We start from the raw sequence: 57,671 nt of genomic DNA, 5'->3' as shown, positions 1-57,671 counted from the left end.
ATACTACATTACCAAATAGTTAGTTATATACCATTGATTAATAGAAAAAGATAGAATTGTCTTAAAATTAGACAATTCTATCTTTTTTTATATCTAAAGTTCTAAAGGTCTTATGAATGAATAAATTAATAAAGATTAAATATGGCATGTGTTTGTGTAATTTTACAGCACAATATAATTTGATGATGTAATGGCATGGTAATTGCAATATCATATATTATAAAAAATCTATTATATAAAAATGTTATTAAGAAAACGTTTTTTTAAAATTAAATTTAGTTCTCGAATAATTACATGAGGAGGTATAAGATGGCAATATTTTTTCAGAATATAATGGCTGGACTAGAAACGGGAAGTTTGTATGCTTTAGCTGCATTAGGATTAGTATTAATATTTAGAACTTCAGATGTTATTAACTTTGCCCAAGGAGAAATGGCGATGTTCTCCACATTTGTTGCATTTACATTGTTTGATGGGTTGGGACTTTCCTATCCATTAGCGGTAATAGGAGCACTAATATTTGCATTATTATTTGGTTTTATAGTAGAAAGGATCTTTATAAGACCAGCATCAGATGCATCTTTAGTAAGTAAAATGATAATAACCCTAGGATTGATAATGATAATAGGAGGATTAGCATCAGCTATTTTTGGTATAGACTCTTATTACTTTAGACAAGCAATTTCAGCAGATAGTATAGATGCAGCAGGAGTCGTTGTTCAACCTAATGCTCTTTTTATTATTGCAATTACTTTAGTAATCATGGCAGGGTTATTTTATATGATTAATAAAACTAAGGTAGGGATTGCAATAAGAGCTACAGCTCAAAATGAAAAAACTGCTAGATTAATGGGGATACCAGTATTTAAGGTATATTCAATGTCTTGGATTATAGCTACAATATTGGGAGCAATAGCAGGAATTTTAATGGCTCCTACTACAAATGTATCTACTACAATGATGGCTGAAGTTCATCTTAAGTCATTCATTGCAGCAGTTTTAGGAGGATTTGGATCCTTTCATGGGCCTGTTATAGGAGGTTTAATAATTGGTATTCTAGATAATTTAGTAGGAATGTATATATCTCTAACTTGGAAAACGGTTATCGTATATGGACTTCTAATAGTTACACTTATAGTTAAACCTACAGGAATATTTGGTAAAACCCATAGAAAGAAGGTGTAAAAGTGAATCTATCGAAAAAACAAATTTTAATCTATAGTGGAATAATATTAATTTTAGCAATATTACCTTTCTTATTAGGGTTTGGCAGATCTACCATGACAATGATAAATACAGTGGTAATTTACTCTATTGCGGCCCTAGGATTTAATATACTTTTAGGATATGCAGGACAGATATCTTTGGGTCATGCAGCTTTTATGGGGTTAGGTGCTTACGTATCTGCATACATAACCAATACCTTGCCTGATATGGGAGGTTTAGAATATATTTTAGGTATACTATTAGCAGGAATAGTGCCGTTAGCCATAGGGTTAATTTTAGGCTTGATAGCTTTACGTTTAGAAGGACATTATTTAGCTATAGCAACATTAGGTTTTGGGGTAACCATACAGCAAGTATTTAAAGAATGGACAGGATTTACAAATGGTTTTTCAGGAATGAATGCTAAGGCTATAAATTTATTTGGTATAAGTTTAAGAAGTAGAGAGTCTTTTTATATTTTCTCACTAGTTATTTTAGTGTTATTATCTATATTCTCATATAACTTAATAAGGTCTAAAATAGGTAGAGGATTAATAGCAATGAGAGATAGTGAGCATGCAGCTCAAGCCATGGGAATTAGTCTTTTTAAGTATAAGTTAATAGCATTTTCTTTAAGTGCATTTTATGCTGGCATTGCGGGAGGACTTTATATACATTTAATAAGGTTTGTAGAACCAAACCAATGGGGTGTAGAGTTATCTCTTAATTTATTAGCTATGGTAGTAATAGGAGGTCTAGCAAGTATATTGGGTAGTGTGTTAGGTGCTGCTTTTATAACGGTGATTCCTGAAATATTAAAAGAGATACCTCTCATAGGGGAGATAAGAAATTTCTCAATGATATTAACAGGCGTAGCACTGATATTAGTAATTATGTTCATACCTCATGGCCTATCCAGGATCACATATAAAATTAAACCTTTAGTAAAGAAAACACGAAGAAATAAAAAGTTAGAAGACCAAGAAGTAGTATAGGAGGAATGACATGAATATATTAACCGTAAAAGATTTATCTATCAGTTTTGGGGGACTTAAGGCAGTAGATAGTCTGAGTTTTGAAGTGAAACAAAATAGTATTTATGGATTGATTGGTCCTAACGGTGCGGGGAAAACAACTGTATTTAATTGCATTAGTAGATTTTACACCCCAGATGAAGGAGAAATTATATTTAGAAATGATACTAAAGAGCATAATTTACTAGAGTATAAAACCTATCAAGTAATAGAAAAAGGTTTAGTTAGAACTTTTCAAAATGTTGAGTTAGTAAAAACGATGACTGTATTAGACAATATTTTGATTGGTCTTCATTCTAAGACCAAAGGGAATATATTTACAGAAGGTCTTAGACTTCCTGGAGTAAAAAAAGAAGAAGAGCGAGTAAAAGATAAAGTAATGAAAATTATCGAATTTCTAGGACTTACAGGATTAGAAAATCACCTGGCCGCATCTCAGCCCTATGGAATACAAAAACTTATAGAGCTAGGAAGAACATTGGTATCAGAGCCTAAGTTAATAATTCTAGATGAACCAGCTGCCGGTATGAATCATAGTGAAACTGAAGAATTAGCAAAATTAATAAAACGTATAAGGGATGAATTAAACATTACTATTTTATTAGTAGAGCATGATATGAGTCTAGTAATGGAAGTTTGTGAAAAAATATGTGTTATTAATTTTGGAAAAAAGATAGCAGAAGGATCCCCTTTAGAAATTCAAGAAAATATAGAAGTTCAAAAAGCATACTTAGGAGGTGAAGAAGCCTAATGCTTAAAATAGAAAATATAGATGCTTATTATGGATTCATACATGCACTTAAAGATTTTTCTATAAATATTGAAGAAGGGAAGATTGTAACATTATTAGGAGCAAATGGAGCTGGTAAAACTTCTACACTGAAAGTTATTTCAGGCCTACTAAATCCTGTAAAAGGATCAGTAACATTTAATGGAGAAAATTTATTAATTTATCCTCCTGAAAAGATAGTGTCAATGGGTATAATTCAATCTCCTGAAGGAAGACAAATATTTCCTCAGTTCACTGTTGAAGAAAATTTAAAGGCTGGAGCATACACTCGTAAAGATAAAGAGAATATAGCAAAAACATTAGATAAAGTTTACGATTATTTTCCTAGATTAAAAGAAAGGAAAAAGCAATATGCTGGGACTCTTTCCGGAGGAGAGCAACAAATGTTAGCTATAGGAAGAGCGTTAATGGCAAAGCCTAAGTTACTTCTTTTAGATGAACCATCTTTAGGGTTAGCTCCCCTTATAGTTAGAGATATTTTTAGGATTATTGAAGAGATAAATAAAGAAGGTACTACTATTCTTTTAGTAGAACAAAATGCTTATCAAGCTCTATCGATAGCAGATTATGGATATATATTAGAAACAGGAAAAGTTGTATCAGAGGGAAGTGCTAAAGAATTATTGGGAAATAGCGATATAAAGAAAGCTTATTTAGGTGGGAATTAAGGGGAAATCCCTTTAATAGATAAATAGAAAAGAGGAGGAATTATAATGTTTAAAAGGTTAATATCATTAATGTTAATTTTAGTTTTATCTATTTCTATGGTAGCCTGTGGAGATGGGGAATCAGAAGATACTTCATCAGAAGGTTCAACAGAAGTTGAATTAGCTCAAGGTATTACAGAAGATTCAATAAAAATAGGTACTGTAGCAGTACAATCAGGAGCATTATCATTTATAGGAGCTCCATATGTGGCTGGAATGGAATCTTACTTTAAGACCATTAATGAAGATGGTGGAGTTAATGGAAGAAAGATTGAATTAATTAAAAAAGATGATGAGTTCAAGCCAGATAAATCGGTTCAAGCTGTAGAGTCATTGATATTTGATGAAGAAGTATTTGCTATAGTGGGTCATTTAGGAACTCCTGGTGTGGTAGCATCACAAGAAATAGTTAAAGAAGAAGGTATACCTTCTGTATACTTTGGTTCAGGAGCGGTATCTTTAACTAAAGCTGGAGAGAATTTCTTCCCAGTTCAACCTAACTATTTGTATGAAGGTAAATTAATGTCTAAGTTTGCTGTTGAAGAATTTGATGCAAAAAATATAGTAATAATGTATCAAAATGATGATGTAGGTAATGATGGATTAGATGGATTTAAAGATGGATTAAAGGAACTTGGAGAAGATAGTAGATTAAAAGCAGAAGTAGCTTTTGGTGGAGCTGATACAGACTTTACTGTACCTATTCAGAAAGCTAAAGAGCAAGAACCTGATTTAATAATACTTTATGGGTTAAGTACAGGAACAGCAGGGATACTTAAAGGAATGGAAAACTTAGGTATGACTGATGTAGATACATTAACTACTTACTCTAACGCGGATGCATCATTCTTAGCAGTAGCTGCTCCAGGTGCACCTAATGCAATCAATAATCTTCATGTAATGGGATGGCTTGAAGTTACAGAAGAATCTCTGCAACCATTAAATGATGCAATGGCAAAACACTTCCCAGATACTCCTATTAATGCTTATACAATGGCTGGTTGGGTAGCAGGAGAGACATTTGTAGCAGGGCTTGAAAAAGCAGGAGATAAATTGAGTTGGGATGGATATATTGAAGCAATGAATGGACTTAATTATACTGATGGTTTAGCTGCTGAAATATCTTACTCTGAAGGAGTTAGAGAAGGTGTTACTCAAATGTCAGTAAGTAAAGTTTCAGAATCTGATGGTACATATATATTTGAGCAGATGACAGATTTTATGGAATTTAAATAAATTTAGTAGTACCCCTTTTTAAAAGAGCTTACCAAAGGTAAGCTCTTTTACTAATATATGTAAAAACAATGTCTTAATAACAAACATGTATGATTTAAGTACAATAACTATAATCTACCATTAGACACATTTTGTCTGAATATTGCACAAATTAAAAAAAGCTCTCTTACAAGGTCTAGGGTAATCTTCTATAAATGGCTAAATCACAGGAGTTGTAATTGGTATGTGTTGGCATAATTTATGCAATATATAACTAAAAGGTTAAGTATAAGGAGGATTCATATGAATAGACCTAATGTAGGAATAGTAGGAATGGGAATATATATACCTGAAACAAAAATGACAGCTAAAGATATAGCTGATGCTACCAATGGCAATTGGACAGAAGAAGCAGTAAAAGAAAAATTAGGTATAATAGAAAAACCAATACCTGGGCCAGAGGATGGAACCCAGGAGATGGGAGTAAAAGCAGGATTGGATGCAATTAAGAATACTGGAATAGATCCAGAAGAGATTGATCTTATTCTTTGTATGGGAGAAGAGTGGAAGGAGTATCCTTTAACTACTTCTGGAATATATATTCAAGAAAAGATTGGTGCTAAAAATGCATGGGCTATAGATATTCAACAAAGATGTTGCTCTACAGTTGCTGCACTTAAAATAGCTAAAGATATGATGATAGCAGATGAAGGTATTAAAACAGCTATGGTAGTAGGGGGATATAGAAATGGGGATTTTGTAGACTATACAGATCCTAATATGTCTATGATGTATAACTTATCAGCTGGAGGAGGCGCAATTATTCTAAAGAAAAATTATGACAAGAATCTTTTATTAGGAAGTCATATTAAATCAGATGGTTCTATGGCTAGAGATGCAGGGGTTGAAATTGGAGGTACAATTAATCCTATTAATTCAAATAATATCGATGAAGCATATAAATCTTTAAGACTTATGAATCCTCAGCATATGAAAGATAAATTAAATGAAGTTTCTATGAAGAATTGGTTTGAATGTATAGACAAAGCCTTTGAGAAGTCAAATGTTTCTAAAAGTGAACTTGGGTATCTGGCTGTATTACACTTTAAAAAGTCCATGCATAAATTCATGTTAGATAAGCTAGGGCTTAATGAAGAGCAAAGTGTATATTTAAGTGATTATGGCCATATGGGTCAAGTAGATCAAATCCTATCTTTATATCTTGCCCTTGAGAAAGGTAAAGTTAAAGATGGTACTATAATTTCTATGATATCCGCAGGAATAGGATATGCATGGGCGGCAAACGTTATCCGTTGGGGATAATTAAGCATAAAAGGAGGATTATAATATGAACATAAATGGAGTATATAGAAAAAAAGTTATTACTGTAGATGAAGCATTAGAAAAAGTTAAATCAAATCAAAATATAGTATCGGGACTCGCTGCAGCAGAACCTAAAAGAATTTTAGAGAAGCTACATACGATTAGGGACAGGGTAGAAGGGGTTAATGTGGCTACATGTTTACCTATGGGAGCCTATGATTACTTTGTAGATCCAACTAATAAAGGACATTTTCATATGGATGGATGGTTCTATAGTCCTCCCATAAGAAAAGCACATAAAAATGGTAATGTATCTTTTATTCCAAATCATCTACATTTATCTGCAGTTAAAAGACTTGATCATAGAAAGCCTGATATATATATGGGGACTTGTTCTTCAGTAGATAAACATGGATATATATCCTTATCTCTAAGCGCTACATATGAAAGAGAAATGATAGAAAATGCTAATATAGTAATATTAGAAATAAATCCAAATATGCCAAGAACTTTTGGTGATACAATTATACATATAGATGAAGTAGATTACTTTGTGGAAGTGGATTATGATGTGACAGAGCTTCCTATAGCATTATCTAGTGATAAAGATAGAAAGATAGGTAAATATATCGCTGATTTAGTAGAAGATGGCTCCACAATACAGTTAGGGATTGGAGGCATTCCAAATGCTGTTGCTGCTGAGTTGGTAGATAAACAGGATCTAGGTATTCATACTGAGATGTTTACTGATGGTATGGTTGACTTATATAATGCTGGAGTTATAACTGGAAGAAATAAGACATTAATGCCTGGCAAAATGGTAGCTACTTTTGCATTGGGAAGTAAAAAATTGTATGATTTTATTGATGATAATCCTGCTGTAATGATAATGAGAGGAAAATGGGTTAATGATCCCTACATAATTGGACAAAACTATAAAATGGTATCAATAAATACCACATTACAGATTGACTTGACTGGACAATGTGCATCGGAAGCAATAGGTCATAGGCAATTTAGTGGCACAGGAGGGCAAGCTGATACTGCTATTGGAGCTCAAAATTCTGATGAAGGGAAATCAATAATAGCTTTATATTCTACTGCCAATATAAGAGTCGGTAATGGAGATGAAAGAAAGAGAATATCTAAAATTGTACCACGATTAGATCAAGGTTCTATAGTATCCTTATCTAGAAATGATGTGGATTATGTAGTAACAGAGTATGGAGTAGCTAGCCTAAGAGGTACTAATGTTTTAGAAAGAGTAGAAAGGTTAATAAATATAGCTCACCCTGATTTTAGAGAAGAGCTTAAACAACAAGCAAAGGAACTTATGATCTGGTAAGGAGGTAGTACATTGGCTAAAATATTAATTAATGATAAAAATATATATTACGAAGTTCATGGAGAGGGAGAACCCTTAATTATTTTAAATGGAATAATGATGAGTACGACTAGTTGGCAAGGTTTTGTAGATGTATTAGCAGAAAACAACAAGTTAATATTATTAGATTTTATTGATCAAGGGCAGTCAGATAAATCACATATAGATTATAATCAAGATATTCATGTAGAAACATTAGTAGGATTATTAGATTATTTAGATATTAATAAGGTTCATATGGTTGGTATATCCTATGGTGGAGAAGTAGCTATGAAATTTTCATTAAAATATCAAGAACGATTAAATTCTTTGACATTAGCTAATACCACTAGCTATACAAATCACAACTTAAAAGATATTGGAAAGTCATGGATAAATGCTGCTAAAACTTGTAATGGATCAAACTTCTTTAAAACTACTATTCCTGTTATATATTCTACAGAATTTTATGAAGAAAATATAGAGTGGTTAAGAAAAAGAGAAGAGTTATTTAGACAAGCTTTCACGAAAGAATGGTATGAAGGATTTATACGACTTACATTAAGTGCAGAAGATTTAAACGTAACAGAAGAATTGGAAAATATAAAAGTTCCCACTTTAATAATTGGATCAGAAGAGGATATTATTACGCCAATTAAATATCAACAGAAAATTCATGATAAGATAAAAGATTCACGATTTGCAGTTATAAAAGAAGCAGGTCATGCTTCAATGTATGAAAAACCATATGAATTCCTAGCTCTAGTATTGGGATTTATTAAGGTATATAATAAAGAAATAAAAATAAGTTAGATGTCTTTAAAGACATCTAACTTATTTTTATTGTTTGATTGATTAAAATAAAAATGATATAATTTTATCTTGTAATAAAAAATGTATTTATATTTTAATATTATATTTTCATATATATGGTATAATTTAAATATATTTTATGATGACTAAATTGATATTGGAAGAAAACTGGTATATGGAAATTTTATTTTATATGTTTGATATTAAGGAGAAGATGATAAATATGAAATATTTTTTAAAAGTTTTTTCAATTGCTTTTCTATGTTTTTCATTGATGATAGGTGCAGGATTGTATACTTATTTTAAAGTATTTGATCCAACTGCAGAAGCTGATGATGGAAGAGATGAACATCCAATGAAAAATCTATCAGAAGAAGAAATAGAAAAATTACCACCCTTTGAAAAAGCGATAGCAAATAGTGATAGAGTAAATGTATTATTAATTGGAGTAGAGAAGGAAGGAAGAAGTGATACTCTGGTATTTGCAAGTTTTGATCCAAATACTAAAAGTGTAGATATGATATCTGTACCTAGGGATACATACTATCATGATGAAGGGTATAATTCGGCAGATCATAGGAAACTTAATGCAGTTTATATTAGGAGCTTAAAAGAGGGACATAATGTAGCTGCTGAGAAAACAATGGATGCTATTCAAGAAATATTAGGAGTTCCTATAGATCATTATGCTACCATATCATATGATGGAGTTGAAAATATAGTAGACTCTTTAGGTGGAGTGGAAATGGATGTACCTCAAAATATGAAATATGAGTATTTCCATTCAGATGGAAGAAAAGAAATGAGAGTTCTTAAAAAAGGAACCCAAGTATTAGATGGATCAGAATCTGTAGGTTTTTTAAGGTTTAGAAAAGGTTATTCTAATGGAGATATAGGAAGAGTTCAAGCTCAGCAGAAATTTATAAAAGCAGCCCTTAAAAAAGCTTTAGGATTTAATTTGCCAAAGGTGGCATTAACTGCTGCAAAAGAGGTAAAAACAGATATGAGTGTGTTCCAGATAACTTCTAATGCTACAAAGGCAATAGGGATGAATATGGAAGATGTAAATACCCATGTACTTCCAGGTGAAGCAGAATCAATGACATTTGATGGCTGGACCCTATCTTATTTTTCTCATGATTCAGAAAAGACTAGGGAACTTATGGAAGAAATATATGGAGTAAGTGAGTTGGAAGAAAATAAAAATGAATAATATAAATTAAAAAAAGGCTCCCAAATTGGAAGTCCTTTTTTATGGGGGAGTGGGGACTAAGGTATAGTATATTTATAACCAAATCAAAAATTTTTAAACCTATTTTTATAACTTTTTATAAAATAAATTTTTCTTTAAACATATCCCCAATTTTATACACATCACCAGCACCCATTGTGATAAGGATATCACCTTTATCCACATTTTTTTCTAGATAATCTATTACTTCTTCAAAAGTTTTAATATATTTGCTATTAATATTATTATTTGCAATCTCTGTAACTAAATCCTTTGAATGAACTAGACCTGTATCCTTTTCTCTAGCTGCATAAATGTCTGTAACTATTACCTCGTCAGCTCCGGTAAAGGACTGGCTAAATTCTTTTAGTAATGATTTTGTTCTAGTGTATGTATGGGGTTGAAAAATGCACCATACTTTATTATATTTTTTTCCTACTGACTCTAAAGTTGCTTTTATTTCAGTAGGATGATGGGCATAATCATCTACTACTTGTATCCCCTTAATTATACCTTTATCTTCAAATCTTCTATGAGTACCCTTATATATTTCTAAACCAGATTTTATACTTTCTATTTTTACTCCGGCGATATTTGAAGAAGCTATAGCTGATAGTGAATTATATATATTATGTTTTCCTACTACATTAAGGTTAATTCTGTCTATATAATCTTCATTGATATATAAGTCGTAAGAAGGATATCCTTTATCCGTATATTCAATATTATTAGCATAATAATTATTAGAGTTAGCAAGACCAAATGTTATGAAGTTCTTTTTATTTTTTTCTATTAGAGAGTTAATATTTTCGTCTTCTCCATTCACTATTACATAACCAGAATCAGGTATTATATCGATGAATTTCTTAAAAGTATCTTTTATATCATCGATTCCATTGAAAAAATCTAAATGGTCTTCATCAATATTTAGGATTATACCAATAGTAGGGTAGAATTTCAAAAAATTCCCTCTATATTCACAGGCTTCTGTTAATAATAGTTCAGTACCACCAATCTTCACATTACCCCCAATACTATCTAATTCTCCGCCTAAAAGTATAGTGGAATTTAACTCGGAATGATTTAGTATAGATGCTATCATTCCTGTAGTGGTTGTTTTTCCATGGGTTCCAGCTACAGCTATAGAGTCCTTATAAGCTTTCATTAACTCCCCTAGAAATGTAGCTCTATCCATTAATGGTACATTATTATCAATTGCATATTTATACTCGGGGTTATTTTCATTTATAGCTGAAGTATATACTACTAAGTCTGATCCTATAACATTTTGAGCCTCATGACCTATACGTATATTAGCTCCTTTTTTATTCAGTTTATGTATTAGTTTGGAGTCGTTCATATCAGAGCCTGTTACCTTATAGCCTTTATTCAGTAAAATTTCAGCTAATCCGCTCATACTAATTCCGCCTATTCCAATAAAGTGAACATTTTTATATTCTGATTTATCAATATTAAAATTTAACATGGTTGTTTCCTCCCTGACTTATATAATTCATATTATTTCCAAATTATTCATTAATTATTTTATTCATAAAAGATATTTAACATGACTATAAAGGTAATTATAATCTTTACTTATATATACACTTTAAATTAGTACTACTAACACAATGTTACTAAGATTAGTCACTGTGATGATTATACCATAATCTTAGGGGATATAAAATGAAAAATAGATTATTGTTGATAAATGATAAAAAAACGAATAAAATGGTATGTAATAAAGGTATCATTCGTATTAGGAGGGAAATTAGTGAAGAAATTTAATAGAAAAGAAAGAGTAGCGGCTATAATGAACATATTAACTGAAAAAACAAACCATGTATTTACTTATAATTATTTTACAGAGATGTTTGGTACTGCTAAATCTAGTATAAGTGAAGATATTATGATAGTTAAAGAATTAGTCCAAGATCTAAAATTAGGAAAGATAATAACAATTTCAGGAGCAAGTGGAGGAGTTAAATTTATTCCTACTATATCAAAAGAAGAAGCAGAAAAGTTTTTAAATGATATCAGCTTAAAGCTTCGTGATAACGATAGAATTATTACTGGAGGATTTATGTATATGACAGATTTACTCTATTCTCCAAATGTTTCCTATAGAATCGGAAGAATATTTGCTACTAAATATTGGGATGAAAATATTGATTATGTGGTTACAGTAGAGACTAAGGGTATACCATTAGCAATGATGACAGCGAAGGTATTAAATGTTCCATTAGTAATAATAAGAAGAAACTTAAAAGTTACAGAAGGTCCTACAGTAAGTATAAATTATGTTACAGGATCTACAAGGAAAATTCAAACCATGTCATTATCTAGAAAAGCTCTTAAAGAGAATTCAAAGGTTTTAATTATTGATGATTTTATGAAAGCTGGGGGAACAGCAAGAGGTATAAAAGATATGATGAATGAATTTAATGCAGAAGTTGTAGGTACTGGTGTTTTGATATCTACACCTGAGCCAAAAGAAAAATTAATAAAAGAATATACTGCCCTTCTTAACTTAGAAAGTATAAACGATTTAAATAATGAAATAAGACTTACCCCTAACAATGATATCTTTTAGGATTTTTAATAAGTGTTAAAAAAACTTAATAAAAGTTTATCAAAAAAGAAGGAATTCATAAATATATAGAGAATATTACCTATAGAATAGTTTTGAATATCATCGATTGTGTTGGGGGAAGGTGGTGAGAGCATGAATGTAACTGACGTAAGAGTTAGAAAGATTAATGAGGAAGGAAAGATGAAAGCTATAGTATCTGTTACTTTTGATAATGAGTTTGTAGTTCATGATATAAAAATAATAGAAGGATTAAATGGTCTTTTTATAGCTATGCCTAGCCGTAAAATGGCTGATGGTGAGTTTAGAGATATTGCTCATCCTATTAATTCAGATACTAGGTCTAAAATTCAAGATGCAGTTTTTGCGGAATATGAAAACCAATTGCAAATGGAAGCAGAGGAACTTGCATAGATTCTTTCTCTAGAATACCACCAAAATACCTTTGAGTTAAATCAGGGGTATTTTTTATTACATATTATTTTTATATAATTATCATTAAGGTTATAAATATATAAAAATAATATGTAATAATACTTATAACCCTATAAAATCATATATCTTTCTGTTATAATATAAAAGAAAAAATAAGTAGAAAATAGTAGACTCTAATTATAACGAAATGTTAACTAAATTAATAAAGGATTACAGATATTATATATGGAAATAATATCTGTAATATTGTATACATTCAAATTTAAATAATTTAAGTAGAGGTGTTTAAATGATACTTTCTGTTATATTAGCAGCTGGCGAAGGGTCCAGGATGAAATCCAACATACCAAAGGCAGCTCATGAAGTGTGTGGTAAATCTATGGTTAATCATGTTATAGATGCAGCGAGAACAGCTTCTTGTGAAAAGAATATTTTAATTGTAGGACATGGGAAAGAAAAGGTGATTGATTCAGTAAAGGCTGATGATGTGGAGTATGTATCTCAACCTATAGGAGATGATGTTCCCTATGGCACTGGATATGCAGTAATGCAGGCGAAGGACTATATATCTGATAAAGATCAAGTACTAATATTAACTGGGGACACTCCTTTAATAGAAGGAAATACTTTAAAAGAATTAGTAGAATATGGTACGAAGAATAATCTAGATGGAGTAGTTCTAACAGCAGAGTTTGAAGATTCTACTGGATATGGAAGAATAAAAAGAAATGAAGCAGGAGATATAATAGGTATAGTAGAACATAAAGATGCTTCGGAAGAGGAATTAAAAATTAAAGAGATTAATTCTGGAATGTTTCTGTTTAAAGGGAAAGCTTTAAAAGAAGCATTAGAAAATTTAACTAATGATAATTCTCAAAATGAGTATTATGTAACTGACGCAATAGAAATCTTAAGTAATAAAGGATATAAAGTAGGAGGCTACATCCTTAAAAATAATTTAGAAATATCTGGAGTCAATTCAAAGGTACAATTAGCTGAAGCTGAAAAAATAATGAGAAGTAGAATAAATAACTATCATATGCTTCAGGGAGTTACATTTATAAATCCAGATAATACTTATATTGAAAAGGGTGTTAAAATAGGAAGAGACACTATAATATACCCTGGAGCTATTATAAAAGGCAATACTGAAATTGGTAAAAATTGTATTATTGAAGGTGATAGCAATATTACAGATAGTACCATAGGAGATAGAGTTTCCATAAAATCTTCTACATTAACAGAAAGTAAAGTAGGGAAAGATACTAAAATAGGTCCCTATGCATATTTAAGACCTAAAAGTATTATTGGCAACTCTGTTAAAATAGGAGATTTTGTTGAGGTTAAAAATTCCACAGTAGGAGATAATTCAAAGGCTTCTCATTTAGCGTATATTGGTGATGCTGATATAGGAGAGAATGTTAATATAGGCTGTGGAGTAGTATTTGTTAACTATGATGGAGAGAAGAAGTATAGAACAACTGTAGGAAACAATGCTTTTATTGGAAGTAATTCTAACCTAGTAGCACCAGTAGAGGTTAGGGATAGTGGATATATAGCAGCTGGATCAACGATTACCCATGAAGTAAAAGAGGGAGATTTGTCAATAGCTAGAGCTAGACAAATAAATAAACAGGGTTGGGTTTTTAACAAGAAAAATAAATAGAAATCTAGGAGGATAAGGATATGTATATTATGGGAAGAGACATAAAGATTTTTTCAGGTAATTCTAATAAAGAATTAGCTCAAAAAATCTGTGATGAAGTTGGAGTACCTTTAGGAGATTCACATGTAGGTACATTTAGTGATGGAGAAATATCTGTAAATATTAATGAAACTGTGAGGGGTGCAGATGTATTTGTAATTCAACCTACATGTCCTCCAGTTAATGAGAATTTAATGGAGTTATTAATAATGATAGATGCATTAAAAAGAGCATCAGCAGGCAGAATCAATGCGGTGATTCCTTATTATGGATATGCTAGACAAGATAGAAAGGTAAAGGCAAGAGATCCAATCACTTCAAAACTTGTGGCGGATCTAGTATCTACAGCAGGGGCAGATAGAGTGGTTACTATGGATTTACATGCTACTCAAATTCAAGGATATTTTGATATACCAGTAGATCATTTATTAGGAGTGCCTATTTTAGCGAGACACTTTGAAGATAAAATAAGTAAAGAAACTGTTGTGGTATCTCCAGACATTGGTGGAGTAAGAAGGGCTAGAAATTTTGCCAGTATACTAGATTTACCTATAGCTATTATAGAAAAAAGAAGACCTAAAGCCAATGTATCTGAAGTAATGAATATTATAGGTGATGTAAAAGGCAAAGATGTAATAATAGTAGATGATATTATAGATACTGCTGGATCTATGACTAAAGCAGCTAAAGTGTTGAAAGATTTTGGAGCAAAAAATGTGTATGCAGCATGTACTCATGCAGTATTGTCTGGACCAGCAATAGAGAGAATAGAAGGTTCTGTTATAGAGAAACTAATAATAACAGATACATTACCTTTATCCCAAGAAAAACAGATTGATAAAATTGAAACAGTATCTGTAGCTCCATTATTTGGAGAAGCGATTAAGAGAATTTATGAGAATCAATCAGTGAGTAAGCTGTTTGATTAATATTTTGAGGAGTTGGATATTTTGTATGCTGTAATAGGATTGGGAAATCCAGGCAAAAAATATAATTATACAAAACATAATGTAGGGTTTGACGCTATTGATTGCTTAGCCCAAAGAAATAATGTTAAAGTAATTAAAATAAAACATCAAGCTATTTATGGAGAATTTAACCTAAGTGGAGAAAAAGTAATATTAGTAAAACCTCAAACATATATGAATAATAGTGGAGTTTCAGTTAAATCATTAGTAGAATATTATAAGATACCTATTAAAAATATTATAGTTTTATATGATGATATTGATATTGATATAGGATCTTTAAGAATTAGAAAAAAAGGTAGTGCAGGTAGTCATAATGGAATGAGATCCATAATATATCATTTAAAAGATGATAATTTTCCTAGAGTAAGAATAGGTATAGGAAAACCTCAAGAAAATAGAGATCTAGTAGATCATGTTTTAGGGGGCTTTAATAAAGAGGATAGGGAAAAAGTTGACGATATTATCCTTAAGGCTGCTAAATCGGTAGAAGAAATTATTAAAACAGATATAGATAAAGCCATGAATATGTATAATGGTTAATAAGAAATAAAGTAACTAATATGCCCAGGACTTCGGTCCTGGGCTATAGGTGTTTTTGCAAGGAGCTGATAGTGTGAATATATTTACAGATCAACTTAAAAATCTTCCTTCGTATAATCAGATAATTAAAGGATTAGAAGAAAAAATTTCTCCTATATCTCTTCATGGTCTTTCTAAAGAGAACATATCTCATATAGCCTATGCTATAAAAGAAGATACCAATAATCAAGTGCTGATTATAACCTATGATGAATTAAGAGCTAAATCAATTCTAGAAGATTTAACATTATTTGATCAAAAAAGTTCAGAGATTTATCCTGCTAGACAGATGGTATTTTATGATTTTGATGCAGTCAGTCATGATATTTCCAATCAACGTCTAAAGGTATTAGATAGACTTATCAATAAAGAAAAGGTTATAGTAGTTGCTTCTATTGAATCTATATTGAATAGAGTAATGAATAAAAAATTATTTGAGAAATATAAAAAAGAAATAAAATTTGGAGAAGAAATTCTATTAGAAGATATAATAAAAGCTTTAGTCATACAAGGGTATGAGCGAGTAGATATGATTGAAGGACATGGACAATTTAGTGTAAGGGGAGGAATTATCGACTTTTTTCCAATAACTAATGATAACCCTTATAGAATAGAGCTTTTTGATAATGAAGTTGATTCTATAAGAACCTTTGATATAAAAGACCAAAGATCTATTGAAAATTATGATATAGCTCGAATAACCCCTGCTAAGGAGATATTTATTCAAGAATCATCAAAAATTAGTATGGTTCAAGAGATAAAAAGAGAATTGAATAAAACAATTAAAAACTTTAAAAAGTCTGAAGATACGAAGGCAAGTGAACGAGTTGAAGATAAGTTTAGTCATTACACAGAAAGAATACAGAATAATCTAACTATTGAGAATGTAGATGTAATTTTGCCTTATATGGTTGATGACTTGTCAAACGTAATAGAGTACTTTGGAGATGATGTAGTTACCTTAGTAGATGAACCTACAAGAATTCATGAGAACGTAGACAGTTTAAATAAGGATTTCATAGAAAAATATAGAGAACTATATAGCTCAGGAGAGGTATTGAAATCTCATCATAATATATATTTTCCTTATGACGATATGATAGAAATACTTAATGAGAAGAGAATAGTAACAGTAACAGGATTACTAAAGAATAATCCTGATTTTAAGCCTAAAAAAATAATCAATATTCTAACTAAAGGTGTTCAAGCTTTTCATAATAAACTAGATATCCTTAAAAATGAATTAAAAGATTTAAAGTATAAAGGATATAAGATTGTAATATTATCTGGAATTGAAGAAAGAGGCAAAAGACTTGCTCATAATTTGATGGAGTTAGGAATAGACTGCCTATACTCTCGAAATAGTAATGTTGACATTAAATCAGGTCAAGTGATTATTGTACCAGGAACTATATCTGCTGGGTTTGAGTATCCTCGGATTAAATATATTATTATTAGTGATAAAGAAGTATTCGGTACCATAAAAAGAAAACGGAAAACTAAGAGTAAAAAAAATCAGAAAAAGATATCTTCCTTCAGAGAATTAAAAGTAGGAGATTTTGTCGTGCATGAAAGTCATGGTATAGGTAAATATGTTGGTATGGAGCAGTTAAATGTTCAAGGAGTAAAAAAAGATTATCTAACCGTGAAATATTCAGGTCAGGATAGACTCTATATACCTGTTGATCAAATGGATTTAATACAAAAATATATTGGTGCAGATGCAGGAAAACCAAAAGTAAGTAAACTAGGTAGTGGAGAATGGTCTAGAACTAAAAACAAGGTTAAGAAAGCTATAGAAGATATGGCAATGGATTTGTTGCAGCTATATGCAAAAAGAAGCACTGTAAAAGGATATTCCTATTCTAAGGATCAACCATGGCAAAAACAATTTGAAGATACCTTTCCTTATGAAGAAACTGATGATCAATTAAAATGTATTGAAGATATCAAAGAAGATATGGAAAAAATGAGACCTATGGATAGATTACTATGTGGAGATGTAGGATATGGCAAGACGGAAGTAGCATTAAGAGCTGCTTTTAAAGCTACGTTAGATGGTAAACAGGTAGCTATATTAGTACCCACTACAATTTTAGCTCAACAACATTATAATACTATTATAGAACGCTTTAGTGATTTCCCTATAAATGCAGAAATGTTAAGCAGATTTAGAACTCCAAATCAACAAAAGAAAATAATATCAGAAATTAAAAGTGGAAATATTGATATAATTGTTGGAACCCATAGGCTATTATCTAAAGATGTTAAATTTAAAGATTTAGGAATATTAATAGTTGATGAAGAACAGAGGTTTGGAGTGAAGCATAAAGAGTCTATAAAGCAAATTAAGGAATCAGTAGATGTATTAACATTAACTGCAACCCCTATACCTAGAACCTTACACATGGCATTGATAGGAGCAAGGGATATGTCTGTGATTGAAGAGCCTCCTGAGGAAAGGTATCCAGTACAGACCTATGTGGTAGAATATAACGAAAATATGGTTAGAGAAGCGATAATAAAAGAGATTAATAGAAATGGTCAAGTGTATTTTGTATTTAATAGAGTAAAAGGTATTAAGAGAATGGCAGCTAAACTTAAAGAGTTAGTTCCAGAGGCAAGAATAACTGTAGGACATGGTCAAATGAGTGAGAGGGAACTTGAAAAAGTTATGCTTGATTTTATGAATGGAGAGCATGATGTATTAGTATGTACTACTATAATAGAAACAGGACTAGATATATCTAATGTTAATACGATGATCATTCATGATGCAGATAAAATGGGACTTTCTCAACTATATCAATTAAGAGGAAGAGTTGGTAGGTCAAACAGAATAGCCTTTTCATATTTTACTTATGAGAAAGATAAGGTATTATCTGAGGTAGCAGAAAAAAGACTTAAGGCTATAAAAGAATTTACGGAATTCGGATCTGGATTTAAAATCGCTATGAGAGATTTAGAGATACGAGGAGCAGGTAATCTTTTGGGTGCAGAACAACATGGTCACATGACAGCCATAGGATATGACTTATATGTGAAATACTTGGAAGAGACTGTAAGGAAATTAAAAGGTGAAGTAGAAGTAGAAAAGGTAGAGACCACGATAGAAGTAAATGTTGATGGATATATTCCAAATAAATATATTGCAAATGGTGAGCACAAAATTCAAATGTATAAGAGAATCTCATCTATAGAAAGCAAGGATGAATATAGTGATTTATTAGAAGAAATAATCGATAGATATGGCGATATACCAAGAGCAGTAGATAATTTATTAAGGATAGGATATATAAAATCTTTAGCTAATAAATTAATGTTCACAAATATTTCACAAAAGAATGATATTCTTGTACTTGAGTTTGATAGAGTCAATCGAATAACTCCTGAAATAATTAATGCATTGTACGATAATTTTGGAAGAAACATGACTTTTGATCTTTCTAAAACCCCAGCGCTGAAATATAAACTTAATAATTATGCTCAAGATAAAGTATTAACAGTACTTGAAGAAATACTTGAAAAAATTCAGAGTTTAAATAAGTAATAAGTTGAGATATAATACTATATTGTAACTAAGATGTTAAATTCAGAGGAGATGGTAAATTTGAATAAGTGGAATAAGGGAATTGTTTTAATAATGATATTACTATTAACTACTTCAGTTTTTCTTTCTGGTTGTAATGAATCAAAGGGAGAAGCAGTAGCTAAAGTAAATGGTGAAGAAATTAGTAAAAGTGAATTAGATAAATATGTAGATTATAGAAAGAAAGAAGCAGAACTTAGTGGATATGTTGCACCAGAAATGTGGGAAACAGAAGCATCAGAAGGAATGACATATGAACAACAATTAATGGAAAATTCATTACAAGATTTAATAAATCAAGAAGTTTTATTACAAAAAGCAGAAGAATTAGATATAGAAGTTAAGGATAAAGAAGTAGAGAAAGAACTAAAACAATATAAAGATACTGATGATAATACTGATAGATTTAAAGAATACTTAGAAAATATGGGTATCTCAGAAGAATATTTTGAAGAAATGTACAAAAAGGGAATGATAATTTCAGCCCTTGTAGAAAAGATAGTAGACATAGACGAAGAAAAAGCTAAGGAGGAATACGAACAGAATAAAGTGATGTATGATAAAGTTCAAGCTAGTCATATTCTAGTAAAAGATGAGGAGAAAGCCAAAGAAGTCAAAGAAAAGCTAGAATCTGGAGAAGATTTTGCTGAATTAGCTAAAGAATACTCAGAAGATGGAAGTGGAGCGAATGGAGGAGATTTAGGATTCTTTGCAAAAGGGCAAATGGTTCCTGAATTTGAAGAAGCAGCTTTTAGTTTAGAAGAAGGTGAAGTAAGCGATATAGTACAGACTCAACATGGTTTCCATATAATTAAATTAATAGATAAGAAGACTGGTTTTGAAGCTAATAAAGAAGAAATTATTGATAATTTACAAAATGCACAGTTTAATGAGAAGGCTCAAGAATTAATAGATAATGCTGAGATAGAGATTCTTTTAGAGCTTGACAAAAAAACTACAGAAGAAAAAAATAATGAATCGCAAGATGGAGAAGAAACAGAGAATACAGAGGAAACAGAGAATACAACAGATGATTCTCCAGAGACAGAAGAGGATAATTAATAATATATATACAAAGACTACCTTTGGTAGTCTTTTTATTATGTGCAGTTAGAATAAATATTAAAATTAGCTAAATCAAGACTTTACAGAATAAATTAACAATCATGTATAAATAATGGTAAAAAGTAAAATAATAAAACCAACATAAACATAAGTATTTTCATAGGGAGGTAGAATATGAAAGCAACAGGAATAGTTAGAAGAATAGATGACCTAGGAAGAGTAGTGATACCAAAAGAAATAAGAAGAACTTTGAGAATTAGAGAAGGGGACCCATTAGAAATATTTACTGACAGAGAAGGAGAAGTAATATTAAAGAAATATTCACCTATTGGAGAGTTAAATGAATTTGCCACAGAATATGCGGAATCATTAAATCAAACTACAGGACATATGACAATAATATGTGATAGAGATAATGTAGTAGCAATAGCTGGAGGGTCAAAAAAAGAATATTTAAATAAAAGAGTCAGTCCCGAATTAGAGAAATTAATAGAAGGAAGAGAGATTTATTTGACAGAAGGGAAGACGAAACCTATTAGAATAACTGTAGAAGAATACAATCCTGAAGATTATTCTACTCAGGTAATAGCTCCTATTGTAACTCAAGGAGATCCAATAGGTTCTGTGATTATGTTATCCAAAGATTCTGATTCAGAAATGGGAGAAATAGAGGTTAAATTAGTTGAAACAGCATCTAGCTTCCTATCAAAACAAATGGAACAATAATTATTTACCTACCTATCCAATGGTAGGTTTTTTACTATGAAATAATAAAGAGTATATTATTCTTACCAAATTAATATATATCTTTTAGTCCTATAAAGTTTCTGATATAATCTAAGTATTGATTTTTAACATTAGATAATCAACCTAGGAGGTAAAAGGTAAATGAGTAAGAGTAATTTCTTAAAAGGAGCTGCGATATTAGGTATAGCAGGCTTCATAGTAAAAATATTAGGAGCAATATATAGAATACCTATAGCAAATATGATTGGTGATACGGGTATGGGATATTATCAATCAGCATACCCATTGTATACTTTAATGTTTGCATTATCTACAGCAGGAATACCTGTAGCTATAGCAAAAATAGTATCAGAAAAGAATGCATTAGGAGATTATAGAGGGGCTCAAAGAGTATTTAAAATCTCATTTATAGGCCTTGCAATTGGTGGAATATTAACTTCATCTTTTGTATTTATTGGAGCAAAGTTTATTGCTGATAAAGTAGGTAATTCAAATTCATATTATGCGATGTTAGCTCTTGCACCAGCACTTTTATTTACACCTATAATGTCTGCATTTAGAGGATATTTTCAAGGCAGACAGGATATGACTCCTACAGCAGTATCACAGGTAATTGAGCAGTTATCTCGTGTAAGTGTGGGATTGATATTAGTATCTGTTTTACTAAAATTAGATAAAGGACTTCCTATGGCGGCAGGAGGGGCATCCTTTGGAGCCTCAGCAGGAGCACTTTTAGGGACTATAACTATATTATATATATATTTTAAAAGAAGAAGAAAAATAAGAAGAGAGATAAGAAAATCTCCAAGATTTGATAAAGAAAGTACAAACAAAATAATAAAGGACATCTTGTCGATAGCTATACCCATAACTATCGGAGCTTCTGTTATTCCCTTATTTGGAACGATAGATGTAGCTATTGTAATGAGACGTTTGCAGGATATAGGATATACTGAAGTGGAAGCCTCTGGCTTATATGGTCAACTTACAGGTATGGCCCAAACTTTGATAAACTTCCCTCAAGTTTTTTCAGTGGCAATAGCTGCTAGTTTAGTACCAGCTATCTCTACTGCATTTGCTCGAAGGGATTTTAGGGAAATAAGAAAAACAACCACATCTGGATTTAGGGTTACTTTACTGATAGGATTACCCGCTGCCATGGGACTTTTCGTATTAGCTAATCCTATAGTAAAACTGTTGTATTTTAGCAATCCTATTGAAGTACAAGAAAGTGCGGGATCAATACTGCAAGTATTAGCTTTTAGTGTAATATTCTTGACCCTTGTTCAATCATTAACTGCAATATTACAAGGTATGGGTAAACCATTTATACCAGTCAGGAACCTTATCATTGGTGCATTAGTGAAAGTAGTTATTGTATACGTTCTAACTGGAATTCCAGAAATAGGTATTAAAGGAGCAGCTATAAGTACTATAACCGCCTATTCTATAGCAGCTATTTTGAATTTTATTGCTGTTAAACGATATACTAAAATTAAATTTAATATAATAAATATGGTAATCAAACCTATAGCATCAGTAGCTATTATGACTATTATAGTATGGTTTTCATATAATATAACTAACTCAATGATTGGAAATAAACTAGCTACATTAGTAGCTATTGGATTTGGTGGTATAAGTTATGGATTGGCTCTATTAATGACTGGAGCAATAACTAGTAGAGACTTTGAATTACTTCCCGGTGGAAATAAATTATCAATAAAATTAAGAAGAATTGGTCTATTAAGAAAGTAAACAGCTGATATTCTCAGCTGTTTTTTCTTTGTGTATTGTAGGCTATTAAGGATATAATAATATATGGAGGCAATCAAATGAAAAACAAGTTCATAAAAGGAGCTGTAATTTTAAGCTTATCTAATATTATTATAAAAGTATTGGGAGTATTTTATAGAATACCTTTAAGTCGCATACTAACTACTGTAGGGATTGGATATGCTACGATAGCCAATGATATATATAATCTGTTTATTGGACTTTCTACCTCTGGGATAAATATTGCTATTGCTAAATTAGTATCTGAGAGGTTAGCAAAGAATGATTATTATGGTGCAAAGAGGGTTTTTGAAATAGCTTTATTAATAGGAACAATAGTTGGCTTAATTTTATCAATTTTATTGTTTATTAGTGGAGACTTATTAACTAAATTTTTAAAAAATGATAATGTGTATTACTCGATTATAGCTCTAGCTCCAGGATTACTCTTTGTACCAATAATGTCTTCTTTTAGAGGATATTTTCAAGGTCACAATAATATGATTCATACAGCTGTTTCCCAAATAATAGAACAAGTATTTAGGATATTCTCTGGATTGTTATTAGGTTGGATCTTCATAACTAAAGGAATAGATATTGCTTCTGGAGGGGTATCTTTAGGGGTATCTATTGCTGCATTTTCAGCATTATTATATATGGCAATTGTATATGTTTTTCATAGAAAAAAAAGAGATCATAGGTATATAAGATCAGAAAAGGATGAATCAGAAACTAATAAAGCTATCATAATGGAAATATTAAAAATATCTGTGCCTCTATCTTTAGGAGCCATAGCGATGCCTCTAATAAGTTTTATAGAAAAGGCTATGATAACTAGGAGACTATTAACTTTAGGCTTTTTAAAGGAGGATGCAGCGGATTTAATTGGACAAATAGCTTTAGGAAGAATAGTACTTAACTTTCCTTTAATTTTTTCTATATCTTTATCCACCAGTTTATTACCAGTTATTTCAGAATATATGACAAATAAAAATAAAGAAGATTTAAATAAAACAATTAAATCTTCTTTATTTATTATAATATTGATTGGATTACCCTCTTCTTTGGGTATATGGGTATTATCTAAGCCAATTATACAGTTGCTATTTTCTACATCTACTAATGACATAGAGTTAACATCAAAGCTCCTGTCAATATCGTCAATAAGTGTTATTTTTATTATGGTAACCCAATGTATGAATGTATATCTAAACGGCTTAGGAAAGGTTCATATACCAATAAGAAACATAATGATTTCGGGAGTATTTAAATTAATTTTGACTTATATATTATTAAGTTATAGAATGATTGCGATGTATGGGTCAGTTATTAGTACAATAATTTTCTATATTATTATAGTAATCCTTGATTTTATTGCAATCAAGCAATATACTAATATAGAGATTGATATACAAAAACTTATTCTAAAGCCACTAATATCATCAATAATAATGGGTTATATAGTTTTTATAACTAAGTATATTATTCTACAGGATGTAAAGAATATACTATCAATTGCTATATCTGTAGTAATTGGGGTATTAGTATATAGTATCCTAATATTTAAGTTTATTGGTATAGAAGAAAGATATTTATCTTTTTTACCTTACCATGAGCAAATAATACCTATTTTAAAAAGAATACATTTATTAGATTAGAATTTTATATTAATTAGGATGGGGAGGGATGTTATGGCTATAATAAATATTATAGGATTGGGATTTGGAGATACTAACAGGATGACCCTTCATAGTATAGAATCAATAAAAAAATATAAAAATTTTTTTAGAACAGAAAAAAGTCCTATTATAGAGTATTTAAAAAACAATAATATATATTATGAAAGCTATGACAGCATATATCAAGATTTAGAAAGTTTTGAAGATGTATATGAATACATAGTGAATGACTTAGTTCAAAAGTCTAAAGAATACTCTACTATTAATTATTGTGCTCCTGGTAGTCCTACTTTATCTGACAAGGTTACAGAGATATTATTAGATGGTAAAGATAAATTAGGAGTCCAGGTACGAATAATTGATAATTCGGGAATGTTAGAAGCTGTATATAATGTATTGGGTAAATCAATGAAAAATGGTATCAAGTTAGTTGATAGTCTAGATATTAAATCTACAGATATAGATATCAATAGTGATTTTATAATTACTCAAGTATATGACCAGCTTATTGCATCGGAAGTAAAAATATATTTAGAAGAAATATATACTGATGAATATCCTATAAAAGTAATAAATGATTTCGAAGATGTTGGAGGTATAAAAAGTATACCCTTATACCAATTAGATAGGATTAAAGAGTATAATCATATGACTGTTGTGTATATTCCATGTAATGAAACAGAAAAAAATATCTATGATATGAATAATCTTGTAGATATAATGGAAACATTAAGAAGTGAGAAGGGTTGTCTATGGGATATTAAGCAAAGTCATCAGTCTTTAAGGGAATATGCTATAGAAGAAGCCTATGAGGTTGTGGATGCAATAGATAAAGATGATATGTCTTTATTAGAAGAAGAACTAGGCGATTTATTATTACAAGTAGTATTTCATAGTCAAATAGCCCGAGAAGAGGGATATTTTAACATATGGAATGTTATAACATCAATTTCAAAAAAATTAATATATAGACATCCCCATGTTTTTGAAGATTTTCAAGCTAAAGATATAAAGCAAGCCAATGAAAATTGGGATTATATGAAGAATAAATCTAAAAATATAACAAGTCCTACTGAAAGTATGATAGATATACCAAAAGGATTGCCTTCATTATTAAAATCTTATAAAGTTCAAAAAAAAGCATCTAAAGTAGGTTTTGATTGGGATAATAAGGAAGATGCTTATAAAAAGGTAGAAGAAGAAATAGATGAACTTAAAGAGGCTATAGATAATAATAAAGTAGATGAAATAGAAGAGGAATTTGGAGATGTATTATTTGCTTTAGTGAACTATGGTAGGTTTTTAAATATTAATCCAGAAACAGCTCTAAATAATACAATAAATAAGTTTATACAAAGATTTAAGTATATAGAAGATAGCAGCAAAAACATTGGGAAACAAATGGAAGAAATGTCTTTAAAAGAAATGGATTTGCTGTGGAATAGGGCTAAATACTTAAAAAACACAAAAAAAGACAAAAATTATTCATAAAAAGAAGGAATTTCACAAAAAAACTAGAATATGCTATTTAAAGCATTTTTTAATCCATCAAAATGGAAGAAGATGTTTGAAATCTATTTTCCATAAAATGGATTGCATAATATTAAATACTTAATGAAATATAAGGAGGAATTATTAATGAACAAAGCAGAATTAATTACAAGTATGGCAGAGAAAAGTGGTTTAACTAAGAAGGACGCAGAAGGTGCATTAAATGCATTCATGAATAGCGTTGAGGAAGCTTTAGTTAAAGAAGAAAAAGTTCAATTAGTTGGTTTTGGAACTTTCGAAGTTAGAGAAAGAAAAGCTAGAGAGGGAAGAAATCCAAGAAATCCTAAAGAGAAGATTCAAATACCAGCATCAAAAGCTCCAGTATTTAAAGCTGGAAAGACTTTAAAAGAGTCTGTTAATAAGTAATTAATATTTATGAAAAAGAAAAATCAGGTCTTTGACCTGATTTTTCTTTAATCATTAAATTGGGGAGGAATATCATGAGAGTAGATAAATTCCTAAAGAATTCAAGGATAATAAAACGTAGAACAGTTGCCAAAGAAGCCTGTGACACTGGAAGAGTATTTGTAAATGATAAAGAAGCTAAAGCAGGAACAGAGGTAATTGAAGGAGATAAAGTTGAAATAAACTTTGGTAATAATACTATGAAAATTGAAGTATTAGAATTATTAGAACATGCTCCTAAAGACAAATCCCAAGAAATGTATAAAGTTATTACATAAAAAGATCCAATAAATCATCAGATTTATTGGATGTTTTTATGTAATAATATATAAAAGATTTTCATATGTTAATACATAGGGAATAATGGGAGGGGATATTATGGAAGATAAAATTAAATCACAAAATCTCATTCTAGAAGATAGAGAAAGATTAAGTATTTCAGGAGTAGAACATGTAGAGAGTTTTAATGAAAATCAAATTATTGTTGACACGGCAAGAGGTTCCTTGGTCATTAAAGGAGAATCTTTAAATATAAGCAAACTAAATTTGGAGGATGGGAATGTAAAAATAGAAGGTATGATCGAATCTCTAATATATAGTAATAAATCTTCTTCTAGTTCCAAAGGTAATGGGTTTTTAGGTAAAATGTTTAAATAAACCGATGGTTTTAACCATTGGTTTAATTTTTGATTGGTTTTTATTGTTTTTAATTGGGGGAGTATTATGGAAAATTTAGTATCAAATCAATTTCATGTATTTCTTACAACGTTATATGGAGGTCTTATAATAGGATTTATTTATGACCTATATAGAATATTTAGATACTATTGTCAACCTAAGAAAGTTGCTACTTTTATAGAAGACACCATATTTTGGATAATAATATCAATAACTACTCTAGTATTATTGTTCTATAGTAATTGGGCACAATTAAGATGGTATATTTTTTTAGGTTTTATTATAGGTTTTTTTCTTTATAGAAAACTATTAAGTGATATTATAATCAAAATTTTAAATTATATATTTGGAAAAATTATTAATTTAATAAAAAAAATAGTATATATTGTTCTTTATCCGATAAGAATAGTTATTAAGCTATTATCAAAACCAACAAATAAAATTTTTAATAAGGGAAGAAGAGGGTATAAAAAAGCAAGAAGATATTTTAAAATTCCAGGAATAATCACAAAAGATTATAAAAAACAGTTGAAAAATTTAATTAAGAAAAAATAGTTTCTTAAAAAACTTAAAAAACAGGGACAAAGTTCTATATTTTATACCTTTAAAAAATGGAAGGTTTAACATATAATATAATTATAAAGGTAAAAAGATTTTAAATTAATAGAATAGAGGACGAAGGTCATGAAAAAAAAGAAGAGAAAAAAATTTAAAATCAAATATATTGTAATGCTTGGCTTAGCAATTTATTTAGGTAGTATCTTTATAAGACAAGAGTTTGAAATAAATAAAATTCAAGCTAAAATTCAAGAAAAAGAAAAACAAAAGGAAACTTTGGATAAGTACATAGAAGATAATACTAAGAAAGCTGAATACTTAAACAAGATATCTTCATCTAAAGATCCTATTAAATATATAGAGTCCCTTGATAATGAGGAACAAATTAAAGAGTATGAAAGTATAATAGAATATATAGAGAATATGGCAAGAGAAGAACTTTATATGGTTAAGCCTAATGAAATAATATATATAGATAAGAAAAAAGTAAATAATATTTTTAAAGATAACCCTTAAACAATCACTTATATTGACATATAATTAATCTTAATATATACTTTAGTAGATTAATAGTTATATTTTAAAAGGAGGAGTATTATATTTATGCCCGTTAAAGTAGGAAATGTAGTTGAAGGAACTGTAACTGGAATAACTAATTTTGGTGCATTTATTCAACTACCAGAAGGAGAAACAGGATTAGTACACATTTCTGAAGTTTCTGATGATTACGTTAAAGACATCAATAATTACCTTAAAAAGAATCAAAAGGTTAAGGTTAAAGTATTATCTGTAGAAAAAGGAAAGATTAGTTTATCTATTAGACAAGCTAAACCTAAAACAAATAAACCTGCTGAAATTGATTGGTCAAATAAAGAGGACCATAAGATGAAAAGAATGTCTTTTGAAGACAAACTTTCAAAGTTCTTAAAAGATAGCACTGAGAGACAAGACCAGATTAAATCAAGAGATTCAAAAAAAGGTATGGGTTCTAAAGGTATAAAATAATCTAGATTTAACCAGTAAATACCGTTTTTTTATGGCTTGGAATAATTATATCAATTTTTAAATATGATAATAAACGGGCAACTTATATAGTTGTCCGTTTATTATCATATTTTTTTTCTTTTAAATATAAAACAAACATTAGTGAAGATCCAATGATAGCAAGTAATGCTGTAATAGGCCATACAGCTTTTACACCATTATTTTCTATAAATCCTCCCATTATTAAGGGGCTTAATGCCCATCCAGAGCCTGTTATAATAGGAAGTACGGCATTGAATCTACCCCTATGACTCATGGGGGCATGATTAGCAATATATATTCCAGAGTTAGTAACTTGCAATATCTCTCCTAATGTCCATATACCAGTAGAAATTATAAAAAGAGGAACACTTTTTATGAAGTAAATCATACCAAAACCTATAAAACACATTAAACCAGCAATTACAATATTTAATATTGGTTTTAATTTTTTTGTTATACTTGTTAAAAATAAAGTCATAAGAAGTACCACTACTGCATTGGTTGTCATTAAAGTTCCAAATATTTTTGTTCCTACATCTCCATAGATGTTATCTATTTGCAGGGGGAGTGCGAAGGCATGTTGAGCAAATACGAAGGAATATATTGTGGAAACTAAAGCAAATGCTAGTAAAGCGGGACGTCTCATAAATACTTCTAATAAGTTACCATCTTCCGTTCTTTCATCGGAATTTAATTCTTTACCTTTTTCTATTTCATCTTTCGAAGGTATAGATTCTTCTACAAAAATCACTACTAAAATCAAAGAAAGAATGGTTGTTATAGCATCCCCTAAAAAAATCCATTCTATATAGTTCTTATAAAGAAAACCAGCAATTAATGGACCAAAGGCAAAGCCAACATTTATTCCTAGATATAAAAGAGAAAAAGCACTTTTTCTATTGGTTGTATTAGTTAGATCTGCTACCATTGCACTATTGGCAGGTTGAGCTGCTCCACTAAAAACACCAGCTAGAATTAATAGACCAGGTATTATTAATGAATTACCTAGAAAAGCACAAGGAATAAAACATAATGCTGCTAATCCTTGAAATACGATCATGATTTTTTTTCTACCTATTCTATCAGATAAAAAACCTCCTAAAAGCGAACCTGGTATGTAAGATAGGGCAGAGGCAAATACTATATATCCTGAGGCCTTTTCTCCTAGACCTATATTCTTAGTTAGAAATATAGCCAAAAATGGAAATACAAATGCACCTAAACTATTTATAATCCGAGCAAAAAATAGTACATAGATACTTCTAGGTAAACCAATATATCCTTTTAATTCCTTCGACAAATTCATTTTGTCATACCCCCTTAAAAAAGATTTCGAAAAACTCTGTAAAATACATTTTATCATAATTTTTTTATATTAGTATATTGTTGTTTTAAATATATAATAACTATAAAATTTGTAGAATGTTTATAATTAGAGCATCAATTAGATATTTATAACAAATTATTATTAAAAAAATGGAGTATTTTATATTTTTACAGAGTTATATGTCAGAAATTTTTTTAGATTGGACAACCCTAATTGACAAATATTTCATTTATCCTCTGATACAATTAACTACACATCACACAAAGGGATGGTGGTTTCTAATGATAAATACTGAATTGAATAACCTAAGACATAAAAAAAGGCGGAGGTGGGCATCGGGACTGCTAATAGAAAACATTCATAAAAGGAGTATCACTCATGAAAATATAATATTATTTTTAATAGCCTTTTTTATAGCTAGAGCATCTATAATGGATAATTTAACACCTTTTGGTATAGCATTCATTTCTTCTTATGCTACAAAGAAAAAATCTAAAATATCTGTATTAATAGCAGCAATGTTTGGTATGGTCAGCATACATGGAGTAAATAGTTATCAATATATAATACCTATGATTTTAATATATTTTATTATAAATGTATTAAGACATAATAAATCAAATATGAGTATTTCTATAATATCTGCTTCTGTATTGGTGTTATTTAGATCAGTTATTTTATTAGGAACCAATTTTTATATGTATGATTTAATGATTTATTTATTTGAAGGGATTGCTGTATTCGCATTAACATTTATATTTACTTATAGTATAAATGCCCTTGAATCCAGTAAAGATAGACTGTTTACTAACGAAGAGATGATATCTGCGGTTATAATGATCTCGGTGGGAGTAGCTGGAATAGGAGAGATTTCTCTTTTAGGCTTATCTATAATGGATATTGTAGGCGTTTTTCTTATATTATTTTTCTCTTATACTCGAGGAATTACTATGGGGACTGTTATAGGGGTTAATATTGGATTAATAAGTTCTATGTCCCAGGTGGACATGCCATACATTATATCAATTTATGCTATAGCTGGACTTTTATCGGGCGTATTTAAAGATATAGGTAGGATTGGAATAATAATAGGTTTTGCCTTAGGAAATGTTATTATGTCTTTTTATATAAATGGGTTATCACAAGAAATTATAGGATTTAAAGAAATGATTTTAGCATCTATAATCTTCTTGTTATTATCAAATTATATATCTAAATTTGGAAATAGAATCATTGTAGGAAGTAATAGAGGATATTTGATAGAAGATGTATATAGCAATAGGATAAAAGATATGACATTTAGAAGACTAAAAGAATTTTCTACAGTTTTTAAAGAGTTATCAGATATATTTAAGAAGGTATCAGAAAGAGAAAAAATATTAGAAGAAAACGATACAACTAAGTTTATGGATTCTATTGCATCTAAGACTTGTATAAATTGTTCTATGCATAGGGTTTGCTGGGAGAATGACTTTTATAATACCTACCATTCAGTATTTAACCTTATAAATAAACTAGAAAATAAAGGATATGTAACGGAAGATGATTTACCACAATTATTAGATAAAAGATGCATCAAACCTGAAAAATTAATAGAAACCATGAACCAAATATTTAATATATATAAATTGAATTATAAATGGGAAAAGAAAATATTAGAAAGTAGACAATTAGTATCTCAGCAATTAGATGGAGTTAGTAGTATAATTAAAGACTTAGCAAAAGAGATATATACAGAAATAAGATTTAAGGAAGAGGTAGAGAGAGCAATATATAGCGAGTTAAAAAAAGAAGATATACCTACAAAGGAGATAACTGTAACAGAATCTCAAGATGGTAAATTTGAAATATATATTGATTTAAATATTACATATAACAAAGAAAGGATGATAGAAAAAGTGATAGCAATAGCCTCTGAGGTAGTAGGTTACCGATTAATTAGGGATAGGTTTTCTACTAGTGATTTAGATTATGGAAAAGGAGTTAAATTCAAGTTAATTAAATCTAACAGATATAATTCAGTTACAAAGGTAGCAAGATATCATGATAATAATAATTATATATCTGGGGATAGCTATACCTTTGGGGAGAGACAAAATAATTACTATGCAGTACTTAGTGATGGAATGGGAAGAGGAGAAAAGGCTAAAGAAGAAAGTAGTGTAGCTATTAATCTCTTAGAAAAATTTTTAGAAGCAGGCTATGATAAAGAATTAGCTTTAAGAACTATAAATTCCATATTAGTACTAAAATCCAGTGAAGAAGTTTTTACTACAATAGATATGTCAGTTTTAGATTTATATAAAGGAAATGCTCAGTTTATAAAAATAGGATCAGCCCCTACATTTATAAAAAAGAAAGATCGAGTAGAAATAATTAATTCTAATACTTTACCAGTAGGGATACTTAAAGAAGTAGATTTTAATATTTATGAAAGTAATATAGAGGATGGAGATTTTATAATAATGATGTCTGATGGAATCCTAGACTCTAATGCATCTTCTGATGATAAAGAAAGTTGGATGTCAAATATTATAAACAATATAAATAATGGAAATCCCCAAATAATAGCTGATGAAATATTAGATGAATCAATAAATATATCAGAGGAAAATAACAAAGATGATATGACCGTTTTAGTTACTAAAGTATGGAAAAAGAGATAAGGTTTTTAGCCTTATCTTTTTTGTATAGATAAATCCCTATTGGTAATAATCAAAAGTAAATAGCGATAGGGGGTAGAAGAATTGGAAAAAGAAGTTTTATTCAAACAAATAATATTAGTGACCGATGGAGAATCAAATGGTGAAGGAGATCCTATTGAAATTGCTAATATGATATCGGAGCAAGGTATAACCATAAGCACAATAGGTATCATTGGTGAAAATAGCAGTCAAAAATCTAAATATGAGGTGGAACAAATAGCAAAAATAGGTAGAGGGGTATGTGAATTAACAGAATTAAGCAAACTCCAACAAACAATGCAGATGGTAACTCAGAAATCAATTTATCAAACTATACAAACAGCAGTTAATAAAGAATTGAAATCTATAATTAATACTGAAGTTAATGATTTGAACCCTAATTCTAGAGAAAAAATTATGGATTTAATGGATAACTTATCAGATACTATTAATTTGAAATGTATTATTCTATTAGATACAAGTAAGAGCATGACAAATAAAATAAATATAGCAAAAAAAAGTATTTTGAGCTTACTTAATATACTAAATTCTAGAGAAGGAAAAAGTGAAATAGCCGTAATAGCATTTCCGCATATAGAAAGAGAAAATTATAAATTAATTTGTGACTTTACTGAAGATATAAGCTTATTAAAAGAGAGTTTAAGTATTATAACTACTTCTGGGATGACTCCTACTGCTGAAGCTTTAGAAGGAGCACTTCAGATATTAGACGGAAAATTAGAAAGCTGTTTAGTACTATAGGATTTAGGTTTTTCCTAAATCCTTATTTTATGTAAAATGAGGCAGACTGAAATGAAATATATAGATGTTGTAAAAGGAAAATGGAATAAAAATATCTACTATGTAGAGAATTGCATAGGTCAAGGTAGCGTTGGATATGTGTATAAGGTAGTGAATAAAAGAGGTGAGAAATTCGCCTTAAAATCTTCTGAAGACCTTATATCTCTTACCAAAGAATATAAGATGCTTAATAAATTTTCATATATAAGTGCTATACCTAAAGCTTACGAGTTAGATGATGGATATATACAGGGCAAAAATATACATTTCATAATCATGGAATATATAGAAGGTATATCGTTAAAAAAATATCTATTAAACAATATAAGTATTAAGAAGACTTTATCAATAATTCTAATAATTACTGAAATATTTCAACAGATATATGACTCTGGATATATATATTGGGACATTAAGTTAGAGAATATTCTAGTAGACAGAATCAATATGAGTATAAGGGTTATTGATTTTGGAGGGGTATCAAAGATAGGACAATCTATAAAAGAATATACTCCTACATATAATATTCATTGTTGGAGGGATAAACCATATTATGATGATAAAAGTTTGATATTTTCTATTAATATGATTCTTATTTCTCTCTTATATAATAAAGAATTTAATCCATTGACAAATAGTATTCAAGATATAATATATAAAATAAAGACTTCTGACTTTAATGATGGTATAAAAAAGTTGCTAATTAATGGATTAATAGGTGACTATAATATAGAGAAATATAAATATACAGTTAAGAAAATTATTCAAAAAAATATGTTTAGTAAGAGTAAGTATTGTTCAAACTGGATAGACGCTTTATATTGGGGTAGTATAGGTATGTTCATATTTTTTATTATTTTTACAGTCAAAATGTATATTTTTAAATGATAGGGTGAGGACATGTATAAAAAAGTATTAAAAACAATCAAAGAAAAAAATCTAATTAATAAAAATGATAGTGTGATAGTAGGGGTATCTGGAGGACCAGACTCCATGTTTTTATTATCAATATTATATGAGATACAAAAGATAGAAGATTTTAATATAATTGTTTGTCATGTAAATCACGGAGTAAGAGGTATAGAATCTGATCAAGATGAAGAGTTTGTAAAAAATACATGTAAAGATTTAAATATACCATTTTACTCTATAAAGGTTGATATGGATCAATATGCAAAGGAAAATAATCTAACATCTGAGGAGGCCGGAAGAGAATTAAGATATAGATTTTTTAGAAAAACATTAGCTAAATATGGTAAAGGCAGTATAGCTGTAGCCCATAATAGAAACGATCAAGCTGAAACATTATTAATGAGATTTATAAGAGGTACTGGAATAGATGGACTCAAAGGAATGGATTATAAAAACAATGATATAATAAGACCAGTATTAGATATAGCAAGAGATGATATAGAGAAATATATTGAGGATAATAAAATATCTGTAAGAATAGATAAAACTAATAAAATGGATATTTATAGAAGAAATAGTATTAGATTAAATCTCATTCCAATGATAGAGAAGGATTATAATCCTTCTATTATAGATACCCTCTATAGAACCTCGTGGATCATGGAGAGGGATTCGAATTTTATAAATGATTATACTAATGATATATTCAGAAATATTGTAAAAATTACTAGTAATAATGTACAAATAAATACTAAAGATCTAATGAAGATTCATAAAGCTATCCAATATAGGCTTATTAGACTATCTATTGAACAGGTAATAGGGCATTTAAAAGGAGTAGAAGAAGTGCATATACAATCAATAATAAATATTGCCACAAATAATACTACAGGCAAAAAAATAACAATATCTAACAATGTTGAAGCTTACATAAGTTATGACAAGCTGATTTTACAAACAAAAAAGGAAAAAGATATATCAAAAATAGACTCTATACTAGATTTGAATAATTCAAATTATATATCGGAATTAGATTTAGATATAAGGTTTGAGATAATTGAAAATAATATTGAGAATATAAAATCAAAAGATATGTTTATTAAATATTTTGATTATGATAAAATAGAAGGCGACTTATTTATTAAAAATAGAGAATCAGGGGATAGATTTAAGCCTCTAGGCATGAAAGGCACTAAAAAATTAAAGGATTATTTTATAGATGAAAAAATACCTAGAGATGAAAGAGATAGTACCCCATTGATTTATGATAAACATGGAATTTTATGGGTAGTAGGTCACAGAATAAGCGAAGATTATAAAATAGATAAAAGCACAAAAAAAGTATTAAAAATTTCAATTAATAAATAGGGGGACACTGATGAAAGAAGATATAAGAGAAGTTTTAATTAATGAAGAACAATTAAAAAATAAAGTTATGAAGTTAGGAAAGCAAATATCTAAAGACTATGAAGGCGAGAGTCTTACGGTCATATGTATCTTAAAAGGTGCAGTAATGTTTATGACGGAATTAATAAAGAATATTGAAATACCTATCGAAATAGATTTCATGGATGTATCTAGCTATGGAAACCAAACTACCTCTTCAGGAGTAGTTAAAATAATTAAAGATTTAGATTCTAGCATTGAGGGTAAGAACATATTGATAGTAGAAGATATAATCGATAGTGGATTAACTCTTAATTATCTAATGAAAATATTAAAATCTAGATCTCCAAAAAGTGTGGAGATTTGTTCATTATTAGATAAACCTGAAGGAAGAAATGTAGATATGGAGGTAAAATATGTGGGATTTATCGTGCCTGATGCTTTTCTTGTAGGATATGGGTTAGACTTTGCAGAGAAATATAGAAACCTACCATATATAGGTATACTTAAAGAGGAAATATACCTTAGCTAGACCTATTATTGTATTTTATTTTCAAATATGTTAGAATAGTTTAATACTAGTTTTGTTAATCGGAAGGAGGAGCATTTTTGAGGAAGTTTTTTAGAGGTATAAGCGCTTATTTGCTTATATTTGTAGTTATAATATTTATAGTACAATTACTATATACGGGGCAAAATAATATAGTTGAGCTAAGCTATACAGACTTGAGGCAAGAGATAGCAGACAAGAATATAAAAGAAATAACTATTATAGAAAATAAAGTTGAGGGAACATTTGATGATGAAGATAATACAAAATTCACTTCATATATCCCTGATGTAGAAAAAGAATATAAAGATGAATTAGAGAGTTTAGATGAAGGTTTAGAGATAGAAGGTGAACCTGATCCAGGAACACCATGGTTTATTAGTGCATTACCTACTATATTTATGGTTTTAATATTTGTAGTGTTTTGGTTTGTATTTATGCAACAATCTCAAGGTGGCGGAGGAAGAGTAATGTCCTTTGGGAAAAGTAAAGCTAAATTGCATAAGGAAGATCCAAAGAATAAAATCACTTTTGACGATGTAGCAGGTTTAGATGAAGAAAAAGAGGAATTAGTTGAAATAGTGGATTTCCTGAAAAGTCCAAAGAAATTTATGCATCTAGGAGCTAGAATACCTAAAGGAGTCTTAATGGTAGGACCTCCAGGAACAGGTAAAACTTACCTTTCTAAGGCTGTTTCTGGTGAAGCAGGTGTACCTTTCTTTAGTATAAGTGGATCTGACTTTGTTGAAATGTTTGTTGGAGTTGGAGCATCAAGAGTTAGAGACTTATTTGAACAAGCAAAGAAAAGTTCTCCGTGTATTGTATTTATTGATGAAATAGATGCAGTTGGTAGAAGAAGAGGTGCAGGCCTAGGTGGTGGTCATGATGAAAGAGAACAGACTTTAAATCAATTACTTGTTGAGATGGATGGATTTGGAATTAATGAAGGGATTATAATAATAGCAGCAACTAATAGACCAGATATATTAGATCCAGCTTTATTAAGACCCGGTAGATTTGATAGACAGGTCCAAGTTGGAGTTCCTGATATAAATGGTAGAGAAGCTATTCTAAAGATACATTCTAAGGGCAAGCCTTTAGCATCAAATGTGGATTTAAATGTTATTGCTAGAAGAACTATAGGATTCACACCAGCAGATTTAGAGAACTTAATGAATGAAGCAGCTTTATTATCTGCTAGAGAAGATTTAAAAGAAATACCTATGCATGTATTAGAGGAAGCAATCACTAAAGTTATTGCTGGACCAGAAAAGCGTAGTAGAGTAAGAAGTGAGAAGGAAAATAAACTTACTGCTTATCATGAAGCTGGTCATGCAGTTGTAGGGAAATTACTACCAAATACTGATCCTGTTCATATGGTTACTATAATGCCTAGAGGTAGAGCAGGAGGATTCACTATGAGTCTTCCAAAAGAAGATAGAAGCTATATGTCAAAAACAGAGATGGAAGAAAAAATAGTAGAGTTACTTGGTGGTAGAGTTGCTGAAAAATTAATTCTTAATGATATAAGCACTGGAGCATCGAATGATATCGAAAGAGCTACTAAAATAGCTAGAGATATGGTGACTCACTATGGTATGAGTGATAAGCTTGGACCTATGACCTATGGAAAAGATGATAGTGAAGTTTTCCTAGGAAGGGATATAGGAAGAAGCAAAGATTATAGTGAAGAAGTTGCAGCAGAAATAGATCATGAAATGAAGAGAATAATAGAGGTAGCTTATACACAAGCAGAGCAATTGCTTACTAAAAATATAGATAAACTTCATGAAGTGGCTCAAAAATTATTAGAACAAGAAACATTAAACGAGAAAGAATTTAATAATATTTTTGACAAAATTGATTTAGATAAGACTTCAAATAATGAAGATATAGATAATAATGAAAAGTAATATATAAAATGGTCACCTAGGTGACCATTTTTTCTTTTTCTTATAATTAAAATTAGGTTATAATATATATATTAAAACACATGAGGAGTGATGATATGGAATTTAATTTAGAATTAAATATGAAAGGTGAATCTGAGGATATAGTTGTAGAAGAAAACACTGCTGCAAAATTCGGAAGTGGGAGCATATATGTATATGCTACACCAATGATGATTGGGTTAATGGAAAATGCCGCTTTAAACTCAGTAGAGGAAGCATTAGGCGAAGAATACTCTACTGTTGGTATCAATGTTAATGTAGATCATATATCGGCAACCCCCTTAGGTAAAAGAGTAAGTGCAGAAGCTATACTTACAAAAATAGAGGGTAAAAAATTATATTTCAATGTTACAGCATATGATGAAGACAAGAAAATAGGAGAAGGAACTCATACAAGATATATTATTAATGTGAAAAAGTTCTTAGACAAACTAAAGTAGTCGTAATTTCCCGGGAAATGTATATGAATGTCGAACAATACATAAGTAACAGATTAAATAGATCAGTAAGAAATTTTACTTGATTTATACCTAATTATTTATTATAATTAAATATATAGAAGTTAAGAAAATTTAATAAAGATACCATATAGTTATGGTGATAAAACAAAATTTTATCAAAAAATGACTATAGCACGGTAGTCTATGGTGTATACCTTAGTCTTACTGTGCTTTTTTATTGTCATTAAACTTTGTTAAAAAAATATCTAAAGGAGGTGACTTATTAAGTCCTTATATTGCAAATAAAAAAGGGGGAATGAGTGTGAATTATCAATTTTTCAACTTTGTAGGATGGATAACCAATCCTTTTATATTAATGTTTTTGGCTGTATTTACTGGACTCCTCTTTGGGAAAATTAAATTTGGAAGATTTAACTTTGGGGTGTCAGGAACTTTGTTTACAGGAATAATTATTGGATGGATAATAACCAAATATGCAAATGGTTTTTCTGAAAGTTCTATAGGATATAGTTCAGCTCAAAGCATGTTATCAGTAGGAGTAATTCCTAAAAACTTTTTTAGCTTGTTTTTAATATTATTTGTAGCAGCAGTAGGCTTATTAGCAGCAAAGGATATGAATGTTGTTATTAAGAAATATGGTGCAAAGTTTATTTTATTAGGCATTGTGATTACTTGTATATCCGCAGGAGCGACATATGCAATGACACTTTTAAGTGAGGATTCAGACCCTTATGAAGTTGCAGGGGTATATACGGGAGCATTAACTAGTTCTCCTGGATTAGCAGCAGCTATAGAAACTGCTACTGATCATGCTACTGAAAAGATTGAGTCATTTAATGAAATGAATGATAATGAAAAGAAAAAAATAGCTAAAGAACTAGGAATAGCTACAGAAGTAAGTACTGAATCAGATTTTCAACTAACTACAGAACAAAAGAAGGAATTTATCAAAAATGCAGAAGCAGGGATTGGTACGGGTCATGCAATTGGATATCCTTTTGGTGTTCTTATAGTTATACTTGCAGTTAATTTCTTTCCTAATATATTTAGAATAGATGTAGAAAAGGAAAGAGAATTATATAGAGCAGAAATGGCTGCTGCTAGAAAGTCAGCAAATATAAAAGAAATAAATACTGTTAGCTTTGATTTGATTGCTTTTACTGTGGCTTGTCTATTTGGTTATACTATAGGACAAATAACTATTCCTCTTGGACTATTAGGAGATTTTAGTTTAGGTTCTACTGGGGGTGTACTTATAGGATCTTTAGTATTAGGATATATCGGTAAAATAGGTTCTCTACATTTTAGAATGGATAGTAAGATTCTTAGTGTTGTAAGACAATTATCATTAGCATTTTTCCTTGGGATAGTTGGACTTAGGTATGGGTTTACAGTTATTAATTCTGTTGTGAGTTCAACTGCGGGAGCATATTTAGCATTAGTATCAGTAGTAGTAGGTGTTGTAGGTATGCTTATAGGATTCTTTATAGGAAGATATGTATTTAAGTTGAATTGGCTTATGTTATCAGGAGCAATATGTGGAGGTATGACATCTACACCAGGATTAGGAGCAGCAATAGAAGCTGCAGGAACTGATGAACCGGCAGCTGGTTATGGAGCTACCTATCCCTTTGCATTACTTGGTATGGTATTATTTACAATTATTCTTCACAAATTACCCATGTAGCTTTTATTCTGTTAAAATATAAATAAAAGCATTAAATTGGAGTGGATATTTTGAAAAAGAATGAAATATTTTTGACAGGATATGCAAAATTGCCAGAAGGAATAACAGCAAGGGAATTATATGGAGTGGTAGCATTAGGGATGACTGTAAATAGAGAAACTAGTGAGATATTAGATGCTGAACCTACTTTATCTACATACCTTGCTAGAACTTTCGTTAAAGAATTACTAGTAGGAGAGAAGTTAAATAATATAGAGCATATTGAGAATAAATTTAGACATCATTATTTTGGATCAGCAAAAAAAGCAATATTAACAGCTATTAAAATTTGTTATAAGAATTATAAAAAAATAAGAGGAGATTTATAAAAAACTGAAGGGGGAAATAAGTTGATAGAAAATAGATTGCGTTGTGAAATCCTTAAAGATAGAATTATGGAAGCAAAGGAAGCAGCTAAATTCTTTAAAAAAGACATGGTAGTCGGTGCCAGTGGATTTACCCCAGCGGGATACCCGAAATCTGTTCCCTTAGCATTGGCAGAAAGGGGAGAAAAGGGAGAAGATTTAGGATTAACTATTATCACCGGAGCATCTGTAGGAGATGAATTGGACGGAGCTTTGTCCCGAGCAGGTGTGCTTAAGAGAAGATATCCTTATCAAACAAATAAGAATTCTAGGAATGGAATTAATGATGGGAGTATCCAATATGCAGACATGCACTTAAGTCATGTACCTCAATGGGTTAAATCTGGTTTTTTTGGCAATATTGATATAGCTTTAGTAGAAGCTGTAGCTATCAGGGAAGATGGAGGAATAATACCATCTACTTCAATAGGGAATTCAAATGTTTTTGTTGAAAAGGCAGATAAAGTTATAGTAGAGATAAATACTAGTCAGCCATTATCATTAGAAGGAGTTCACGATATATATAGTCCAGAAAATCCACCAAATAGAAAACCAATTCCTTTAACTAAAACTAATGAAAGAATTGGGACAGATTATATCCCTTGTGATCCTGATAAAATAGTAGCGATAGTTATATCTGATATAAAGGATAAAACTAGACCAGTAGCTCCCATAGATGATATATCAAAACAGATGGCAAAGCATTTAATAAAATTTTTAGAAAAAGAAGTAGAAAAAGAAAGACTACCTGAAAATTTATTACCCTTACAATCAGGGGTAGGAAGTGTAGCTAATGCTGTTCTAGGGGGGTTAGTAGATTCAAACTTTGAAAATTTAACGATATACTCAGAAGTTATTCAAGATTCTGCATTAGATTTATTAGATTCTGGAAAAGTAACCTTTGCATCGGGAACTTCTTTAACAGTATCCCCTGAGAGGTTAGATGATTTTTATGAGAATTTTGATAAATATAAGGATAGAGTATTATTAAGACCACAAGAAATAAGCAATAATCCTGAAGTGATAAGACGATTAGGAATTATAGCAATGAATACTGCCATTGAGGTGGATATATATGGGAACGTTAATTCTACAAATATAATGGGAAGTAAAATGATGAATGGTATAGGAGGATCTGGAGACTTTACTAGAAATGCATATTTATCTATATTTACCACTCAATCTATAGCTAAAAATGGAGACGTATCTAGCATTGTACCTATGGTATCTCACCATGACCATACAGAACATGATGTTCATGTAATTGTTACTGAGCAAGGAGTAGCTGATTTAAGAGGTCTGAGTCCAAAGGAAAGAGCTATAGAAATTATAGACAATTGTGCCCATCCTGAGTATAAAGAGCAATTATTAGAATACTTAAATGGATCTTATGAAATTTGTGCCTCTAAGCATACTCCTCATAGTATAGATAAGTCACTGTCTTGGCATAAGAAATTTTTAGATAGTGGAACAATGAAAAAATAAAGAATATTAAAAAACTTTAACATTAGCATCTATTGAAGGTGTGATATAAATTAATGTAGAAATTAAATTATAGAAAATAGCATTGATTAAATTTTAGAAATGTTTTTAAATTAATCCTAAGAAATAGAGTAGTATTATGTTATTATGAATAAGAGAGGATTTATGAAAGGAAAACATTTTCTTAATTAGTTTTTAGCTCTTAATAAAGGAGGCCTAATTGTGATTAAAGATGAAAAAATGAAACAAATTAAAGCTTCAACTAAAGAATGGGAAGAAACTACTGTAGATAAAGCTATCTCAAGATTCCCAGAAAGAAAAGAAGAATTCACCACTGGCTCAGGATTAAAGGTTGACAGGATATATACGCCTGAAAATATTGAAGAATTAGATTATGAAGAAGACTTAGGATATCCGGGACATTTTCCATATACTAGAGGAGTTCAACCTACTATGTATAGAGGAAGATTATGGACAATGAGAATGTATGCAGGATTTGCTACTGCTGCAGAATCAAATAAAAGATATAAATACCTTGTAGAACAAGGATCAACAGGACTTTCTGTAGCATTTGATTTACCTACTCAAATAGGATACGATTCTAATCACCCTTTAGCTGAAGGTGAAGTAGGAAAAGTTGGAGTTGCAATAGACTCATTAAAAGATATGGAGTTATTATTTGAAGGAATACCTTTAGATAAAGTAAGTACGTCGATGACGATAAATGCTCCTGCAGCAGTTTTATTAGCCATGTATATTGCAGTTGCAGAAAAACAGGGGGTATCACAAGATAAGCTAAGAGGAACTATTCAAAATGATATTTTGAAAGAATATATTGCCCGTGGTACTTATATATTCCCTACTGAACCATCAATGAGATTAATAACTAATATATTTGAATATTGTTCAAAAAGTGTTCCAAAATGGAATACAATAAGTATTTCTGGATATCACATAAGAGAAGCTGGTTCTACAGCAGCTCAAGAAGTAGGTTTTACAATAGCAGATGGTATAGCATATGTAGAGGCTGCAATTAAAGCTGGACTAGATGTAGATTCTTTTGCACCGAGATTATCTTTCTTCTTTAATGCTCATAATGATTTATTAGAAGAAGTTTCTAAATATAGAGCAGCAAGAAGATTATGGGCTAGAATAATGAAAGATAGATTTGGAGCTAAAAATCCAAAATCTATGATGCTTAAATTCCATACTCAAACTGGTGGATCAACATTAACAGCTCAACAACCAGAGAATAATGTAGTTCGTGTAGCTATTCAAACATTAGCAGCTGTTCTTGGAGGAACTCAATCATTACATACAAACTCTAAGGATGAAGCATTAGCATTACCTTCAGAAAAATCAGTAAGAACTGCTTTAAGAACACAACAGATAGTAGCTCATGAAAGTGGAGTTACAAATACAATAGATCCATTAGCAGGATCCTACTATGTGGAAGCTAAGACAGATGAAATAGAAGAAAAAGCTATGGAATATATCAAAAAGATAGATGAGATAGGTGGAGCTCCTAAGGCTATCGATATGGGATACATTCAAAAGGAAATAATGGATGCAGCATATAGATATCAGAAGGAAATGGAATCAGGAGAAACTATTGTAGTTGGAATGAATAAGTTCCAATCCGAGAAAGAAGTTCAAAGTGATTTATTAAAGGTAGATCCTGCAGTAGGAGAAATGCAAAAACAAAAAATAGAAAAGCTTAAAGAGGAAAGAGATAACAGGGGAGTTTCTAATAAGTTAAATGCTTTAAGAACAGCCTGTGAAAGCGACGAAAATGTAATTCCATATATAATAGACGCGGTAAAAGAATATGCTACTTTAGGAGAAATTTGTGGAGTAATGAGAGAAGTATTTGGTGAATATGAACAAGCAGTAATGTTATAGATAAATGGATAGAGGAGGAGTTTTAATGGATAGACCGATTAGAGTGTTAGTTGCTAAGCCGGGATTAGATGGTCATGACAGAGGAGCTAAGGTTATAGCTAGAGCTCTTAGAGATGCAGGTATGGAGGTAATATATACTGGTCTTAGACAAACTCCAGAACAAATAGTTTCAGCGGCTATACAGGAAGATGTGGATGTAGTTGCAATGAGTATATTATCTGGAGCCCATAATCACTTGTTTCCAAAGGTAGTAAATCTTCTTAAGGAAGAAGGTATTGAAGATATACTTATCATAGGAGGTGGAGTTATCCCAGAGGATGATATCCCAGGGTTAAAAGAAGCTGGTATTGAAGAAGTGTTTACACCAGGAACTCCTACTACTGTGACTATTGATTTTATAAAGAACAATTTAAAAAAGTAGAAATACTAGGTGGTGCTAAATTTGGAACTAATCAATAAATTGCTTCAAGGTGATAAAAGAGCTTGTGCAAGAATAATTACTAAAATCGAGAATAATGAAGACGAAGCGGTAGATATTTTAAAAGAAATATATAAGCACACCGGTAAAGCACATGTAGTTGGAATTACAGGACCTCCTGGTGGAGGTAAAAGTACTCTAACCTATAGATTAAGTAAAGACTTAAGCAATCAGGGCAAAAAAGTGGGGATCATTGCTATTGATCCCACTAGTCCTTTTAGTGGAGGTTCTATTCTTGGAGACAGAATAAGAATGAATGAATTATCTACAGATCCTAATGTATTTATAAGAAGTATGGGAACAAGGGGACATTTAGGAGGACTATCAAAAGCTACCCATGGAGGAATAAAAGCTTTTGATGCTTTTGGGTGTGATTATATATTTGTAGAAACTGTAGGAGTAGGTCAATCTGAGGTGGATATTGTAAGGACGGCTGATACTGTAGTCATGGTTATGGTACCTGGGTTAGGAGATGATATACAAGCTATCAAAGCCGGCATCATGGAAATAGCCGACATATTCGCTGTAAATAAAAGTGATCTAGATGGAGCTGAAAGAACTACTGCAGAAATTAGAATGATGGTGGAAATGGGTAACAATGAAAACAAACCATCAATCCTTAATGTTATAGCTAATAAGAATAAAGGTATACTAGAGCTTATAGAGGAAATAAATAGACATAAAGAATACTTGGTTTTATCGGGGAAATTAGAGGAAAAAAGAACTGAGAGAATTCGCTCAGAAATAATTACTTTAATAGAAGATGAGATTAAATCAAGGATCTTTAATGATAAAGATATTTATAAACTATTGGATAATGTCCTTAAAAATGTTTATAATAAAGAGATTGATCCTTATAGTGCTAAGGATAAATTATTTAAAGCTATTGTTTAGAGGGAGGGTATGGAATGGTAAAAAAAGTAGACCATATAGGTATAGCTGTTAAAGATTTAGATGAAACTTTAAAATTTTATACCGATGTTTTAGGTATGGATTTACAAGGTACAGAAGTAGTTGAAGAGCAAAAGGTAAAAGTAGCCTTCTTACCTATTGGAGATACAGAAATGGAACTATTAGAGTCCACTGATAAAGAAGGACCTATAGCAAGATATATCGAAAAGAAGGGCGAAGGAGTACAACATATTGCCTATAGAGTAGATGACATTGAAAAAGCTATAGAAGAAATGAAGGCTAAAGGAATAAGAATGATTGATGAAAAACCAAGATATGGTGCTGGAGGAGCAAAGATAGCTTTTTTACATCCTAAAAGTACTCATGGGGTATTAGTAGAACTTTGTCAAAGAGATTAATTATTATTAATCAGCTAAGAAGGAGGATTAATAGATGTCCAATAACAAATTAGAAGAATTACGACAATTAAAGTCAAGTGTAAAGCTTGGTGGTGGTGAGGAAAGTATAAAGAAACAACACGGTAGAGGTAAAATGACAGCAAGAGAAAGAATCGAGTATTTATTAGATGAGGGAAGTTTCATTGAAATAGATACTTTTGTTGAGCACAGATGTACTAACTTTGGTATGGAAAAGAAAAAAGTTCCTGGAGAAGGTGTAGTAACTGGTTATGGTACAGTAGATGGAAGATTAATATATGTCTTTGCTCAAGACTTTACTGTAATAGGTGGATCCCTAGGGGAAATGCATGCAGCAAAAATAGTTAAAGTTCAAGAAATGGCAATGAAGGTAGGAGCGCCATTAATCGGAATAAATGATTCCGGTGGGGCAAGAATACAAGAGGGTGTAGATGCGCTATCAGGATATGGTGATATATTCTATAACAATACAATAGCTTCCGGTGTAATTCCCCAAATCTCAGTTATAATGGGACCATGTGCCGGTGGAGCGGTATATTCTCCAGCATTAACAGACTTTATATTCATGGTTGACAATACGAGTAAAATGTTTATAACAGGACCACAGGTAATAAAGACAGTAACTGGAGAAGAAGTTTCAGCTGAAGAATTAGGTGGAGCGATGACACATAATAGGACTAGTGGTGTGGCTCACTTTATATATAATTCAGAAGAAGAAACTCTTGATAGTATAAAGTTATTATTAAGCTATTTACCTTCTAATAATTTAGAGGATGCACCAGTTTTTGATACAGAAGATGCTATAAATAGAATGGATGAAAAGTTAAATGAAATAGTACCGGATAATCCAAATAAACCTTATGATATGAAAGAAATTATATCTACATTAGCGGATGATGGAGAGTTTTTAGAGGTACAACCTTATTATGCTCAAAATATCTTAACAGGATTTATGAGGTTAAATGGAAGATCAGTAGGTGTAATTGCTAATCAGCCTAAGGTATTGGCAGGATGTTTAGATATCAATGCTTCAGATAAGTCAGCTAGATTTATAAGAACTTGTGATTCCTTTAATATACCATTACTTACATTAGTAGATGTTCCGGGATTCTTACCAGGAACTGGTCAAGAATATGGTGGAATAATTAGACATGGGGCTAAAATGTTATATGCATATTCAGAAGCTACAGTACCTAAAGTAACTGTAATCTTAAGAAAAGCTTATGGTGGAGCTTATATTGCAATGTGCTCAAGACACCTTAAGGCTGATGTAGTATTAGCATGGCCAACAGCAGAAGTTGCTGTAATGGGTCCAGAAGGAGCTGCTAATATAATATTTAGAAAAGAAATAAAAGCTTCTGATGATGCATTACAAACAAGAAGTGAAAAGATAAAAGAGTACAGAGATACCGTAGCGAATCCATATATAGCTGCATCTAGAGGTTATGTGGATGATGTAATAGAGCCTCAATTAACTAGACCAAGAATTATTAGTGCTTTTGATATGTTATCAAGTAAGAGGGAAGAAAGACCTGCTAAAAAGCACGGTAACCTTCCATTATAAGCTTAATAGTTAGAGAGGTGAGATTAGATGAATTTACAAGATGGAATAAGTCTTGGAGAAGCTATATTTATAACACTATTTAGTATGGCAATAGTATTTGTTACATTGTTGGTTATATCCTTTATATTAGCAGGGTTTAAATCTGTATTTTATAAAGAAGAGAAAAAAGTTCCAGTTAAAAAGGAAGTACCTCCAATTAGTGACAATGCAGTAGTAGACAGTACTGAAGAGCTAGTAGATAATGATGAGGAGATAGTTGCAGTTATTGCCTCAGCTATAGCTGCTCAGACGGGAGAATCTGTAGAAAATATATATATAAGAAATATAAGAAGAGTTCCTCAGAATTCGCCAGCGTGGGCAGTAGCAGGAAGACAAGAAGGTATACACAATAACTTTAATAGACGTTAAGGAGGATATTAGGTATGAAAAAATATAATATAACTGTTAATGGTAATACTTATGAAGTTGAAGTTGAAGAAGTAGGAGCAAGTTCTGAAGTTAGTAGACCTAAGCAAGTTACTACAGAGGTTAAAAAACCAGCACCAAAAGCTCAACCAAAACCTCAACCTAAAAAAGAAGAGAAACCTTCTCAACCGGCACCTAAAGCTGTACCTCAAGGTGCAGAGACAATAAGTGCACCAATGCCAGGATCTGTATTTGATATAAAGGTAAATGAAGGAGACACAGTAGCAGAAGGTGATGTATTATTAATTCTTGAAGCAATGAAAATGGAGAATGAGATAATGGCACCAAGAGCCGGTAAAGTTGCAGCAATTAATACTTCTAAGGGAGCAGCAGTTAACTCAGGAGATCCATTAATATCCTTAGAATAATTTTACTAATTGAGAAAGGAAGGTAACTCTACATGGATATTTTACAGAAGTTTTGGGAAAGTACCGGCTTTGCATCTATGACAGGTGGAGAATTTATAATGATAATTATAGCCTTGGTATTTATATACCTAGCTGTAAAAAAAGGGTACGAGCCATATTTATTAATTCCTATTGCCTTTGGTATGTTACTTGTTAATATGCCAGAAGCCGGGCTTATGGAAGATGGTGGATTACTATATTATCTATATCAAGGAACCGATAAAGGGATATACCCACCACTAATTTTCTTATGCGTAGGAGCAGGAACAGATTTCGGTCCATTGATAGCTAATCCTAAAAGTATATTATTAGGTGCAGCAGCACAGTTTGGTATTTTCTTTACATTTATAGGAGCGATATTATTAGACAAATTACCCTTTGTTAGCTTCTCGGGGGCAGAAGCAGCAGCAACAGCCATTATAGGAGGAGCAGATGGTCCTACAGCTTTATTCTTAACATCTAAACTGGCTCCAGACTTATTAGGACCTATTGCTATTGCAGCTTATTCTTATATGGCTTTAGTGCCTATAATTCAACCACCAATAATGAAGGCTTTAACTACTAAAGAGCAAAGACAAGTTAAAATGGAACAATTAAGACATGTATCTAAAACTGAGAAGGTAGTATTTCCAATAGTAGTTGCTTTATTTACAATACTATTATTACCATCAGCAGCAGCTTTGATCGGTATGTTAATGCTTGGTAATCTTATAAGAGAATCTGGAGTAGTTCCAAAACTTGCAGAAACTACTCAAAATTCACTAATGTATATTGTAACTATATTATTGGGAATAACAGTTGGAGCAAAAGCGGAAGCAGAATTATTCTTAACAACTCAAACATTAAGTATCATTGCATTGGGACTTGTAGCTTTCTCTGTTGGGACAGCAACGGGAGTGTTATTTGGAAGACTAATGTATAAGTTAAGTGGAGGGAAAATCAATCCTCTTATTGGTGCAGCAGGAGTATCGGCAGTACCAATGGCAGCGAGGGTTGCTCAAAAGGTTGGGCAAAAAGAGAATCCTTCAAACTTCTTACTTATGCATGCTATGGGACCAAATGTAGCTGGAGTTATTGGTTCAGCCGTAGCAGCAGGATTACTATTAATGTTCTTTGGATAAACTAAGTCGGTCTTTTTAGACCGACTTTATTTATTATGATTTTTAACTTGATAATTTGGGTAAATTAAATGATATAATATATATAAAAAAATTAAGAGGTGATCTCATGAGTAAAGAAAAAGGATCAGGAGTAAAAGGTCTAACGCTAGGTTTATTAATAGGAGGGGCAGCGGCATTACTATTATCTCCTGAAAATGGAAAAGAAAACAGAGAGAAATTAAAAGATAATCTATTCAAGGCATCTGATAAATTAAGAGATATTGCAGAAAGTATTAAGACTGAAGACAATGTAAATTATATAAATATTGAAAATGATAATATTTCTGAAAATGGAGAAGTATTTGTAAACGAAAAGTATATAGAAGATGTTGATTTGGACTAGGCCGATAAAATTTCAAGGCTAGTCAGGGGGAATAATGTGAGAGAGAAGATTATAGACATATTAAAAGATAATAAAGAAAGCTTCATATCAGGTCAAGAAATTAGTGATAGATTGAAGGTATCTAGGACTGCAGTGTGGAAGTATATATCAAAATTAAAAGAAGATGGATATATCATTCAGTCTGTATCTAGAAAAGGTTATAGACTGTTACAATCTCCTGACATCTTAGAACCTAATCTAATAGATGAAGAACTAAATACTGAATATATAGGTAGAAATATTATCCACTATTCTTCTGTTGATTCTACAAATATGGAAGCTAAAAAAATAGCTTTAGAAGTAGAAGAAGGAACAACAATAATTTCTGAAGAGCAATTAAAAGGAAAAGGAAGGCTAGGCAGAAATTGGACGTCCCCAAAAGGAAAAGGTATATGGATGTCTATAATTCTTAAACCAGATATATCACCAACTGAAGCCTCCAAAGTAACTCAAATAGGTGCTGCCTCAGTGTCTAAAGCTATAGAAGAAATAGGGATAAAAAATAAAATTAAATGGCCCAATGATATAGTTATTAAAGGTAAAAAGACCTGTGGTATCTTGACTGAGATGAGTGGAGAAATAAATAGAGTAAATTATATAGTAGTAGGTATAGGCATAAATGTTAACTTAGAAGAGGGAGATTTCCCAGAAGATCTTAGGGAGGTAGGAACTTCTTTAAGGATAGAAAAAAAACAAGTTATAGATAGAGTTAATCTAGTTTCAAATGTAATAAATAATTTTGAATATCTATATAAAGATTTTATTAATACTAGATCTATCAAAAAATCAATTGATATCTGTAAGGAAAGCTCAGCATTATTACATAAAAGAGTAAGAGTGATAAAGGGAGATAATATAGAAGAAGCAGTAGCAATTGATATTAATGATGATGGTCATTTAATTGTTAAGTATGATGATGGAAATATTAAAGAAATAATATCTGGGGAAATTTCTATTAGAGGAATTAAAGGATATATTTAATTATTGTTGATAGTTTTTAATAAAACTGCTAAAATAAATATTGTTATGAAGCTGGTAACCCTTAGGGTACTGGACAAGGTAAAAAAACAAAAAAATACGACTAGTATCCTTTGAGGAACTAGAGCGGGAGGTATGTAAAATGAATAAGAAAAGTAAAAAGTCTATCTCTACTAGGAGATTGGCGATTATCGGTATGCTTGGAGGCATATCTGCAATTTTAGGATTAACACCTATTGGTTTTATACCAGTAGGACCAGCCAATGCTACAATAATGCATATACCTGTTATTATTGGAGCTATAATCGAAGGACCTATAGTAGGTGCTTTAGTAGGATTAATTTTTGGGATATTTAGTATTATAAGAGCGATAACTGCTCCTACAGTATTATCACCACTATTTTATAATCCTCTAGTATCTATACTACCAAGAGTATTAATAGGTATTACTGCCTATTACTCCTATTCTTTATTCAAAAAGATGGGGAAAAAGTCTTCAATAATTACATTATCACTAATATGGATATCTACATTAGCATATTTAGGGAATAATCTAATTAATGGGTTACAATCTGGAAACCAACTATATAGTAAAACTATGATGTTTAACATTCTTCTTGTATTAATGACTATTTTTGTAGGATACTATTCTTTCAAAAAATTCAAGGGAGATTCAGTAGAGATAGTAGTTTCGGCAGCAGTAGGAACATTGACTAATACTATAGGAGTATTATTAATGATATATTTGCTTTATGGAGAGAGGTTTGTTTCATTAATCGGTGGAGATACAAGATTCATTGGAAAGGCTATATTAGCTATTGGAGTAGCTAATGGTATACCAGAGGTTATAGTTGCAATGATAATAGTAAGTGGTGTAGTAATGGGGATAAAGAAGAATGGTTAAAATAGAAGAGAAGGTGACAGAAATGATTTTAGTAATTGATGTAGGAAATACGAATATTGTATTAGGTATATATGAAGAAAAGCAGCTTCTGAAGTCTTGGAGGGTTTCTACGGATAAAAATAAAACCTCTGATGAATATGGTATGCTAATAGATAGGTTATTTACTTATAACGGTTATAAGTTAGACGAAGTAGATGCTGTTATAATTTCTTCAGTTGTACCCCCATTAATGTATTCGCTACAGTCAATGAGTATTAAATATTGTAAAAAAGAAGCTTTAGTAGTTGGTCCTGGTATAAAAACCGGTATGAATATAATCTATGATAATCCAAGAGAAGTTGGAGCAGACAGAATAGTAAATGCTGTTTCAGCATATCAGAAATATGGAGGGCCTATAATAATAGTTGACTTTGGTACTGCTACAACATTCTGTGCAATTTCAGAAGGTGGAGATTACTTAGGTGGGGTTATATCTCCCGGGATAAAAATATCTAGTGAAGCTCTTTTTCAAAGGGCAGCAAAATTACCTAAAGTAGAATTAAGAAAGCCTGAGAAAGTTATATGCAGAAACACAGTAAATAGTATGCAATCTGGTATCATATATGGTTATGTAGGATTAGTTGATTACATTATAGATAGAATGAAAAATGAATATGGATTAGAAAATGCTAAGGTAATAGCTACAGGTGGATTATCAACAATGATAGCTTCCGAGACAAAAAATATTAACAATATAGACAAACTTCTTACCCTTGAAGGACTAAGAATAATATATGAATTGAATAAGGATACTATATAGGCTCGACTTAAAGTCGAGCTTGTTTTTTGATAAAGAGGTGAAAAAATGAAAATTGGGAATGTAAAATTAGATAATAATGTATTTCTTGCCCCTATGGCAGGAGTAACAGATTTATCCTTTAGGATTTTGTGTAAAGAACAAAATACAGGACTTATATATACTGAGATGGTAAGTGCCAAAGGGTTATATTACGGAGATAAAAAAACAGAAAAATTAATGAAAATAGAAGATAAAGAAAGGCCAGTATCACTTCAAATCTTTGGTTCTGATGCTGATATAATGGCTAAAGTAGTGGAAGATAAATTAAACAATAGACAAGACATTGATATAATAGATATAAACATGGGATGTCCTACTCCGAAAATAGTTAAAAATGGAGATGGTAGTGCACTTTTAAAAAAACCAGAATTAATTAAAAAAATTGTTTCTAAGGTTGTAATGGTGTCTAGAAAACCTGTAACCGTTAAAATAAGGACTGGATGGGATGAAAATAATATTAATGCAGTTCATATAGCAAAAATTATCGAAGAGAGCGGTGCTGATTTAGTAGCTGTTCATGGAAGAACTAGAGAACAATTTTATTCTGGGGAAGCTAACTGGGATATTATAAAAGAAGTAAAAAAAGCTGTAAATATTCCTGTGATAGGAAATGGAGATATATTTAGTCCAGAGGATGCTAAAAGAATGATTGATCACACAAACTGTGATGGAGTTATGATAGGAAGAGGTGCTAGAGGAAATCCGTGGATTTTTAATAGAACAATTAAATTACTGAATGAAGATATACTAATACCAGAACCTAGTGATGAAGAGAAAATAAATATGTGTATAAATCATCTTAATTTGTTATGTCAACATAAGGGTGAAGAAATAGCAGTAAAAGAAATAAGAAAACATATAGGGTGGTATATAAAAGGTATGCATAATTCAACTTCTATTAGAGGTAAGTTAAATACTATGAACAGCAAGGATAAAATAATATCCTTATTAAATGATTATATTACTTCAATTAAGTAACTATACTTTATTTTGAAGAATAGAGATATCAATCCTTTCATATAATACCTTATACAGTTAATTACACTGTAAAATATTTGGGGTGATTTATATGGAGGGATTTATTTATATTATATCTGCGAGAACTTACAATGATGAATTAAGAACTAAAAAGTTTTATAAACATATTCCTGAATTTATATTTAAAAATATTGATAGTAAATTATATGGAAATATAGTAAATGAGTTTAAAGTGAAGGATGAGACAATTGGATATAGTGTTGGATTAACAACAATAGAGAATTTAGGGGAAGAAGAATTATTATATAGAATTGAAGAATCTTTAGAAAATAAATTACCTATTAAAAAAATAAATAGTATAATTTTTGAAAAAAACTACAACCTATCATTAACGAAGAAACTAATAGATAAGGAAATATTGATAGCTACAGATAGATCCAAAGAGATAAAAGTACAAACTATACCCTTAGTTTTGAAAAGAATCCTAGCAAATATAGACGAATTTAATATGGAAATAGAACTATTAATCATTCCAAAAGTTGAAGGGGATATAGATTGCATACTACACAAATTTTCATCTGATGTAAAATTCATATCTATATATACTGAGAATGAGGAACTAGGTAATAAAATAATTAATAAAGTAATGAATGATACAGGATTAGCAATAGGAATAATTTCAGATATATCTAAAATTAATAGATTTGATATAATTATTAACTTTAAAGATGATATAAAATTTAAAAAATGGGTAAAACAGAAAAGTATCATTTTCAATATATATAATAATATATCCTATGATAATAAAAAGGGCATAGTAATAGATGATTTTACCTTTAATAACTCAGGAATAATAAAGAACACTAATATAAGAATGGATGAAATAAAAGAAATACCATCAATTATTTATTCTTATAATAACAAATTTGCTGAAAGAGATTTTAGACGATTAAGGGTAGGGAAAAATCTTTATAGTATAAAAGAATTTTGTGATAAATATTCTATGAAAACCAAGTATCTAACAGTTAAATAGGATATTGTAATTAGTCTTGACATAATAAGATTACTAAATTATAATATTGAACATATATGTAAAAGGAATAGAGAAGTAATTAAAATAGAGTAAGAAGGAGAGAGGGAGTTAATGGCACATAACAAAGAAGTTGTTTTAACAGTCGAGGGGTTAAAAAAAATAGAATCTGAATTAGAGCAACTAAAAACAGTAAGACGTAAAGAAGTAGCAGAAAGAATTAAAACTGCTATAGCTTTTGGTGATATTAGTGAGAATTCTGAGTATGATGAAGCTAAAAATGAGCAGGCACAAGTAGAAGAAAGAATCTTCAAGCTAGAGAATATGGTAAGAAATGCTAGAGTAATTGATGATGAAGATATTTCAATAGAGTCTGTAGGTGTAGGTTCAAAAGTAAAAGTTTTAGATCTAGAGTATGATGAAGAAGTAGTGTACTCTATAGTGGGTTCTGCTGAGGCAGATCCTTATGAAGGAAAAATTTCAAATGAATCTCCAGTAGGAGATGCTTTACTAGGAAAGAAAGTTGATGACATGGTTGAGGTACAAGTTCCTGACGGTGTTATTAAATACAAGGTATTAGAAATAAGTAGATAAAAATACGGAGGTGCATTCAAAGGATGAGTAATGAGGGAAATAACCTTAGTGAACTACTCCAAATAAGAAGAGATAAATTACAAAAATTAAAGGAAATGGGTAAAGATCCTTTTAAAATTGAAAAGTATGAACCCACTCATCATAGTAAAACTATAATTGATAACTTTGATGAAATGGAAGGGAAATCAGTAGTTCTTGCTGGAAGAATTATGAGTAGAAGAGGCCAAGGTAAGGTTGGATTCTATGATATACAAGATAGTGAAGGTAGAATTCAAATGTTTGCTAAAAAGGATCTCATAGGTGAAGAAGAGTATGAACTTTTAAAAACTTATGATATTGGTGATATCATAGGGTTAGAAGGAGAAGTTTTTAAAACTAAAATGGGAGAAGTATCCATTAGAGCTAAAAAGATAGATTTACTTTCTAAGTCTCTTCAGATATTACCAGATAAATGGCACGGTCTTAAAGATCAAGATTTAAGATATAGACAGAGGTATACTGACTTAATTGTCAACCCTGATGTAAAAGAAACTTTTATGCTTAGATCTAAAATAATGAAGGCTATAAAAGAATATTTAGATAATAGAGGGTACTTAGAAGTAGAAACACCTATACTTAATACTATAGCTGGAGGAGCATCAGCTAGACCTTTTATCACCCATCATAACACACTGGACATCGATATGTATTTAAGAATAGCTAATGAATTATACCTTAAAAGGTTAATAGTTGGTGGATTTGATAAAGTGTATGAGATGGGAAGAATGTTTAGAAATGAAGGTATGTCTATAAAGCACAATCCAGAGTATACTGCAGTAGAGTTATATGAAGCCTATGCAGATTATAAAGATATGATGGAAATTACAGAAAATGTAGTTGCTTTTGCAGCAGAAAAAGCTCTTGGAACAACTAAAATTGAGTATCAGGGTATTGAACTTGATCTAACACCGCCATGGAATAGATTGTCTATGGAAGAGGCAGTTAAGAAATATGCCAGGGTAGATTTCGAAGAAATAAATACTGATGAGGAAGCTATAAAAGCTGGTAAAGAAAAAGGGATAGAAATTAAACCTGGTATGACTAGAGGACATATAATAAATGAATTGTTTGAAGAGTATTGCGAAGAGCATTTAATACAACCAACGTTCATAACTCATCATCCAGTAGAAGTATCTCCCCTTGCTAAACGTAATCCAGAAGATCCTAGAAAAACTAATAGATTTGAAGCTTTCATTAATACTTGGGAGATTGCAAATGCATTCTCTGAATTAAATGATCCTATTGATCAAAAAGAAAGATTTGATGCACAATTAGAGCAAAGGGAAGCTGGAGACGAAGAGGCCCATATGATGGATTTAGACTTTGTAAATGCATTAGAGGTAGGATTACCACCTACAGGTGGATTGGGAATAGGTATAGATAGACTTATAATGATATTAACAAACAAATCATCTATAAGAGACGTATTATTATTTCCAACAATGAAACCAATTGAATAAATTAATAAAAGCATATCAGCTTAGCTGATATGCTTTTATTTTAAAAAAGATGTTCTAAATATAAAATTAATAGAAGGAGTATGGAGGGGTAGATCCTTTATAATTAACATTATACAATAAAGATCTGAATTAAATGCATTACTATTGGGTATATATATGGAACAAGATGATATGGAACTAATTGCCATATAAAAGTTATTGACCTTTAATCTATAATTTGTTATAGTATTAAAAGTCGTCCCTAAGAACAAATAAAAACTTTTAAAAAGCTATTGACAAGTACAAGTAACTTTGATATAGTACTAAGAGTCGCTTTAGAAGTTAACGAATTCGACAAACATCAAAAACTTTTTAAAAAAGATGTTGACAAGCATCGAAAGATTTGATATAGTATTAAAAGTCGCCGGTAACGGCACACCACAATTTGGTCTTTGAAAATTGAACAGTGTAAAGTTAAAATGACAACTTTTAGTTGTAAAACA

Annotated in this window: 54 protein-coding genes; 52 read left to right on the top strand and 2 right to left on the bottom strand. The window is 30.5% G+C overall.

The features are described 5' to 3' along the window. The first annotated feature begins 309 nt into the window (after window positions 1-309). The 9 genes from GOQ27_RS03990 (at window position 310) to GOQ27_RS03950 (ending at window position 9,664) form a co-directional block, all read left to right on the top strand. Window positions 310-1,185 (top strand): branched-chain amino acid ABC transporter permease, encoded by an 876-nt coding sequence (locus GOQ27_RS03990; protein ID WP_203365534.1) that lies wholly within the window; start codon window positions 310-312, stop codon window positions 1,183-1,185. Between the two features lie 2 nt (window positions 1,186-1,187). Further along, a complete protein-coding gene (locus tag GOQ27_RS03985; RefSeq protein WP_350445873.1) occupies window positions 1,188-2,201 on the top strand; it encodes a branched-chain amino acid ABC transporter permease in 1,014 nt (337 codons plus the stop codon). A 10-nt stretch (window positions 2,202-2,211) separates the two neighbouring features. Then, entirely contained in the window at window positions 2,212-2,991 is a 780-nt protein-coding gene (locus GOQ27_RS03980) for an ABC transporter ATP-binding protein (protein ID WP_203365533.1), read from the top strand. Next, the gene (locus GOQ27_RS03975; protein WP_203365532.1) at window positions 2,991-3,698 is read left to right on the top strand and encodes an ABC transporter ATP-binding protein; all 708 of its coding nucleotides are present in this window, start codon (window positions 2,991-2,993) and stop codon (window positions 3,696-3,698) included. Before GOQ27_RS03980 ends, GOQ27_RS03975 begins: the two co-directional genes overlap by 1 nt. A 45-nt stretch (window positions 3,699-3,743) precedes the next feature. Beyond that, window positions 3,744-4,973: an ABC transporter substrate-binding protein gene (locus GOQ27_RS03970; protein WP_203365531.1), complete on the top strand. Its 1,230-nt coding sequence runs from the start codon at window positions 3,744-3,746 to the stop codon at window positions 4,971-4,973. A gap of 282 nt (window positions 4,974-5,255) precedes the next feature. Next, the gene (locus tag GOQ27_RS03965; protein ID WP_203365530.1) at window positions 5,256-6,275 is read left to right on the top strand and encodes a 3-oxoacyl-ACP synthase; all 1,020 of its coding nucleotides are present in this window, start codon (window positions 5,256-5,258) and stop codon (window positions 6,273-6,275) included. Window positions 6,276-6,300: 25 nt separating this feature from the next. Beyond that, on the top strand, window positions 6,301-7,620 hold the full coding sequence (locus GOQ27_RS03960; protein ID WP_203365529.1) for an acetyl-CoA hydrolase/transferase family protein: 1,320 nt from the start codon (window positions 6,301-6,303) through the stop codon (window positions 7,618-7,620). A gap of 12 nt (window positions 7,621-7,632) precedes the next feature. Further along, window positions 7,633-8,451 carry an alpha/beta fold hydrolase gene (locus GOQ27_RS03955; protein WP_203365528.1) on the top strand — a complete coding sequence of 273 codons (819 nt, stop codon included), beginning with the start codon at window positions 7,633-7,635 and terminating at the stop codon, window positions 8,449-8,451. A 139-nt stretch (window positions 8,452-8,590) separates the two neighbouring features. Next, window positions 8,591-9,664 carry an LCP family protein gene (locus GOQ27_RS03950; protein ID WP_203365527.1) on the top strand — a complete coding sequence of 358 codons (1,074 nt, stop codon included), beginning with the start codon at window positions 8,591-8,593 and terminating at the stop codon, window positions 9,662-9,664. A 115-nt stretch (window positions 9,665-9,779) separates the two neighbouring features. Here the strand turns inward: GOQ27_RS03950 and murC are convergent, their stop codons facing one another. Then, complete coding sequence (murC, locus tag GOQ27_RS03945) at window positions 9,780-11,168, bottom strand: UDP-N-acetylmuramate--L-alanine ligase (RefSeq protein WP_203365526.1); 1,389 nt, start codon at window positions 11,166-11,168, stop codon at window positions 9,780-9,782. Between the two features lie 288 nt (window positions 11,169-11,456). On the opposite strand from murC, the gene purR reads away from it, so the two are divergent. The 17 genes from purR (at window position 11,457) to GOQ27_RS03860 (ending at window position 29,015) form a co-directional block, all read left to right on the top strand. After that, a complete protein-coding gene (gene purR, locus GOQ27_RS03940; RefSeq protein ID WP_203365525.1) occupies window positions 11,457-12,275 on the top strand; it encodes a pur operon repressor in 819 nt (272 codons plus the stop codon). 132 nt (window positions 12,276-12,407) lie between these two features. Continuing rightward, complete coding sequence (gene spoVG / locus GOQ27_RS03935; protein WP_203365524.1) at window positions 12,408-12,686, top strand: septation regulator SpoVG; 279 nt, start codon at window positions 12,408-12,410, stop codon at window positions 12,684-12,686. A gap of 310 nt (window positions 12,687-12,996) precedes the next feature. Further along, window positions 12,997-14,373 carry a bifunctional UDP-N-acetylglucosamine diphosphorylase/glucosamine-1-phosphate N-acetyltransferase GlmU gene (gene glmU, locus GOQ27_RS03930; protein ID WP_203365523.1) on the top strand — a complete coding sequence of 459 codons (1,377 nt, stop codon included), beginning with the start codon at window positions 12,997-12,999 and terminating at the stop codon, window positions 14,371-14,373. A gap of 20 nt (window positions 14,374-14,393) precedes the next feature. Further along, complete coding sequence (locus GOQ27_RS03925; RefSeq protein ID WP_203365522.1) at window positions 14,394-15,341, top strand: ribose-phosphate diphosphokinase; 948 nt, start codon at window positions 14,394-14,396, stop codon at window positions 15,339-15,341. A 21-nt stretch (window positions 15,342-15,362) separates the two neighbouring features. Beyond that, window positions 15,363-15,923 carry an aminoacyl-tRNA hydrolase gene (pth, locus tag GOQ27_RS03920; RefSeq protein ID WP_203365521.1) on the top strand — a complete coding sequence of 187 codons (561 nt, stop codon included), beginning with the start codon at window positions 15,363-15,365 and terminating at the stop codon, window positions 15,921-15,923. A gap of 73 nt (window positions 15,924-15,996) precedes the next feature. Next, the gene (gene mfd, locus GOQ27_RS03915; RefSeq protein WP_203365520.1) at window positions 15,997-19,512 is read left to right on the top strand and encodes a transcription-repair coupling factor; all 3,516 of its coding nucleotides are present in this window, start codon (window positions 15,997-15,999) and stop codon (window positions 19,510-19,512) included. Window positions 19,513-19,572: 60 nt separating this feature from the next. Next, complete coding sequence (locus GOQ27_RS03910) at window positions 19,573-20,613, top strand: peptidylprolyl isomerase (RefSeq protein ID WP_203365519.1); 1,041 nt, start codon at window positions 19,573-19,575, stop codon at window positions 20,611-20,613. 177 nt (window positions 20,614-20,790) lie between these two features. Beyond that, window positions 20,791-21,342, top strand: a complete 552-nt coding sequence (gene spoVT, locus GOQ27_RS03905; RefSeq protein ID WP_203365518.1) for a stage V sporulation protein T — start codon at window positions 20,791-20,793, stop codon at window positions 21,340-21,342. Between the two features lie 162 nt (window positions 21,343-21,504). After that, complete coding sequence (locus tag GOQ27_RS03900; protein ID WP_203365517.1) at window positions 21,505-23,121, top strand: putative polysaccharide biosynthesis protein; 1,617 nt, start codon at window positions 21,505-21,507, stop codon at window positions 23,119-23,121. A 77-nt stretch (window positions 23,122-23,198) separates the two neighbouring features. Next, the gene (locus GOQ27_RS03895) at window positions 23,199-24,797 is read left to right on the top strand and encodes a putative polysaccharide biosynthesis protein (RefSeq protein ID WP_203365516.1); all 1,599 of its coding nucleotides are present in this window, start codon (window positions 23,199-23,201) and stop codon (window positions 24,795-24,797) included. 33 nt (window positions 24,798-24,830) lie between these two features. After that, entirely contained in the window at window positions 24,831-26,309 is a 1,479-nt protein-coding gene (gene yabN, locus GOQ27_RS03890) for a bifunctional methyltransferase/pyrophosphohydrolase YabN (RefSeq protein WP_203365515.1), read from the top strand. A 123-nt stretch (window positions 26,310-26,432) separates the two neighbouring features. Further along, window positions 26,433-26,735 carry an HU family DNA-binding protein gene (locus GOQ27_RS03885; RefSeq protein ID WP_484477102.1) on the top strand — a complete coding sequence of 101 codons (303 nt, stop codon included), beginning with the start codon at window positions 26,433-26,435 and terminating at the stop codon, window positions 26,733-26,735. 74 nt (window positions 26,736-26,809) lie between these two features. Beyond that, window positions 26,810-27,052 carry an RNA-binding S4 domain-containing protein gene (locus GOQ27_RS03880; protein ID WP_203365513.1) on the top strand — a complete coding sequence of 81 codons (243 nt, stop codon included), beginning with the start codon at window positions 26,810-26,812 and terminating at the stop codon, window positions 27,050-27,052. A gap of 100 nt (window positions 27,053-27,152) precedes the next feature. Then, on the top strand, window positions 27,153-27,431 hold the full coding sequence (gene yabP / locus GOQ27_RS03875; protein ID WP_203365512.1) for a sporulation protein YabP: 279 nt from the start codon (window positions 27,153-27,155) through the stop codon (window positions 27,429-27,431). A 66-nt stretch (window positions 27,432-27,497) separates the two neighbouring features. Then, window positions 27,498-28,007: a spore cortex biosynthesis protein YabQ gene (gene yabQ, locus GOQ27_RS03870; protein ID WP_203365511.1), complete on the top strand. Its 510-nt coding sequence runs from the start codon at window positions 27,498-27,500 to the stop codon at window positions 28,005-28,007. Between the two features lie 129 nt (window positions 28,008-28,136). Then, entirely contained in the window at window positions 28,137-28,526 is a 390-nt protein-coding gene (locus GOQ27_RS03865; RefSeq protein ID WP_203365510.1) for an FtsB family cell division protein, read from the top strand. 87 nt (window positions 28,527-28,613) lie between these two features. Then, window positions 28,614-29,015, top strand: a complete 402-nt coding sequence (locus GOQ27_RS03860; RefSeq protein WP_203365509.1) for a S1 RNA-binding domain-containing protein — start codon at window positions 28,614-28,616, stop codon at window positions 29,013-29,015. 82 nt (window positions 29,016-29,097) lie between these two features. Here the strand turns inward: GOQ27_RS03860 and GOQ27_RS03855 are convergent, their stop codons facing one another. Continuing rightward, window positions 29,098-30,342, bottom strand: a complete 1,245-nt coding sequence (locus tag GOQ27_RS03855) for an MDR family MFS transporter (protein WP_203365508.1) — start codon at window positions 30,340-30,342, stop codon at window positions 29,098-29,100. A 302-nt stretch (window positions 30,343-30,644) separates the two neighbouring features. Here GOQ27_RS03855 and spoIIE point away from each other — a divergent pair, with 302 nt between their 5' ends. From spoIIE to lysS, 26 genes are all read left to right on the top strand, one after another. Next, window positions 30,645-33,029: a stage II sporulation protein E gene (spoIIE, locus tag GOQ27_RS03850; RefSeq protein ID WP_203365507.1), complete on the top strand. Its 2,385-nt coding sequence runs from the start codon at window positions 30,645-30,647 to the stop codon at window positions 33,027-33,029. Window positions 33,030-33,110: 81 nt separating this feature from the next. Then, entirely contained in the window at window positions 33,111-33,809 is a 699-nt protein-coding gene (locus tag GOQ27_RS03845) for a vWA domain-containing protein (RefSeq protein ID WP_203365506.1), read from the top strand. Window positions 33,810-33,860: 51 nt separating this feature from the next. Next, a complete protein-coding gene (locus tag GOQ27_RS03840) occupies window positions 33,861-34,736 on the top strand; it encodes a protein kinase domain-containing protein (RefSeq protein WP_203365505.1) in 876 nt (291 codons plus the stop codon). Window positions 34,737-34,748: 12 nt separating this feature from the next. Then, entirely contained in the window at window positions 34,749-36,128 is a 1,380-nt protein-coding gene (gene tilS / locus GOQ27_RS03835; RefSeq protein WP_203365504.1) for a tRNA lysidine(34) synthetase TilS, read from the top strand. 10 nt (window positions 36,129-36,138) lie between these two features. After that, window positions 36,139-36,678, top strand: coding sequence for a hypoxanthine phosphoribosyltransferase (gene hpt / locus GOQ27_RS03830; RefSeq protein ID WP_203365503.1), 540 nt, complete (start codon window positions 36,139-36,141; stop codon window positions 36,676-36,678). A gap of 77 nt (window positions 36,679-36,755) precedes the next feature. Next, window positions 36,756-38,609 carry an ATP-dependent zinc metalloprotease FtsH gene (ftsH, locus tag GOQ27_RS03825; protein ID WP_203365502.1) on the top strand — a complete coding sequence of 618 codons (1,854 nt, stop codon included), beginning with the start codon at window positions 36,756-36,758 and terminating at the stop codon, window positions 38,607-38,609. A gap of 95 nt (window positions 38,610-38,704) precedes the next feature. After that, window positions 38,705-39,088 (top strand): thioesterase family protein, encoded by a 384-nt coding sequence (locus tag GOQ27_RS03820; RefSeq protein ID WP_203365501.1) that lies wholly within the window; start codon window positions 38,705-38,707, stop codon window positions 39,086-39,088. Window positions 39,089-39,410: 322 nt separating this feature from the next. Next, on the top strand, window positions 39,411-40,796 hold the full coding sequence (locus GOQ27_RS03815) for an aspartate-alanine antiporter-like transporter (RefSeq protein ID WP_350445872.1): 1,386 nt from the start codon (window positions 39,411-39,413) through the stop codon (window positions 40,794-40,796). Window positions 40,797-40,846: 50 nt separating this feature from the next. Next, complete coding sequence (locus GOQ27_RS03810; protein WP_203365499.1) at window positions 40,847-41,164, top strand: DUF3870 domain-containing protein; 318 nt, start codon at window positions 40,847-40,849, stop codon at window positions 41,162-41,164. A 21-nt stretch (window positions 41,165-41,185) separates the two neighbouring features. Further along, on the top strand, window positions 41,186-42,685 hold the full coding sequence (gene scpC / locus GOQ27_RS03805; RefSeq protein WP_286673011.1) for a succinyl-CoA:acetate CoA-transferase ScpC: 1,500 nt from the start codon (window positions 41,186-41,188) through the stop codon (window positions 42,683-42,685). Between the two features lie 219 nt (window positions 42,686-42,904). After that, complete coding sequence (locus tag GOQ27_RS03800) at window positions 42,905-44,584, top strand: acyl-CoA mutase large subunit family protein (RefSeq protein ID WP_425475002.1); 1,680 nt, start codon at window positions 42,905-42,907, stop codon at window positions 44,582-44,584. A gap of 25 nt (window positions 44,585-44,609) precedes the next feature. Continuing rightward, window positions 44,610-45,005, top strand: coding sequence for a cobalamin B12-binding domain-containing protein (locus GOQ27_RS03795; RefSeq protein WP_203365498.1), 396 nt, complete (start codon window positions 44,610-44,612; stop codon window positions 45,003-45,005). A gap of 21 nt (window positions 45,006-45,026) precedes the next feature. Next, the gene (meaB, locus tag GOQ27_RS03790; protein ID WP_203365497.1) at window positions 45,027-45,956 is read left to right on the top strand and encodes a methylmalonyl Co-A mutase-associated GTPase MeaB; all 930 of its coding nucleotides are present in this window, start codon (window positions 45,027-45,029) and stop codon (window positions 45,954-45,956) included. A gap of 14 nt (window positions 45,957-45,970) precedes the next feature. Then, a complete protein-coding gene (gene mce, locus GOQ27_RS03785; protein WP_203365496.1) occupies window positions 45,971-46,372 on the top strand; it encodes a methylmalonyl-CoA epimerase in 402 nt (133 codons plus the stop codon). 34 nt (window positions 46,373-46,406) lie between these two features. Beyond that, on the top strand, window positions 46,407-47,954 hold the full coding sequence (locus GOQ27_RS03780; protein ID WP_203365495.1) for an acyl-CoA carboxylase subunit beta: 1,548 nt from the start codon (window positions 46,407-46,409) through the stop codon (window positions 47,952-47,954). Between the two features lie 27 nt (window positions 47,955-47,981). Next, window positions 47,982-48,362, top strand: a complete 381-nt coding sequence (locus GOQ27_RS03775) for an OadG family protein (protein ID WP_203365494.1) — start codon at window positions 47,982-47,984, stop codon at window positions 48,360-48,362. Window positions 48,363-48,376: 14 nt separating this feature from the next. Beyond that, window positions 48,377-48,787, top strand: a complete 411-nt coding sequence (locus tag GOQ27_RS03770) for a biotin/lipoyl-containing protein (RefSeq protein WP_203365493.1) — start codon at window positions 48,377-48,379, stop codon at window positions 48,785-48,787. Between the two features lie 32 nt (window positions 48,788-48,819). Further along, window positions 48,820-49,947, top strand: coding sequence for a sodium ion-translocating decarboxylase subunit beta (locus GOQ27_RS03765; protein WP_252187735.1), 1,128 nt, complete (start codon window positions 48,820-48,822; stop codon window positions 49,945-49,947). A 106-nt stretch (window positions 49,948-50,053) separates the two neighbouring features. Then, window positions 50,054-50,329, top strand: a complete 276-nt coding sequence (locus GOQ27_RS03760) for a YtxH domain-containing protein (protein ID WP_203365492.1) — start codon at window positions 50,054-50,056, stop codon at window positions 50,327-50,329. Window positions 50,330-50,365: 36 nt separating this feature from the next. Then, complete coding sequence (locus GOQ27_RS03755) at window positions 50,366-51,349, top strand: biotin--[acetyl-CoA-carboxylase] ligase (protein WP_203365491.1); 984 nt, start codon at window positions 50,366-50,368, stop codon at window positions 51,347-51,349. Between the two features lie 139 nt (window positions 51,350-51,488). After that, window positions 51,489-52,250, top strand: a complete 762-nt coding sequence (locus GOQ27_RS17595; RefSeq protein WP_203365490.1) for an ECF transporter S component — start codon at window positions 51,489-51,491, stop codon at window positions 52,248-52,250. Between the two features lie 13 nt (window positions 52,251-52,263). Then, a complete protein-coding gene (locus GOQ27_RS03745) occupies window positions 52,264-53,049 on the top strand; it encodes a type III pantothenate kinase (RefSeq protein WP_484477101.1) in 786 nt (261 codons plus the stop codon). A gap of 45 nt (window positions 53,050-53,094) precedes the next feature. Then, a complete protein-coding gene (dusB, locus tag GOQ27_RS03740; RefSeq protein WP_203365489.1) occupies window positions 53,095-54,066 on the top strand; it encodes a tRNA dihydrouridine synthase DusB in 972 nt (323 codons plus the stop codon). Between the two features lie 91 nt (window positions 54,067-54,157). Beyond that, window positions 54,158-55,099: a hypothetical protein gene (locus tag GOQ27_RS03735; RefSeq protein WP_203365488.1), complete on the top strand. Its 942-nt coding sequence runs from the start codon at window positions 54,158-54,160 to the stop codon at window positions 55,097-55,099. A gap of 111 nt (window positions 55,100-55,210) precedes the next feature. Next, window positions 55,211-55,690: a transcription elongation factor GreA gene (greA, locus tag GOQ27_RS03730; protein WP_203365487.1), complete on the top strand. Its 480-nt coding sequence runs from the start codon at window positions 55,211-55,213 to the stop codon at window positions 55,688-55,690. Between the two features lie 23 nt (window positions 55,691-55,713). After that, window positions 55,714-57,189, top strand: coding sequence for a lysine--tRNA ligase (gene lysS, locus GOQ27_RS03725; RefSeq protein ID WP_203365486.1), 1,476 nt, complete (start codon window positions 55,714-55,716; stop codon window positions 57,187-57,189). Window positions 57,190-57,671: the final 482 nt, after the last annotated feature.

This window comes from Anaeromonas frigoriresistens (assembly GCF_016820655.1).
GTDB classification, from domain to species: Bacteria; Bacillota; Clostridia; order Tissierellales; family SIT17; genus Anaeromonas; species Anaeromonas frigoriresistens.
This window is presented reverse-complemented; position numbering and strand designations above follow the sequence as displayed.

Coding starts and splice junctions, on each gene's coding strand:
- yabQ (WP_203365511.1), top strand. CDS start 27,498: ATGGAAAATTTAGTATCAAATCAATTTCATGTATTTCTTACAACGTTA.
- glmU (WP_203365523.1), top strand. CDS start 12,997: ATGATACTTTCTGTTATATTAGCAGCTGGCGAAGGGTCCAGGATGAAA.
- hpt (WP_203365503.1), top strand. CDS start 36,139: ATGAAAGAAGATATAAGAGAAGTTTTAATTAATGAAGAACAATTAAAA.
- GOQ27_RS03860 (WP_203365509.1), top strand. CDS start 28,614: ATGCCCGTTAAAGTAGGAAATGTAGTTGAAGGAACTGTAACTGGAATA.
- GOQ27_RS03990 (WP_203365534.1), top strand. CDS start 310: ATGGCAATATTTTTTCAGAATATAATGGCTGGACTAGAAACGGGAAGT.
- GOQ27_RS03840 (WP_203365505.1), top strand. CDS start 33,861: ATGAAATATATAGATGTTGTAAAAGGAAAATGGAATAAAAATATCTAC.
- tilS (WP_203365504.1), top strand. CDS start 34,749: ATGTATAAAAAAGTATTAAAAACAATCAAAGAAAAAAATCTAATTAAT.
- GOQ27_RS03980 (WP_203365533.1), top strand. CDS start 2,212: ATGAATATATTAACCGTAAAAGATTTATCTATCAGTTTTGGGGGACTT.
- spoVT (WP_203365518.1), top strand. CDS start 20,791: ATGAAAGCAACAGGAATAGTTAGAAGAATAGATGACCTAGGAAGAGTA.
- GOQ27_RS03960 (WP_203365529.1), top strand. CDS start 6,301: ATGAACATAAATGGAGTATATAGAAAAAAAGTTATTACTGTAGATGAA.
- GOQ27_RS03900 (WP_203365517.1), top strand. CDS start 21,505: ATGAGTAAGAGTAATTTCTTAAAAGGAGCTGCGATATTAGGTATAGCA.
- GOQ27_RS03735 (WP_203365488.1), top strand. CDS start 54,158: ATGGAGGGATTTATTTATATTATATCTGCGAGAACTTACAATGATGAA.
- GOQ27_RS03775 (WP_203365494.1), top strand. CDS start 47,982: ATGAATTTACAAGATGGAATAAGTCTTGGAGAAGCTATATTTATAACA.
- GOQ27_RS03895 (WP_203365516.1), top strand. CDS start 23,199: ATGAAAAACAAGTTCATAAAAGGAGCTGTAATTTTAAGCTTATCTAAT.
- yabN (WP_203365515.1), top strand. CDS start 24,831: ATGGCTATAATAAATATTATAGGATTGGGATTTGGAGATACTAACAGG.
- GOQ27_RS03780 (WP_203365495.1), top strand. CDS start 46,407: ATGTCCAATAACAAATTAGAAGAATTACGACAATTAAAGTCAAGTGTA.
- murC (WP_203365526.1), bottom strand. CDS start 11,168: ATGTTAAATTTTAATATTGATAAATCAGAATATAAAAATGTTCACTTT.
- GOQ27_RS03880 (WP_203365513.1), top strand. CDS start 26,810: ATGAGAGTAGATAAATTCCTAAAGAATTCAAGGATAATAAAACGTAGA.
- lysS (WP_203365486.1), top strand. CDS start 55,714: ATGAGTAATGAGGGAAATAACCTTAGTGAACTACTCCAAATAAGAAGA.
- GOQ27_RS03795 (WP_203365498.1), top strand. CDS start 44,610: ATGGATAGACCGATTAGAGTGTTAGTTGCTAAGCCGGGATTAGATGGT.
- GOQ27_RS03950 (WP_203365527.1), top strand. CDS start 8,591: ATGATGACTAAATTGATATTGGAAGAAAACTGGTATATGGAAATTTTA.
- greA (WP_203365487.1), top strand. CDS start 55,211: ATGGCACATAACAAAGAAGTTGTTTTAACAGTCGAGGGGTTAAAAAAA.
- GOQ27_RS03855 (WP_203365508.1), bottom strand. CDS start 30,342: ATGAATTTGTCGAAGGAATTAAAAGGATATATTGGTTTACCTAGAAGT.
- spoIIE (WP_203365507.1), top strand. CDS start 30,645: ATGATAAATACTGAATTGAATAACCTAAGACATAAAAAAAGGCGGAGG.
- dusB (WP_203365489.1), top strand. CDS start 53,095: ATGAAAATTGGGAATGTAAAATTAGATAATAATGTATTTCTTGCCCCT.
- GOQ27_RS03770 (WP_203365493.1), top strand. CDS start 48,377: ATGAAAAAATATAATATAACTGTTAATGGTAATACTTATGAAGTTGAA.
- GOQ27_RS03820 (WP_203365501.1), top strand. CDS start 38,705: ATGGAATTTAATTTAGAATTAAATATGAAAGGTGAATCTGAGGATATA.
- GOQ27_RS03925 (WP_203365522.1), top strand. CDS start 14,394: ATGTATATTATGGGAAGAGACATAAAGATTTTTTCAGGTAATTCTAAT.
- GOQ27_RS03760 (WP_203365492.1), top strand. CDS start 50,054: ATGAGTAAAGAAAAAGGATCAGGAGTAAAAGGTCTAACGCTAGGTTTA.
- GOQ27_RS03965 (WP_203365530.1), top strand. CDS start 5,256: ATGAATAGACCTAATGTAGGAATAGTAGGAATGGGAATATATATACCT.
- GOQ27_RS03970 (WP_203365531.1), top strand. CDS start 3,744: ATGTTTAAAAGGTTAATATCATTAATGTTAATTTTAGTTTTATCTATT.
- GOQ27_RS03885 (WP_484477102.1), top strand. CDS start 26,433: ATGAAATATAAGGAGGAATTATTAATGAACAAAGCAGAATTAATTACA.
- GOQ27_RS03975 (WP_203365532.1), top strand. CDS start 2,991: ATGCTTAAAATAGAAAATATAGATGCTTATTATGGATTCATACATGCA.
- spoVG (WP_203365524.1), top strand. CDS start 12,408: ATGAATGTAACTGACGTAAGAGTTAGAAAGATTAATGAGGAAGGAAAG.
- GOQ27_RS03765 (WP_252187735.1), top strand. CDS start 48,820: ATGGATATTTTACAGAAGTTTTGGGAAAGTACCGGCTTTGCATCTATG.
- GOQ27_RS03865 (WP_203365510.1), top strand. CDS start 28,137: ATGAAAAAAAAGAAGAGAAAAAAATTTAAAATCAAATATATTGTAATG.
- GOQ27_RS17595 (WP_203365490.1), top strand. CDS start 51,489: ATGAATAAGAAAAGTAAAAAGTCTATCTCTACTAGGAGATTGGCGATT.
- mce (WP_203365496.1), top strand. CDS start 45,971: ATGGTAAAAAAAGTAGACCATATAGGTATAGCTGTTAAAGATTTAGAT.
- yabP (WP_203365512.1), top strand. CDS start 27,153: ATGGAAGATAAAATTAAATCACAAAATCTCATTCTAGAAGATAGAGAA.